Consider the following 56,736-nt stretch of genomic DNA (forward strand, 5'->3'; position numbering starts at 1 on the left):
CTTGGGTGTCCTCCGGGTGGGTTCGTGACAGGCCGCGGACGCGGCACAGGGATCGACGCGGGCCGGCTCAACCGAGGAGGGAGCGGCCGATGATCTCCTTCATGATCTCGGTGGTGCCGCCGTAGATGGTCTGGATGCGCCCGTCGAGGAACGCCCGCGCCACCCGGTACTCGCTCATGTAGCCGTAGCCGCCGTGCAGTTGGAGGCAGCGGTCGGCGACCCGCTTCTGCAGCTCGGTGGCCCACCACTTGGCCATCGAGGCGTGCACGGCGTCGAGCCGACCCTGGCTGTGATCGGCGATGCAGCGGTCCAGGAAGGTCCGGGTGACCGCGGCCTCGGTGGCCATCTCGGCGATCTCGAAACGGATGTGCTGGAGCCTCGCCAGCGGCCGTCCGAACGCCTCGCGTTCCTTCACGTACCGCGTGGTGACGTCGAGGATCTCCTCTGCCGCGGCGGCGGCGCCGACGGCGATGGCCAGGCGCTCCTGGGCGAGGTTGCCCATGAGGTAGGTGAAGGCGCGGTTCTCTTCCCCGAGCAGGTTCTCCTTGGGGACCCGCACGTCGTTGAAGAACAGTTCGGCGGTGTCCTGGGCCTTCTGGCCGATCTTGTCGAGGTTGCGGCCGCGTTCGAAGCCGTCCGTGCCGCGCTCGACGACGAGCAGGCTCTGTCCGCCGCTGCCGCCCTCGGGCGTGGTGCGGGCGACAACGATGACGAGGTCGGCGAGGACGCCGTTGGAGATGAAGGTCTTGGAGCCGTTGAGCAGGTAGTGGTCGCCCTGGTCGGTGGCGGTGGTGCGGATGCCCTGGAGGTCGGAGCCGGCGCCGGGTTCCGTCATGGCGATGGCGGTGACGATGTCGCCCGAGACGAAGCCGGGCAGCCAGCGCTGCTTCTGCTCCTCGGTGGCGAGCCGGGTCAGGTACGGGCCGACGATGTCGTTGTGCAGGCTCAGGGCGAGTCCGGAAGCTCCGGCGCGGGCGAACTCCTCGATGAGTACGGCGCTGTAGCGGAAGTCCTCGGTGCCGCCACCGCCGTACTCCTCGTCGACGGCCGGTCCCAGCAGGCCCTGACGGCCCGCCGCGCGCCACACCTCACGGTCGACGACGCCGTTCTTCTCCCACCGTTCGTGGTGCGGGGTCACCTCCTTGGCGAGGAAGGTCCGCACGGTCTCGCGGAACGCCTCGTGGTCGGGACCGTACAGGTCGCGCTTCAATGTCACAGCCTCCGGTGTCACAGCCAACTCCTCACGCGCTCGATCAGCCGGGCGGCATCGGGGCCGACGGGGGTGACGTTGAGCATCGTCACGCCCGACTCCCGGAAGGCCTCGACGCGGTCACGGACGTAGCCCTCCGGGCCCGCCAGGCAGATCTGTTCCAGCAGTTCGGCGGGCACGGCGGCCTCCGCGTCCTTCTTGCGGCCCGCGAGGTAGTGCTCCTGGATCTCGGACGCGGCGGCCTCGTAGCCGTAGGAGCAGACCAGGGTGTGGTAGAAGTTCCGGCCGGGTGCGCCCATGCCGCCGACGTACAGGGCGACGGTGGGGCGCATCCGGTCGCGGACCGCTTCGGCCCCGTCGCCGACGGCGAGGAGGCCGCCCGCCACGACCGACAGGGGTCCCAGTGCGGGATCTCGCTTGGCGGTCCCCTCGGCCAGGGAGCGCCCCCACACCTTGGCGGCGTGTTCCGGTGCGTAGAGGAACGGCAGCCAGCCGTCGGCGAGTTCGGCGGTCATCCTGACGTTGGCCGGGCCGAGCGCGGCGACGTACACGGGGATGGTGTCGCGGACGGGATGGGTGAGCAGCTTGAGGGGTTTGCCGAGGGTGCCGCCCTTCTCGGGCGGCAGGGGCAGGTCGGTGATGCCGTGGTGCTCGATGACTTCGCGCCGCCAGATCCGCCGCGACAGCTCGATCACCTCGCGGGTGCGGCCCAGCGGGCGGTCGTAGCGGCGGCCGTGCCAGCCCTCGACGACCTGTGGTCCGGAGGCGCCGACGCCGAGGAGGGCCCGGCCGCCGGTGAGGGCGTCGAGTCCGGCCGCGGTCTGGGCGATCAGGGCGGGGGTGCGTGAGTAGACGTTGAGGACGGCCGAGCCGATGCGCATCCGCTCGGTCCTCGCCGCCAGGTATCCCATGATCGTCGGGGAGTCGAAGCCATAGGCCTCGGCCACCCAGACGGCGTCGAGTCCGGCGGTCTCCAGGGCGGCGGCCCGGTCGGCGGCCTCGCGCGGGTCGCCACTGTAGGTCAGGGGTGTGGACAGTTCCATCAGGTCAGGTCCTTCAGGACGTCGGGCAGGTCCCAGTCGCGGGCCACGTCGGCGGTGTGGGCGCCGGGGGCGGCGGGGGGCAGCCGGAGGGTGCCGGGGGTGGCGGAGAAGCGGGGCGCGGGAGCGGGCTGGGTGACGCCGTGCGCCTCGGTGTAGGTGCCGCGTTCGGTCAGGTGCCGGTGGCCCGCCGCCTCGCGCAGCGAGAGCACGGGGGCGACGCAGGCGTCGGTGCCCTCGAAGACGGCCGTCCACTCGTCGCGGGTCGCGGTCTTGAAGCGGGCGGTGAACAGGGCCCGCAGCTCCGGCCACTCACGCGGGTCGGTGCGGTCCGGCAGGTCGTCGCCGTTCAGGCCCAGCAGGGTGACGAACGTGGCGTAGAACTGCGGCTCCAACGCTCCGACGGCCATCCAGCCGCCGTCGCCGGTCTCGTAGACGCCGTAGTACGGGCAGCCGCCGTCGAGGAGGTTGCGTCCGCGGGCGTCCTGCCAGGTGCCGTCGGCGAGCATGCCCCAGAAGAGCGAGGTGAGGTGGGCGGTGCCGTCGATGATCGCGGCGTCCACCACCTGGCCTCGGCCGGTGGCGCGGGCGGTGAGCAGCGCGGCGAGGACGCCGGTGGTGAGGTAGAGGGAGCCGCCGGCGTAGTCGCCGAGCAGGTTGGCCGGGACGGCGGGCGGTCCGTCGGCGGCGCCGACCATGGAGAGGGCACCGGCCGTCGCGATGTAGCCGATGTCGTGGCCGGCCAGGGGGGCGAGCGGGCCCTGCTGGCCCCAGCCGGTCATCCGTCCGTACACCAGCGCGGGGTTGGCGGCCATGCACTCCTCGGGGCCGACGCCGAGCCGCTCCGCGACGCCGGGGCGGTAGCCCTCCACGAGGATGTCCGCGCGCGCCGCCAGTGCCCGTACGGCCTTCGGCCCCTCGGGCGACTTGAGGTCGACCAGCACCGAGCGCTTGTTGCGGTTGGTCACGTCGTACGCGGCGGCACCGCCGAGCGGCGCGGGTCCGGGGCGGTCGACGCGCACCACGTCGGCGCCCAGGTCCCCGAGCAGCATCGCGGCGAACGGGCCGGGCCCGATGCCCGCCAGCTCGACCACACGTACGCCGTCCAGGGGCCCGGCGGTGCCGCGGCTCGGGGAGTCAGGGGGGTGGTGGCTCATGGGTTCCTCTCTCGGGGCACGGCGGACTCGCCGCCGCGCGACCGGGACCTTACTGAGCGTTCGCTAAGAACGTAGAAGCGGTCGAGCGCGCGGTCAACGCCCCCGACACCGGGAATTCAATGGGCACTTGCCGAGCCAGGGCGCCGGGCTCTACCTTGACCCCGGCAGTTGCTTATCGATCGCTAAGCTCCAGGGAGGGTCGAATCCGGACGCACGGCCGTACGATGTCGCCCGTCGACGCCAGTTCCGAGGAGAGTCGTTGAGCACCGAGCCGAGCCAGGACACCACGGCCCCAGCGCAGCACTGGCGCTCCTACGGGCCGCTCGCCCTGCACCCGATCCTGGTGCACGCCATGGAGGCCTTCAACGAGCAGGGCTACCACGGCACTTCGGTCCGGAACATCGCCGGCCGGGTCGGCGTCACCGTGCCCGCGCTGTACTACCACTACGAGAACAAGCAGGCGCTGCTCGCCACCCTGCTGGAGACGTCCATCAAGGACGTCCTGGACCGCTGCCGGGCGGCGGCCGCCGAGGCCGGGGCGGATCCGCTGGCGAGGTTCTGCGGCATGGTCGAGTCGATCGTGCTCTACATGGCCCACCGCCGGTCCCTGGCCTTCCTGGACACCGAGATACGCAGCCTGGAGCCGGAGAACCGGGCCCGTTACGTGGCCCTGCGCGACTACCTCCAGCACATGCTGCTGGACACGGTCGAAGCGGGCCGCGCCGAGGGCGTGTTCACCACGCCGATCCCGGCCGACGCCGTCCGGGCGGTCCTCGTGATGTGCCAGGGCGTCGCCAACTGGTTCCGCCCCGACGGCCCGCTCACCGCGGAGGAGGTGGCCGAGCGCCACGTCCTGCTGAGCCTCGGCACCGTCGGTCACCCCGGGGCGGTCACCGGCCGGACGGCACCGCCGCTCCTCCCGCGTCCCGCCGCCACCCGGGACCTGGCGCCGCACCCGGCCCGATGACGCGGCCGGGTCCCGGGACTCCTCCCCCACCGCACCCCGACCACGCTTCGAGCACCGACGAGAGGACACCGCATGGACCCGTGTGAAGCCCGCACCCGCTTCCAGGTACTGCGCGAGACGCGCGGCAAGGTCGAGGCGGCCGAACTGGACGCCGTCTGGGCCGGCCTGGACACCGTCCGGCCCGAGGAGATCCTCGGCGAGTGGAAGGGCGGCGAGTTCGACACCGGCCATCCCCTCAACGGCATGCTGGAGAAGGCCGGTTGGTACGGCAAGACGTTCACGTCTGCGCACGACGTCAAGCCGCTGGTCTGCCGCGACGCCGAGGGCGAGCTGTACTCCAACGTGGAGCTGAGCCAGGGCGAGGCCAGCCTGTGGACCGTCGAGTTCCGCGGCGAGCCGACGGCGACGATGGTCTACGACGGCCGGCCCGTCCTCGACCACTTCAAGCGGGTCGACGACCACACCCTCATGGGCATCATGAACGGCAAGGGCATTCCCGAGGACGGCCCTTACTACTACTTCTACCTCCACCGCGTCGCCGAGGCCGAGGCCGAGGGACGGCGGTCCGGACAGGACGCGTGAGGCACGCCCGCGCCGCGGTCACCCGGGCACCGGGCGCGCCGTTCACCGTCCTGGACGTGGAGCTGGCGGACCCGCGGCCGCATGAGGTGCTGGTCAGGATGGACGCGGTCGGGTTGTGCCACACGGACCTGGGCATCCAGGCGACCTGGCCGGCGCGGCTCACCCCCATGGTCTTCGGCCACGAGGGCGCCGGCCGGGTGGAGGCGGTGGGCGCGGAGGTGACCGGCGTCGGGCCGGGGGACCACGTCTGCCTCACCTTCGCCAGCTGCGGCGCGTGTCCGCAGTGCGCGGCGGGCCAGCCCGCGTACTGCCACTCGGCACCGGACCTCAACCTCTCCGGCGGACGCGGCGACGGCACCACGCCGCTCCGCCTCGACGGCGCCCCGCTGCACGGCGGCTTCTTCGGACAGTCCAGCTTCGCCACGTACGCCGTCGTCCAGGAACGCGGAGTGGTCAAGGTGCCGTCCGACCTGCCGGCCACGGTCGCCGCGCCCCTGGGCTGCGGAGGCCAGACGGGCGCGGGGACGGTGCTCAACCGGCTGCGTCCCCTGCCGGGGACGTCACTCGTGGTCCTGGGGGCCGGCGGGGTCGGGCTGAGCGCGCTGATGGCCGCGGTGGCCGCGGGCTGCGACCCCGTGGTGGCGGTCGACCCGGTGGCCGCCCGGCGGGAGCTGGCTCTCGGGCTGGGCGCCCGGGTGGCCCTGCCGCCGGACGACGCGCTGCCGGCGACGCTGCGCGACCTCACCGACGGCGGGGCGCACCACGTCGTGGACACCACGGGCCGCCCGGAGATGCTCCAGCGTGCCGTCGGGGCGCTGCGCCCGCGCGGCGAGCTGGCCTGTCTCGCCCTCGGCGGTGAGGTGACCTTCGACATGATGCGTCTGATGGCCAAGGGGGCGCGCCTGCACGGGGTGATGGAGGGCGACTCCGATCCAAGCCGCTTCATCCCCGAGCTGATCGGGCTGCACCGGCGCGGCCTCTTCCCGGTGGAGCGGCTGGTCACCACGTTCCCCTTCGAGGACATCGGCGCCGCCGTGGCCGCCATGCGCGACGGCAGCGCGGTCAAACCGGTCCTCATCTTCGGCTGAGCGGTCGCCCGCGCGACGGGAAGGCACCCGGCCGGTACGGCGACGTGTGATTGACTGATCCGCATGGTCCCGCCCCCGCACCCGCCCGTCCGGCCGTGACCGCCGATCCGACCACGGGCACTCGGCCCCGCAACCGCAGGCAGCTCATCGTCGAGGCGGCAGGCCGGGTCTTCAGCGAGCGCGGCTACCACCGGGCGTCCATGGAGGAGATCGCCGCCGGCGTGGGGATCACCGCGGCTGCCCTGTACCGGCACTTCCCGAACAAGTACGCGCTCTTCGCCGAGTGCGCCGACGTCATGGCGGACGGACTCGTCGCCGCCCTCGACGAGGTGCCGCCCGGTGCGCCGTCGGCGGACCTGCTCACCGCCGTCGCCCGGATCACCGTCGCGCGGCGCGCCTCGGGCGGCGTCTACCGGTGGGAGGCCCGGTACCTCGACCGTGACGACCGCCGGCGCCTCAAGGCGAAGTTCGCGCGCCTCGTCGGGCGAGTGGAGGAGGCGGTGCGGCGCGAGTTCCCGCTGCCCGAGGAGCGCCTGCGGGCCGTGGCCGCCCTCGGTGCGATCGGTTCCATCACGATGCACCACACGTCCATCGCCGGGCGCCGGGCCGAGAACCTGCTGTCGGACGCCGCGCTGCGGGTGGCCGCCACCGACCTCGCGGCGGCCCCCGTCGGCGCGCGCCCGGTGGAGTCGCCCGCCCAGCCGGTGCCGCGCACCCGACGGGCGGAGATCCTGGCGGCCGCCATCCCGCTGTTCGCACGGGACGGGTTCGCCAACGTCACCAACGGCCAGATCGCGCGGGCGGTGGGACTGGCCCCGTCCGCGCTCTACCGTCACTACCCCGGCAAGGTCGACATCCTGTCGGCGGCGTGCCTCCAGGCGGCGGGGCTGCTTGCGCAGGGAGTGGAGCGGAACCTCGACGAGGTGGCCGAACCGTACGAGGCCGTCGTCGCGCTGGCGGCGACGTACGTGGCCTACAGCTTCGAGCACACCGCGCTCAACAGCGTCGCCGAGGCCGAGGTGGCCGGACTGCCGGACGACCTGCGGCGGCCCCTGGTCCTCGCCCAGCGTGAACACATCGCCGTCTGGGAGCAGCAGCTGCGGCTGGCCCGTCCCGAACTGGACCCCCGCCAGGCCCGGGTGCTGGTGCACGCCGGGTTCGGCGTGGTCGTCGAGGCGGGTCGCCAACTGCGGTGGCGGGACAGCCCCGACCACCGCGACGCCGTGACCGCTCTGGTCGTGGGCGCCCTGGGCCTGTGAGGACCGGCCCGAGCACCGGATGCCCCCCCCCGGCGCCCAGGCCGTGGGTCGGGCATCCGTGGGACCGGGTCTCCCGGTCAGCCGGCCCGGTTCCCGGTGGGGATCGTGATGGGCGTGGTGGTCCCGGAGGAGCCCTTGTTGAGGAACAGCATGGCCAGGGCGCGCACGAACTGGTCGACCATGTAGAAGCTGCGGGGCATGATGGGCGACAGGCCCTCGCGGAACAGGATGTACGCCGGCCACACGGTGCGGACCAGGGCGGCCGCCGCGTAGTCGCGCCGCAGTCCCAGCCAGTCGCCGACCTCGTCGCTGAGGACGTAGCGCACGAACTCGTTCAGGAACCCGCGGGTGACGCCGAGGTCGATCTGCGCGGTGAGGCCGAGCAGTTCCTCGGCCAGCTTGTTGCCCTCGTCCGTCGGGGCGAGGATCGGGGTGAGCACCTGCTTCGACTGCGCGTGCGCGGCGGCCCAGGTCTTGGGGATGTACTCGTCCGGCACCCCGAGCAGGTGGATGGCGACCTGCCAGGAGTGCAGGAACGCCTCCTGGTCCTCGGCCGAGAAGGGGATCCTCCACTCGGTCAGCTTGGAGTGGACGTAGGTGCCCAGACTGTGGAAGGTGACCAGGATGTCGGCGGCGCTGATCGGGATGTCCTGGTCGGCGCCGGACTTCCAGTGCGGTGACTGGGGCAGCAGGTGCCGCACCGCGGCGTGCACCAGCCGGGTCTTGTTGGCGGTGACGATGAACTGCCCCTGGGGCTCGAAGGCTCCCAGCTGGCACAGGTCGTAGCCGAACGTGAACGTCTTGGCCGCCCGGTCCTGCATGTCGGCGCCGCCCGCGGACCAGTAGACGCTCCTGGCCTCGCGCGGGATCACGGTGCTCATGATCCCGCTGCCGAGGCCGTAGAGCATGAACAGGTAGGTGTCGCGGCGCCGGTTGAAGTCCGCGGCGCGGGCCAGCTTGGTGCGGTCGGCCCAGGAGGGCAGCCTGTTGACCTGCCTCAGGTGCGCGGTGAGGGCGGGCGGGAAGGCGCCGGGCAGCGGATCGTCGTTGTTCACCCACCCTTCCATCGCGGTGTTGACCGCCGGGACACTGCCGTTCTCGAGCAGCCCGGCCATCAGCGGGTCCGCCGCGTCGTCCCAGACGTACTCCGGATCGGCCCCCGAGCCGCTTCCGGCCACCGAGTCGGCCGACGGCCACGCCCACGCCCTGGTGCTGTCCGCCACGCCCACGAGCCCAAGCGCTACACCGAGGGAGAGGACCCCTCGCCTGCTGAGATTCTCCATTGACTTACCCGCTTCCCTGAGGATGAGACCGTACTTTGTGCCTTCCTCCACGCGATGGTTGAGCAACCGCCGCGGCTGCGAGCCCTGAGGAGTTATGTGATTTCTCGTTAACATAGCGAGACGGGTCGGCATGAGCAATGGGGGCGGCCGAACCGCCCGCAGACATGCGGAACGCGAGCGGCCCGGCGACGATCCACCGGGCCGCTCGCGCACAGCCGCCGGGACAGCGGCCGGGAAATATCCTGCCACCAGGGCCGCGTGGGCCGCCCGATGGGCGAACTGGAGAGCCGTCATGAGAGCCGGCGGCCAGGACGATGACTGCCGAGGGCACCAGCTTCACGCCGGGGTTCTGGCACGATCTACGGCTACACGAAGCGGAGCGTGCTGGTCACGGCATCGAAGACGTCGTGCAACGCCTCAGCCAAGTCCAGGACCGGGCTTGCACAGGAAACAAGTACCACTTGTTCGGTGACCCCCGGAACGGGAACGTACGTTTGGGTCAGCACCATACGCAGGGTGCGGCTGTCGCCGTGCGCGACGGGCACGTCCTCGACCCCGAAGGTCCGGGCAACAGTGCCGACTTGAGAGATGTCGACGGTCGTGACCGAGCGCCACGCGTCCCCCTCGCGGCGGGGCGTGATGGATCGCAGACTGTCGGCTATCGCACGGGGATCGGTGGACAGAGCGGCGCCCTGCTTGTTCTGCGCGCCGAGCACGCTGACCGTGACAGTGGCAGACAGCGGCACACCGTCGAAGTTCTCGGCCATGCAGCCCATATAGATCGCACCGGAGGCGTGAGCATCCCTGGCCATCCTGCGGAGCATGTTCGCCACGTCCGCGCGATAAGGGGCGAGTTCGGGGATCTCCCGGATCCGTTCGTCGACGAGAGCGCGGACAGTCGCATCACGCCCCTCTGGGCGGATGTCGAACTCCCACCACGACTCCGGCACGCACAGAGAGACGCCGACAGGCGCGTGTGGGACAGGGGTACTTGCGGTGCTCATTCCAGCTTCCGATCCGATGGTCTTTCACACCTCGCTAGGTGGCTACTCGCTTACCTGCGCGAGGTAGGCGCGCGTTTTTGCCATGAACACAGAGGTCGCGCAGAATGCAATCTCGGACCCCTCCCCTGTGATCGCGACCGCGACCTGCCCGCTTTCACGCCAGGTGAACTCGAATTCCTTCACCACGGGAGGCCCCCAGCCAGAAACGCGTAGATCTTCCACGTCGGTAAAGACGAGGTAGAACTCGAAGGCATTGAGCCCCTTCTCCTGCCATTCCCCACGGGGCCTTGAAGGGAATTTCTTCGTATCGAACCCGAAGGTGATCGAATTGCCTCGTTCATCAATGTGCACATAGAAAAGGTCGCACAAATCCGGCGAGGGCGGCACATCATAGAATTCGCCCAAATATTCAGGGGAAGCCAGGAACTGCTGCCAGTCAGATGCGCTCATAGAAGGTCTTCTCACAGGTGTCGGGAAGTGCCGTGTGGCGACGGGCGTCGAGCTTGCTCAGAAACAGATGCGTTCCGCCGTCCGATCCATCGGCCTGAACCTTGAAGGCGCTCACATGACCGACCAGCACGGAGTCGCTGCTGTCGAAGTCCAGGCTCACACCGGATCCGCCGACGCTGACTCTCATGCGCCGGTCCGCTCCGTGACGGTTCAGCTCAACGGACGCGGTGGCCGGCGGCTCCCACTCGGTCAGAGAGACCCCTTCCACCGCCAGAAACTGAAGTTGACACTGCACTGTGTCCACATCCGCGTCGACCCACTGCTGCGGCGCGTTCTCCGGGAATGAAGCAAAATCGAGCCTCAGGGTCAGCGTGGGGCCGCGCCAGTTCAGGTTGATCGAGCGCATCCTGACATCACGCAGGGAGGGAACCCTCTGGTAGATCTGCTGAAGCACTCCGGGAGTCGTCAAAAATCCGTCAGAGGTCATAGTAGTAGTGCTCCTCACATCCGGGGATCTGCCCGTTGCGTGTGTCCTCGAACGGCCTTACGTGAACGTGCGGGCCTTGATAGCCAGGGGTACCGGGCTCCTGGTGCCCGAACCAGTGGTCCTGGAAGACTACAAGGTCATCGCCGTTGGGATGGTCGTAGATTTCCTCGGTGTAGTAAACGGGCTGGTGATCCTTCATAAGCTGCTTGGAGCCTGCATATTCCGGCCCTGTGGCCGGAACATGTTGGTTCACTTCCAGGGGCTCAGCACCTTCCGGAATTCCTGCGTCCTTCAGAGCCTGAGCCTTCGCCTCCTCAATCGTGCGGCCAACAGGCTCCGTGCACTCCGGGGCAAGGCCAAGGGGGTCGCTCCAGATATGCGGATTGTGAACGTAGGTTGCCGGATTGGGGGCGGGGCTCAGACCGAGAGGGTCGGAGGTGAGGTAGCGGGCGGTTTCGGGATCGTAGGTGCGGAAGTAGTTGTAGTGGAGGCCAGTCTCTGGATCGTAGTACTGACCGGGGAAGCGAAGAGGCGTGTAGCCCTTCGCGTCGGTGTTCCAGGTGGTGGTGCCCCACAGCGTGGTGCGGGTGCGCCAGGCGATGTCGCCGTTCTCGTCGAGGAGTTCGGTGGGGGTGCCGATCAGGTCGGTGACGATCGCGAAGAAGCGCTGGTCGATGACGTCCTGAGGGCTTTCGGCCGTGGTCATGCGTTCGGTCTGGGCAAGTGGTCGTCGGCCGTCGTGGTCCCAGGTGAGGACGACGGGGTGGGGCTGGTCCTGAGCCGAACTGGTCTGCTCGCAGAGGACGTGGCCGTCCCAGGTGAAGGTGATCTGCTCGGCGACGGTCTCGCCGTCCGCGGCAAGGCGTTGTTTGGCGGTTCGGCGGCCGAGAGGGTCGTACTGATATCGCCAGCGTGTGCCGTCGGGGGCCGTCACGGCGATGAGCCGGTCCTCGGCATCCCAGGTGTATCGCCAGGTGTCCGCTTTGCGGGACAAACGGGTCTTCTGGCGCAGAGTGATACGCCCCTGGGCGTCGTGCTCGTAGCGTACGTTCCCGGCGCGAGCGATGCGAGTGCCGAGGTAGGTGCGAGGACCGGTGGCTTCGTGGCCGGGGTGGTGGACGGGCCAGGAGGCGTCGGTCTGGTTACCGGCTTCGTCGTAGGCGTAACTCTCGGTCCAGCCCTGGGCGTGGACGCCGGTGACGCGGCCGACGGCGTCGAGGTCGAAGCGGCGGACGCCGTTCAGACGGTCGTCGATCTGGGCGAGGCAGCCGTCCGCGCGGTAGGTGAAGGCACGGCGCTGAACCACTCGGGAGCCCTCGGCGACGTGCTGCGTAGTGAGGCGGCCCGCCTCGTCGAAGACGTGGGCGAGTGTAATCGTCTCGCCGATGTGGCGGGCAATCTCCCGGCCTGCCTCGTCCCGGTCGAAACCGATCGTGTGACCGGAGGTGGTCAGGCCCACGCGGCGGCCCGCCTCGTCGTACGTCCACGTACTGGTGGCACCGGCGGGAGTGGTGCGGTGGGTGCGGCGTCCCAGTTCGTCGTACGCGAAGGTGACGGTGCGGCCGTTGACTGATTCCGACCGGCGCAGGCCGGACTCGTCGAGGTCCAGGCAGAGCGTGGCGTCCGGGCTGATGGCGCCGGTCAGTTGGCCGGAGAGGGCGTACTCGAAGGTGGTGGCCTGTCCATCCACGTCCTTGTGCAGCATCTGTCCGAGTGCGTTCCGCTGATAGCGCACCGTCTGTCCCAGGGCGTTGGTACGGCTGGTCAGGCGTCCTGCGGCATCATGGGTGTAGGTGAGGGTGCGGTCGTCGAAGTCGGTTTCGTGGGTGAGGCGTCCTGCGGCGTCGTACTCGTAGTTCCAGGTCAGGCCCTGGGGGTTGGTGACCTGGGTGAGCCGGAGTTCGGAGTCGTGCGCGAACTCGTAGCGCACGCCGTCCGGTCCGGTGCGGGCTGCCAGCAGGTCGAAGTGCGTGTACTCGAACGAAGAGACGGACCCCATCTCGTTCGTGTGGCTCGTGCAGTTGCCCTCACCGTCGTAGGTCCAGGATTCCTCGCTGCCATCCGGAGCCACGCGCCGGGTCAGGCTGCCCTCAACCGTCCAGTGCAGCCGCGTGGTAGCGCCGCGTGGATCGGTGACCGTTGTGGTGCGGCCGAAGGCGTCACGTTCGTAGCGGGTGGCGCTGCCGAGCGGGTTGATGACCTCGACCGGCATGCCGGCCCTGTCGCAGCGGACCGTTGTGGTGTGACCCAGCGCGCTGGTCGCCGAGGTGAGACGTCCCGCCGAGTCGTACGTGAAGTGGGTGGCCGCTCCGGACGGAACGACGATAATGGTGCGGTTCCCGCGATCGTCGTACTCCTGGCGCCAGGTGCTTCCGTCTGGGTTGATCACTTGAACCGGCAGGCGGAGGCCGTTGTAGACCGCTGTGAGCTGGTGGCCGTCCGGGCGGACGACGGAGGTCAGGTTGCCCGCCTCGTCGTAGCGGAAGCGGGTGGTGTTACCGAGCGGGTCGGTCCGCGAGAGCAGGCGGTCGTAGCGGTCCCGTTCGTAACGGGTGGTGTTGCCGAGCGGGTCGGTCTCGGCGACGACCTGGTGGGCCTCGTTGATCAGATATCGGCTGGTGTGTCCCGCGCCGGTGGTCGCAGTGGTGACCTTGTGCCCGGTGTCCTCGTCTGTCTCGTCGTAGGTGAGGCGCAGTGCCATGTGGCCTTCGGAGCCGCCCTCGGCCAGACAGCGATGCTTGTCGTCGTACTCGTACGTGTAACTGCGGTCCTCGGTGTCCGTCCAGGAGACGATCCGCCCGGCCGTGTCGTAGCTGAAGCGAAGAGGGAGGCCGGAGGAGTTGGTCACGGCGGTGAGATGGCCATGGGTGTAGCCGTATCGGATCAGTTCCTGGTCGCCACCGTCCGGGGCCGCTCCGGTCAGGTACAGAGCGGTGATCCGCTCTCCCTCGGTCGTGAGCCTCAGGTGGTAGCCGCCGCTGTGCGCGATCGAGGCCGGAGCGCCGTGCTCGTCGTAGGTGATGGTGACGCGGTTACCGTTGCGATCCTCGATGCCGTACAGCGGCGCGATGTCTTCGTGCCGAATGAACGACCAGGTCCGGCCCGTCGCGGGGTCTGTGATCGTGTACTTGGCCGTCCCGCCGTGGTCGGTCGCGGAGAGCGGCCAGCGGGGGCCGTGGCTCGGCAGCGTCGACGTCCCGGACTCCGGCGCCGGGTAGGCGAGGACCAGGCCCTCTTCGTGAACGAAGACAATGCCCTCGGTGTCGAACTCCAGCCGCTGGTCGACCGTCGAGGCCCAGGAGGGACCGAACCAGCGTCCCAGTCTGTAGCCGGACTCCACTCGCCGCCGGAAGACCAGGGGGAGGGTGCCGGGCAGCGTGACGTCCGCCTGCGGTAGATACATCCTGCCGGTGGCCAGGTCGATCGGGTCCGTGCCGTTGGAGCAGACACCGTCCTTTGTACGGCTGGACCCCGTAGGCGACTCGTTCACGCTCTTACGCCCCAGGCCCTTGAGCCAGTCCTTCACCCCCCGGACCTTGGAACCGACGTTCTTCAACTCACGGACGCTGTTGGCCAGGTTCTTCAGACCGCCGCCGATGCCCTGCAGCGCCCCGGTGCCCAGGGCCTTGAGGCCGCCGGCCTTCCAGAGCATGCCCATTTTCGCGAGGCTGGTGAAGCCCTTGGTGGCGGGTATGCAGTCAAGGGCTGCCCATAGGAGATCGCCCCATCCTGCCTGACCGTTGATCACTTTTCGGATCGTGTCTGCCATCACGACCAGCGCGGCGGCGAAGACCAACCAGCCGAGCGGTCCGCCGACGATCATCACGACGATGCCCACGACGGCCACGACCCACTTGCAGACGGTGACGATCTCGTCCCAGTGGTCGGAGACCCAGTCGCCGATCTCCTCCCACCAGCGGCGGTTGGGGATGCCGGCGTCGGAGGCCTCCTCGAGCTTGGCCACCGTGCGGCGGGCGGCCTCCTCGCGCAGGCCCTTGGCCTGGCCCGCGAGCTTCTTGGCCGCGTCAAGGGCGCTCTGCGCGGTGTCCAGGTCGCGCTCGGCCGCCTCTTGGCGGGACTTGGCGTATTGCGCATCGCGGGTGGCGCGTCGGACGTCGGCCTCGTCGGGCGTGGGGACGTCCTTGCCCCCGTTCTTCGACGGATCGTAGGAGTCGACCTTCTCGGTCGCTGTGCGCACTCAGTCGTTGGCGCCGGACAGTGCCGTCTGTGCGGTGGTGAGTTCGTCGCGTGCCTTGCGCCCGTCGCGCAGCGCCTTGTCCGCCTTCTCCTGGGCGTCCTGCAAGTCGGGCCAGAAGGAGGCGAGGGCGTCGCCTGCGAGTTCGTAGGACTTCTTGAGCTTCCGGAGTCTCTTGGGGGCGTCCCCGAACTCGTCGGCGAACACCTGGGCCGTCTTGCCAGCCCAGGAGAGGATCTCGTCCTCGGTGGCTATGCCCTTGAGGTCACGAAGCGCGTCGCCCACGTCGTCGGCGAAGTCGTGCAGAGTGCCGGCGAGTTTCCGGACACGGTGGGGATCTCCGGGGGTCGGGTCCTTGTCCAGGTCGAGAACGTGCCAGTCCGTGGGCCGGTGTGACATGTGGTTCCCCCGTGGTGGTGGTGCTCTGGACGCGTGCGGGTCTGCGGACCGTGGTGGTTGAGTCGGTTGACATGTTCAAATCTCGGGTCGACTCAAGTTACTCAAGAGACGCATGTTCTCACCAGCGCACCGCGTTCCGCGTCGTAGGCCGCGAACGGCGCCGCGCGGAAGCGCGCTACGCGGGAGAACATCCGGCCCACCGCCGCCATCGTCTGTCCGCAGCACACGCTCGCGTTCTTGATGCGGGAGACACCCTGCAGTAGTCACACAACCTCAGTAAGGCCGTCCCCAGTTGACGTCATCGCTCACCCGCAAGGTCGAGATCGTCGTTGCACGACGCGGCAGCGGACTCAATAGACCTCGGACGCCGCCACGGACGCGCGATCGGACCCGACACCGCCCGCCACCACGCCTCCACCGGCTGCTCCCCCGCCGGCTCGAACGGCTCACCCGGCCGCGGGAACGCCACCGCCTGACCCGCCTCCCCGGCCGCGTCCTTCGTCCACTCCCCCGGCTCCGCCCAAGCGTGCGGCGCCAGGTTGAAGGTCCCCCAGTGGATCGGCAGCAGCACCCCGCCGGGAGAGCCTGCCTGCAGGTCCAGGTGGGCGCGCACGCCCTCCTCGGGCGTCATGTGGATGTCCGGCCAGAACTCGGCGTACGCCCCGAGCTGGATCATCGTGGCGTCGAAGGGACCGTGGGCGGCGCCGATGTCCTTGAAACCGTCGAAGTAGCCGGTGTCCCCGCTGTGGAAGACGCGGTGCTCCTCACCGGCCACGACCCAGGACGCCCAGAGGGTGTGCTGCGTGTTGCGCAGGCCGCGTCCGCAGAAGTGGCGGGCCGGGGTGGCGGTGAGCGTGAGGCCGCCGACGCGGGTCGACTCGTGCCAGTCCAGTTCGCGCAGCCGGTCGGCGGACACTCCCCAGTGTTCGAGGTGGGCGCCGACGCCCAGCGGCACCGCGAACAGGGTGTCCGTGCCGGCCAGCGCCTTGATCGTGGGCAGGTCCAGGTGGTCGTAGTGGTCGTGGGAGATGACGACGACGTCGACCGGGCCGAGGGCCGCGAGCGGGACCGGGACCGGGTGCAGCCGTTTCGGCCCGGCGAAGGGGAACGGGGAGCACCGCTCGCCCCACACCGGGTCGAAGAGCACCCGCTGTCCGTCGATCTCGGCGAGCACGCTGGAGTGGCCCATCCAGGTCAGGCGCAGTCCGGTGGCGGGCGGCCGGGCGAGGTCGGCGAGTGTGGTGGCGTGCACGGGGACGGTGCCCCGCGGGGCGCGGCCGAGCCGCGACTGCTTGTCGAAGTAGATCTTGGCGAACTCGCGGGCCGAGCCGGAGGGCCGGGTCCGGGCGGTGCCCCCGGGGTTCTGGAAGACGCCGTCGCGGAAGTTCGGCGATCGGCGGATGCGCGCCATGCGCGCGCCGGTGGGGTCCGCGCCGAAGGCCGCGGGCAGCGGCAGGCGGAGCCCCTGGTTCGGGGAACGGAAACCGGCCACGGTACCTCCAGGTGAAGTGGATCGGGCTCTCATTGTCGTCTCGTGCGACTCTCGCCCGACGTCACTCGAACGACCGATGTCACATCCGTGTTCCCTCCGTCCGTCGTACCGGTGTGGGCGCCCGGCAGGAGCGCCCGGAAGCGCACGGCACGACCGACGGACAGGAAGGTGGCCCCCATGGCCCGCGTATCTCTCAACCCGCCCCGCACGATCTTCTTCCGCGTGATGGAGTGGTACTCCCGGCGGACGTACGGCAAGGTCCTGGACCCCGGTAAGGCGCTCGCCCACAATCCGCGGGTGCTCTGGGGCTACCTGCGGTTCGAGCAGTCCGTCGCGAAGTGGAAGAGGCTGGACGCCGACCTGAAGGCGCTCGCCGTGATGGCCTCGGCCGCCTCGATCGGCTGCTCGTGGTGCATGGACTTCGGATACTGGGAGAACGCCGAGCGCGGCATGGACCGCCGCAAGCTCCACGACGTGCCGGTGTGGCGGGAGAGCGACGCCTACACGCCGCTGGAGCGGGACGTCATGGAGTACGCCGAGGCGATGACGGCGACGCCGCCGGCGGTCGGTGACGAACTCGCCGCCCGGCTGCGTACGGCGCTGGGCGAGTCGGCGTTCGTGGAGCTGACGGCCATGGTCGCCGTCGAAAACCTGCGTTCCCGCATCAACGCGGCGCTCGATCTGACCAGCCAGGGCTTCAAGGACTCGTGCGAGGTGCCCGGCGCCAGGCCCACGGACACGGCCACCACCGCGACGGCGGACTGAGCCTCCCGGCGGCTGTCGCCGCAGGTCCGGGCACCTGTATAGGGTGACGGGCGTGGGGAGAGTCCGGTTGAGTGTGGCGCAGCGGCGCGAGGAGCTGCTGCGTGCGGCCGTGGAGCAGATATCGGCGCGGGGCGTGGCGGCGCTGCGGATCGCCGACGTGGCCGCCGCGCTCGGGGTCAGCAACGCGCTGGTGCTCTACCACTTCTCCACGAAGGAGAAGCTCGTCGCCGCCGCGTTCACGCATGCCGCCCAGGACGATCTCGCGCGCCTGCGCAAGCTGCTCGGCCGGCGCACGTCGGCGCTGCGCCGGCTGCGGGCGGCCGTGCGGTGGTACGCCCCGACCGGGCAGGCCAAGGGCTGGCGGCTGTGGATCGAGGGCTGGGCGGCGGCGCTGCGCGAACCCGCGCTGCGGGAGGTCACCCGGGAGCTGGACCGGCAGTGGAAGGCGGCGCTCTCCGGGGTCATCGCCGAGGGCGTGGCCGCCGGGGAGTTCCGGTGCGCGGATCCCGACGGCGCCGCCCTGCGCCTGACCGCCTTCCTCGACGGGATGGCCGTGCAGCTGACGTCGTACGCGGGCACGGTGCCCCGGGCGCGGGCCCGCGAGTGGACGGACGAGGCGCTCGCCCGGGAGCTGGGCCTGGACCGGGAGACGCTGACGGCGTCCCGCGACTAGCACCAGCGCGTTCAGAGCGGCGAGTACGTCAGGCCACCGAAGAGATCCGCATCCTGATGTCGTCCGCCGACAGCGTCCCCTTGGCGCTCACGTGGTCGCCCGAGGACTCGCCGCGCAGCCGGCGTCCGAACCACGGCACCAGGTACTCGCGGGCCCAGTGCACGTCGTCCCGCCGGACGTCCAGGGTGCCGCGGGGCGGCAGCGGCGGCCAGGGCTGGTCCGGGTCGGCGGGGACGGGCAGGCCGAGGACCTGGCCCGCGCGCAGTGCCACCCGCGTGTGGCCCTCCGGCGACAGGTGCAGCCGGTCGGCGTCCCACGCCCTGCGGTCCTGGACGGTGCGCAGCGACCACAGGTCGAGCACGGGGCAGCCGTAGCGGTCGGCGACGGCACGGACGTGTCCGTTGTACGTGGCGATCTTGCCGCGCAGGTGCTTGAGGACGGGCACCCCGCGGGTGTCGAATCCGGTCGTCACCAGGACGGTGCCCGCGGCGGCGGTCAGCGCGGCCACCGCCCGCTCGAACCGCTCGGCCACCTCGTCGGGGTCGGTGCCGGGCCGGATGATGTCGTTGCCGCCGGCGCAGAACGAGACCAGGCCCGGCGCGAGTTCGACGGCCCGCGGCACCTGCTCGGCCACGATCTGGTCGAGCAGCCTGCCGCGTACGGCGAGGTTCGTGTACGTGAAGTCGCCCTCGGGGCGCCGGTCCGCGAGCAGTACGGCGAACCGGTCGGCCCAGCCGACGAACGCCCCGTCGGGGCCGGGGTCGCCGACGCCCTCGGTGAAGCTGTCCCCCACCGCCACGTACGACCCGATCACTGTTCTGCTGTCACTCTTCGAATCGTCTGCCACATCGGCCCATCATTCACCTCGGAATGTGACCTACGCGACCGTAGGAAAGGGTTGACGGGCGGTGAGAAACACCACGCCTAAAGTGTTCACCAATTCAGGAATACGCCGGAGGGCGGACAGGCCGAAGGCCGGACCCGGGGATCGGGGTCCGGCCTTCGGTGGCGCGGGGCCGCGCCGAAACGGTCGTCAGGAAGCGGCCGTCAGAGAGAGACGCCGTGCGAGCGCAGGTACGCGATCGGGTCCACGTCCGAGCCGTAGTCCGGGGTGGTGCGGATCTCGAAGTGCAGGTGCGGGCCGGTGACGTTGCCGGTGGCACCCGACAGGCCGACCTGCTGACCCGCCGTCACGGACTGGCCGGCCGAGACGGAGAGGGAGGACAGGTGGGCGTACTGGGCGTAGTGGCCGTCGGCGAGCTGGATGACGACCTGGTTGCCGTAGGCGCCGCCCCAGCCGGCGGAGACGACGGTGCCCGCGCCGACGGCCTTGAGCGAGGTGCCGGTCGGGACGACGAAGTCGGTGCCGGTGTGGTAGCCGCTGGACCACATGCTGCCCGACTGGTGGTACGGGGTGCCGATGGTGCCGCTCGGGACCGGCGAGACGAAGCCGCTGGTGGTGCCGGCGGACTGGGTGCTCTTGTCGGAGGAGCCGGAGTCCGAGGAGGAGGCCTTCGCGGCATCCGAGGACTTCTCGGCCTCGGCCGACTCGGTCTTCTCGGAGGACGACTTCTCGGTCTGGGCGGGCTTCTCGGCCGCGGGCTGCTCGGCGGCGGGCTGCTCGGACTTGGCGGCCTGGCCGCCGAGCGTGAGCTCCAGGCCCGGGTGGATCAGCGACGGGTCGGACCCGACGGCCTCGCGGTTGTCCGCGTAGAGCTTCTTCCAGCCGCCGTCGACGTCCTGCTCGTCGGCGATCTTCGAGAGGTAGTCACCGCTGCGCACGGTGTACGTGCGCGAGTCGGAGTTCTTCTCGGCGGCGGCCTTCTCGGCCGACGTCGGAACGGACTGCACGGCCTGCTCGGAAACGGACTGAGCGGGGGCGGCCTGGGCACCGGCGGCACCCATCAGCGGGAGCGCGAGCGCGGCGCCGCCGGTTCCGGCGACGGCGATGGCACGGGTCAGGCGCATGGCCTTGGTACGGCGGTGCTTACCCTTCGCGGGCATGGCGAATTCCTCTCCGGCGCCTGCGAGGTGAGCTGTCGGGTTCGGGCTGGAGATGCCCGGCCGCGCCGAGACGCGGCTTAACCCCAAGCCGTTCCGGGAACCGGAACAGGCGGTCGTACCTGTGGGTCCCCCGCTCCTGCCGTGTACGGGTGGTGGATGAATGCGGGCTCCGGTCGGCGGCAGGATTAGGCGTCCGTCCGGATCGGTGGTGAACGTAAGGGACCAAGACGCACAGGGACAAGCGAGGGGTTGCATGGGCGGGTGTTCCGGCTGATCCATTACCGGGAATGCCCGTCACACTCCGTCGATTCCTGAGGCGCCGTTTCTCGTGAACGGCCATGAAAACCGGCTGAATTACGTGAACATGACGGGCAACGCACCGTCACGGATATGACGCTGCTCACGCACCTCTCCCTCAGCCCCTTTTATTCCGCAGCGAGTTGGAATTAAGGCGCCATTTCGGACAGAAAGCCCAGAAGTGGCGCAGTCGGTTGACTTCGCCCCTGCGTCTTCGCACCGTGCCGTATCGTCGAGTGGCACCCGTCGGCGAGCGGCGCCGGCGGGGCGGAGTGGGAGGAGCCCCCGTGACGCAGCAGGTGCCGTCGACCGAACCCGAGCTGGCCGGGGTGCGCAACTTCCGCGACGTGGGCGGACTGCCGACCGTGGACGGACGGAGGGTGCGGCAGGGGGTGCTGTTCCGCAGCGGCCACCTCGCGCACGCCACCGGGGAGGACGCCGCGTTCCTGTCCTCGCTGGGTCTGCACACGATCTTCGACTTCCGCAACGCCGCCGACCAGAAGCTCGACGGCCCGGACGTCGAGCTGCCGGGCGTGCGCAATGTGAACCTGCCGCTGAGCGACCCGGCCGACGGCGCCGAGTTCTGGAAGATGGTCCGCGACGGCGACCTCGACCAGCTGCGCGAGATCCTCGCGGACGACAAGGGCGCCCAGCGGATGATCGACTCGTACCGCATGATCATCAAGGAGCGCACGGCGGAGCACTCCCGGGTGCTGCACGCGCTCGCCGAGGACAGCGTCCCCGCCCTGATGCACTGCGCGGCCGGCAAGGACCGCGCGGGTCTGTCGATCGCGGTCACGCTGCTCGCCCTCGGCGTCGAGCGCGACGCCGTCGTCGAGGACTACCTGAAGTCGAACGCCACGCACCGCCGCTACAAGGTGCGCCGCAGCAGCACCGCCGCCTCCGCCTACTCCCCCGAGGTCATGGAGCTGCTCAGCCCCCTCTTCGACGCGCGCGCCGAGTACCTGGCGGCGGCCTTCGAGACCGTCGAGCAGACCTGGGGCGGCGTCGACGCCTACCTGGAGAAGGGTCTGCGGATCACGCCGCAGACCCGGGAGCGGCTGCGCGAGCGGATGCTGGACTGAGCCGGCCGCTCACCCGCTGTTGGCACCCACCTCGAAGAGCAGGTAGATGAAGGCTGCCAGCACGTGCCCCACGACGAGGTAGATGAAGAGCCGCACCCAGAGTGCGCGCGGGAACTTGTCCTGCATGTTCATGATGTCTCTCCAGGGAAGGGGTGGCCCGGCGTGGTGGCCGGCCCCAGGCACAGCGCCGCCGTCGGGCTCTGGAGCAGCGTGTGGACGAAGAGGAGCTCGACCCCGTCGGCGTCCTGAGCGGCGATGCGGTGCGGGGTCAGCGAGTCGAAGTGCGCGCTGTCCCCCGGACCGAGCCGGTGCACCGCGTCCCCGAGCCGGAGCCGCAGCCGGCCCCGCAGGACGTGGATCCACTCCTCACCGGGATGCACCCGGACGATGTCCCCCTGGGAGCCGTGCGGCACGTGCACGCGCAGGGCCTGCATGCCGCGACCGGCCCCACCGGCCTGCCAGTACGTCCAGCCGCCGGCGAAGGTCGGCTCCATGGCGTCGGCCCGCACGACCGCGTCCCGGTCGGCGGCCGTCTCGCCGAGCAGTTCCGAGACGGTCGTACCGTAGACACGGGCGAGGGACAGGAGCATCGGCAGCGAGGGCTGGCGCTGCCCGGTCTCCAGCCGGGACAGGTGGGCAGGCGACAGTCCGGCGGCACGGGCCGCCGCCTCCAGGGTGAGGACGGCCCGACGCCGCAGGGCACGCAGCTGTGGCGCCACGACGGACACCGCGTCCGCCGGCGGCTCCGGTGCCGACGACTCCGGTGCCGGCGGCCCGGTCTCGTGGGAGGTCATGCCTCCCATTCAGCCCCAGCTTTGCCCGGCAGGCAATTTTCTTGCCCGTGAGGCAAAAGGTGCCCGTGGTGACCCGCTAACGGTTGGCGACCGCCTGCTTGACCAGCGTCTTCCCGAAGTCCCACATCAGGCCGCCGCCGTTGTGCGCGTCCTCCATCACCTCGGTGAAGGCGTCGACGAACCGGTCCGCGTCCGCCGTGTCGATGATCAGCGGCGGGATCAGCTTGATTACCTCCAGGTGGTCGCCGGAGACCTGGGTCAGGATGTGGTGGCGCTGCAGCAACGGCACCACGACCATCTGCGCGAAGAGCCCCTTCCGGGCCGCCTGGAGCATCGTCCAGCGGCTGCGCAGCTTCAGCGACCGGGGCCGGCCGAACTCGATGCCGATCATCAGCCCCCGGCCCCGGACGTCGGCGAGCAGCTCGTAGCGGTCCACCAGCGCCGCGAGCCGGGACTTCAGCCGCTCACCGACCGCGGCGGCGTTCGCGACGATCTCCTCGTTCTCCATCACCGACAGCACCGCGAGCCCGGCCGCCATGGCCTGCGCGTTGGACCCGAAGCTCGCCGAGTGGACCTGCACCCGGTCCATCGAGGAGTACACCTTCTGGAAGATCCAGTCCTTGCCCAGCGTGGCCCCCACGGGCACGTACCCGCCGGACAGCGCCTTGGCGACGCACACCAGGTCGGGCTCCACGCCCTCCTCGTGCTGGAAGGCGTAGAACCTGCCGGTCCGGCCCAGCCCCGTCTGCACCTCGTCGGCGATCAGCAGGGCCTTGTGCCGGTGCAGCAGCTCCTGTGCGGCGCGCAGATAGCCGGGCGGTGCCTCGTGCACGCCCTTGCCCTGGACGGGCTCCACGATCAGCGCGGCCACGTCGCCCTTCTTCAGCTCCCGCGCCAGGGCGTCCACGTCGCCGAGCGGGACGGGGGTGTCGGGCAGCAGCGGTGCGAAGCCGTTGCGGAAGCCGTCCTCGCCGTTGACGGAGAGTGAGCCGGTGGTCAGCCCGTGGAAGGCGTGCGCGCAGTACAGGACCCTCGGTCTGCCGGTCGCGTACCGGGCGAACTTCAGCGCGGTCTCCACCGCCTCCGTGCCGCTGTTGCCGAAGAAGACCCGGTCCAGGTGGGGGCTGTAGGAGAGCAGCTTCTCGGCCAGCAGGCCGGGCAGCGGCGGGCAGTCGAAACGGGTCAGGTCGGCGAGCGAGGCGTCGAGGACGTCGTGCAGTGCCTTGCGGACGACGGGATGGTGACGGCCCAGGCCCATCACCGCGAAACCGGCGAGCATGTCCAGGTAGTCGTTGCCGTCCGCGTCCCAGAAGTGCGCGCCCTCGGCCCGCTCGTAGACCTTGTCGAAGCCGATGGTGCGCAGCATGCGCGGCTGCTGGTGGTTGAGGTACCTGGCGTGCAGCTCGTACCGCTCGGCTCCGCGCTCGGCCAGGAGCGCCCCCAGGTCGAACTCCTTGGTCATTCAGTTCTCTCCTTGCACTGGCGTGGCGATCGGGCCGTCCCCGGTCTCTCCGGCGACGGCCAGGCTCGCGCTGATCCGGCCGGCGATCTCGACCGGGGTGAGACCGATGTCGGCGAGCACCTCGGCGCGCTTGGCGTGCGCGAGGAACTGCTCGGGGATGCCGAACCGGCGCACGGGTACGTCGACCTCGGAGTCTCCGAGCGCCAGCGCCACCGCCGAACCGACCCCGGCGGCGCGGCTGTTGTCCTCGACGACGGCCACCAGGCGGTGCCGCGCGGCCAGCGGCGCGAGCGCCGGGTCGACGGGTTTGACCCAGCGCGGGTCGACGACGGTGCATCCGGTACCGCGGGCTTCGAGGAGCTCGGCGGCCCGGAGACAGACGGGCGCCATCACGCCGACGGCCACCAGCAGCACCTCGGGCCGGTCGGCGGCGTGCAGGACGTCCATGCCGCCGATCCGGTCCACGGCCGGTACGGCGGCACCGACGGACTCCTTCGGGAAGCGCACGAGGGTCGGCGCGTCGTCGACGGCCACCGCCTCGCGCAACTGGGCACGCAGCTGGTCGGCATCGCGCGGCGCGGCGATACGCAGACCCGGGACGACCTGGAGGACGGACATGTCCCACATGCCGTTGTGCGAGGGCCCGTCGGCGCCGGTGACGCCGGCCCGGTCCAGGACGAAGGTGACGCCGCAGCGGTGCAGGGCCACGTCCATCAGGAGCTGGTCGAAGGCGCGGTTGAGGAAGGTGGCGTAGACGGCGACGACCGGGTGGAGGCCGCCGGTGGCGAGACCGGCCGCGGACACGGCGGCGTGCTGCTCGGCGATGCCGACGTCCCAGACCCGGTCGGGGAACCGCTCGGCGAAGCGGCCGAGGCCGACCGGGTGCAGCATGGCCGCGGTGATCGCCACGACGTCGTCGCGCTCCTCGCCGATCCGCACGATCTCCTCGCCGAACACGGAGGTCCAGGAAGGCCCGTCGGAGGGCGCCAGCGGCGCACAGGTCAGCGGGTCCATGGCGCCGACGGTGTGGAAGTGGTCCGCCTCGTCGCGCAGGGCAGGCTCGTAGCCGCGGCCCTTCTCCGTGAGGCAGTGGACCAGTACGGGCCCGTGGAAGCGTTTCGCGCGCCGCAGCGCCGACTCGACCGCCCCGGTGTCGTGTCCGTCGATGGGCCCGACGTACTTCAGCCCCAGGTCCTCGAAAAGTCCCTGCGGGGCGAAGGCGTCCTTGAAGCCCTTCTTCGCGCCGTGCAGGGCCTCGTAGACGGTGTTGCCGATCAGGGGCGTGCGCTGGAGCACGTGCTTGCCCCAGGCCAGCATCCGCTCGTAGCCGTCGGTGGTGCGCAGGGTCGCCAGGTGGTTGGCGAGGCCGCCGATGGTCGGCGCGTAGGAGCGTTCGTTGTCGTTGACGACGATGATCAGCGGCCGGTCCCGGGCCGCCGCGATGTTGTTCAGCGCCTCCCACGCCATGCCGCCGGTGAGCGCGCCGTCACCGATGACGGCGACGACGTGGCCCCGCTCCCCGCGCACCTGGCGGGCCTTGGCGAGGCCGTCGGCCCAGCCGAGGACTGTGGAGGCGTGGCTGTTCTCGATGACGTCGTGCTCGGACTCGTCGCGCGAGGGGTAGCCGGACAGACCGCCCTTGCCGCGCAGCTTGGAGAAGTCCTGACGTCCGGTCAGGATCTTGTGCACGTAGCTCTGATGGCCGGTGTCCCACAGGATGCGGTCGGCCGGTGACTCGAAGACCCGGTGCAGGGCGACGGTGAGTTCGACCACTCCCAGGTTCGGGCCGAGGTGCCCGCCGGTACGGGCGACCGCGTGCACCAGGAAGTCACGTATCTCGTCGGACAGTTCGCCGAGTTCCGCCTCGGACAGCGCCTTCAGGTCGCGTGGTCCCCGGATGTTCTCCAGAATCGTCACGCTCGGGCCCCCTTCGGTCCGTGCTGTTCAGCTCACGGTGACGGCCGGCTCCCCCGACGCGCCGTCCTTCTCCATCTGCTCGGCGATCCGCGTCGCCTCGTCGATCAGCGTCTCGACGATCTTCGACTCGGGGACGGTCCTGACGACCTCGCCCTTGACGAAGATCTGGCCCTTGCCGTTGCCGGAGGCGACGCCGAGATCGGCCTCGCGGGCCTCGCCGGGGCCGTTGACGACGCAGCCCATGACGGCGACGCGCAGCGGCACCTCCATGCCCTCCAGACCGGCCGTCACCTCGTCGGCGAGCTCGTACACGTCGACCTGGGCGCGGCCGCAGGACGGGCAGGAGACGATCTCCAGCCGGCGCTGCCTGAGGCCCAGCGACTGGAGGATCTGGAGCCCGACCTTGACCTCCTCGGCGGGCGGCGCGCTCAGCGACACCCGGATGGTGTCGCCGATGCCCTGGGAGAGCAGCGCGCCGAAGGCGACGGCCGACTTGATGGTGCCCTGGAAGGCGGGGCCGGCCTCGGTGACGCCGAGGTGGAGGGGGTAGTCGCACTGGGCGGCGAGCTGGCGGTAGGCCTCGACCATGACGACCGGGTCATTGTGCTTGACGGAGATCTTGATGTCGCGGAAGTCGTGCTCCTCGAAGAGCGAGGCTTCCCAGAGGGCCGACTCGGCGAGGGCCTCGGGGGTCGCCCTGCCGTACTTCTGGAGCAGGCGGCGGTCCAGGGAGCCGGCGTTGACGCCGATGCGGATCGGCGTGCCGTGGTCCTTGGCCGCCTTGGCGATCTCCTTGACCTTGTCGTCGAACTGCTTGATGTTGCCCGGGTTCACCCGGACCGCCGCGCACCCCGCCTCGATCGCGGCGAACACGTACTTCGGCTGGAAGTGGATGTCGGCGATCACCGGGATCTGCGACTTCCGCGCGATCACCGGCAGGGCGTCCGCGTCGTCCTGCGTCGGGCAGGCCACGCGCACGATCTCGCAGCCGGACGCCGTCAGCTCGGCGATCTGCTGGAGCGTCGCGCCGATGTCGGACGTACGGGTCGTGGTCATGGACTGCACCGACACCGGGGCCCCGCCCCCGACGGCCACCGGCCCGACCTGGATGCGCCGCGACGTGCGCCGCTCGGCGATCGGCCGGACCGGGACCTCGGGGACGCCCAGGGGGATGGCGGTCACGAGGTCACTCCCGGTTGGAGGAGACGGTCTCGCGCATGGCCCGCAGGGACTCCTTGAGTGAGCCCATGGTGGCCAGGACGGCGGTGGGCTCGTAGCCGCAGTGCGCCATGCAGTTGGCGCAGCGCGGGTCCTTGCCCCGGCCGTACTTGTCCCAGTCGGTCTCCTCGATCAGCTCCCGGTACGTCGGGACGTAGCCGTCGCTCATCAGGTAGCAGGGGCGCTGCCAGCCGAAGAGGGAGTAGTTCGGGATGGCCCAGGCGGTGCAGGGGAAGTCGACCTTGCCCTCGAGGAAGTCGAGGAAGAGCGGGGAGTGGTTGAGCCGCCAGCGGGCCCGGTTGCCGCCCGAGAACGCCTTCTTGAACAGCTCGCGGGTCTGCTCCACGCCCAGGAAGTGCTCCTGGTCGGGAGCCTTCTCGTAGGCGTAGGCGGGCGAGATCATCATCTCGTCGACCTTGAGGTCGTCGTTGAGGAAGTTGAGGACCTCGACGATGGTCTGGGGGGTGTCGGTGTTGAAGAAGGTCGAGTTGGTGGTCACCCGGAAGCCGCGCCGCTTGGCCTCCTTGATGGCCTCCACGGCCTCGTCGAACACGCCCTCCTTGGCCACGGACTCGTCGTGCCGCTCGCGCAGCCCGTCGATGTGCACCGCGAAGGCGAAGTAGGGCGAGGGCTTGAACTTGTCCATCTTCTTGCGCATGAGCAGGGCGTTGGTGCAGAGGAATACGTACTTCCTCTTGGCCACCAACTGGCGCACGATCTCGTCGATCTGAGGGTGCATCAGCGGCTCGCCGCCGGCGATGGAGACCATCGGCGCGCCGGACTCCAGCACCGCCCCGACGGCCTGGGCGACCGGCATGCGCTGCTTGAGCACGCCGGCCGGGTGCTGGATCTTGCCGCAGCCCTCGCACTTCAGGTTGCAGGCGAAAAGCGGCTCCAACTCCACGATGAGCGGAAACTTGTCCCGTCGGCGGATCTTCTGTTCGGCCAGGTATGTAGCGACCTTGACGGACTGACGCAGCGGCATGGCCATCTGGGCTCACCTCCGAGGGAGCAGCAAAGAACGGTGCCATTCGAAGAATGCGGGAAGAACTGATCGAAGAACGCGGAAAGCCGATATTCCACCGCGCAACGTGCCGATCCGGACGAGTTCGTGTTCTGGAGCGTCCACGACCACCCGTACGGCCGCAACGGGGCGCGCACCCGTGCGGACGGCGCTCAGGAGCGTGGCCGCGGACTCCATGTCGACGGCGATCGCGCCGGTCGCGAGCAGGTCGGCGCGTTCGGGACCGCGGACGACGTGGTCCGAGCCGGTCAGCGGGCCCCGGTGGACGGTGCGCCTGGGCAGGGCGCGCGCGAGTTCCTTCACCAGCCGGTCGGTGCCGGCGCAGGCGACCGTCCCGCGCGGGTCCCGGGTCTCCTCGGCGACGACCAGATCGCCGGGGTGCATGCCGGGGGCGAGTCCCGCGCAGAAGCCGGTGGCCAGCACGGCGGCGCCGTCGAGCGCCGGGTCGGCCAGGACCCGTGCGACCGAGCGCTCGGCCGCCTTGGGGCCCATGCCCGTACGCAGGACGGTGACCGGCCCGCCGGCGCCGGCGCGGTCGCCGGTGCGCAGGGCGAGATGCTCGATGCCGAGCGCACAGGCGATCAGCAGCGGGGACGGGCCGGTCTGCGGGGTCATCAGCTGCCCTTCACCTCGGCGGCGGACGTCTCGGTGGAGGGCTGCCCGGCGCCGGACTTCTGGGCGAACGGTTCCCCGTGCACGTACCGGCCGAGTGCGGTGAGCGGGAAGACCTGCCGGTAGAGGTGGTAGTTGATGGAGAAGTCCCAGGGGAAGCCCGTGCCCGTGAAGTAGGGCTCGTCCCAGGAGCCGTCCTCCCGCTGGGTGGCGGCGAGCCAGGCGATGCCCCGTTCGACGGTCTTGGACTCCCGCTCCCCCGCCGCCAGCAGCGCCATCAGCGCCCAGGCGGTCTGCGAGGCGGTCGAGGCGCCCCGGCCGCTCCACTCCCTCACGTACCGGTAGGAGCGCAGGTCCTCGCCCCAGCCGCCGTCGTCGTTCTGGACGGACTCCAGCCACGAGACCGCGCGGCGGATCGCCGGGTGCGAGGCGGGGAGTCCGGCGGCGGTCAGGGCGGGTACGACGGAGCCGGTGCCGTAGACGTAGTTGACGCCCCAGCGGCCGAACCAGGAGCCGTCCGCCTCCTGCTCGGCCAGCAGCCACTGGATGCCGCGCCGGGTGCGCGGGTCGTGGGTCAGGCCCTCGACAGCGAGCATCTCCACGACGTGCGCGGTGACGTCCGCGGACGGCGGGTCGATGACCTCGCCGAAGTCGCAGAAGGGCAGCCGGTTGGGGAAGGCGCTGGTGTTGTCGACGTCGAAGGCGCCCCAGGCGCCGTTCTTGGACTGCATGCCGAGGTTCCAGCGCACCCCGCGGCCGATGGCCTGCTCGACTCGCTCCGGGTCGTGGTGCCTGACGCGGCGCAGGGCGAGGACGACCTCGGCGGTGTCGTCGATGTCGGGGTAGTTGTCGTTGTGGAATTCGAAGGCCCATCCGCCGGGCGGGAGTCCGGGCCGCTTCACCGACCAGTCGCCGGGGCGGACGATCTGCTCGCCGAGCATCCAGTCGGCGGCCTTCACCAGCTGCGGGTGGTCGGCGGGCACGCCCGCGTCGGCCAGCGCGATGGTCGCCAGGCAGGTGTCCCACACCGGGGACTGGCAGGCCTCGATCATCCGGGCGCCGTCCTCGCGCCACACGGCGAACCGGTCCAGGGACTCCAGGCCGGCGCGCATCACTGGGTGTTCGAGGTCGTAGCCGAGCAGGTAGAGCGCGATGACCGAGTACACGGCCGGGGGCTGGATGCCGCCCCAGCAGCCGTCGTTCTCCTGGCGCTCGATGATCCAGCGGGCGGCCGTGTTCATGGCGGCCCGGCGCAGGCGGCGCGGGGCGACCTTGCGGTAGGCGTGCAGGGCCTTGTCGATGCGCTGGAAGGCGCCGTCCCAGCTCGTCGCCGGCGCCAGGGGCCGCGGCGGGTTGGGGAGGGCCGGGTCGGTGTGCAGTTCGTCCAGCGGGAAGGGCGCGGGACGTACCGGGCGCTTGGCCGAGACGACGGTCAGCGGCACGATGGTCTGCCGGGCCCAGCAGCCGAAGTCGTAGATGTTGAGCGGTACCCAGGTGGGGAAGTAGATCAGCTCGGGCGGGAGTTCGGGCAGGTCGTCCCACTTCCACCAGCCGAAGAGGGCGAGCCAGATCCGGGTGAAGACGCGGGCGGAGGCGATTCCGCCGCGGGAGCGGATCCACTCGGACGCCCTCGTCATGTGCGGCGCGTCGGGCGCGTCGCCGGCCAGGCGGAGGGCGACGTACGCCTCGATGGTGGCGGACAGGTCGCCGGGGCCGTCGTAGAAGGTGGCCCAGGTGCCGTCCTCGCGTTGTTCGCCGCGGATGAAGAGGGCGGCGGCCCGGGTGGTGTCCTCCTCCAGGATGCCGAGGAACTGGCGCAGCAGCAGGTCCTCGGCGTCCATGGTGACGTTCGTCTCGAGGTCGCCCTTCCACCAGCCCTGGGCGTCCTGCCGGGAGAGCAGGAAGTCCGTGGCGCGCCGGGTGGCGCGGGCGGCGGCTTCAGGTACCCCGGCCGCCGGGTCGGGGATCGTGATGTCGGTTTCGCTGGCCGCGGCTGCCAGGGGCTTCAGGGCCGCCCCGGTGCTTCCGTCGGTCGTCGCTGTCATGGCTTCCCCTTCGTGCAGTAACAAGTGGTGCTTCTGCTGTGGGTCCGCCGTCGGCCGGTGCTCGTGTACCTGCGGCACCGGCCGGCGACTACGCGAGGGCTATTCGACCGATAGTGATCATCTCTTTCGTACGACGACGAAGTCCGCGAGCGCGGTGAACATGTCCCGCACCCGGTCGGGCATGTCGACGGCGTCGAGGGCTTCGATGGCGATGGTGTGCTGGCGACGCGCCTCGTCGGCGGTCCACTCCCGCCCGCCCGCTTCCTCGATGAGGGCGGCGCGGGCCGCGAACTCCTCCTCGGAGAAGTTCGCGAAGTCACTGGTCTTGGCGTCGGCGGCGAGGATCTCGCCGAGCCGTTCGGAGGCGGGACCGCCCGCCGCGAGGGCGGCGACGACCGGCAGGGACTTCTTGCGCTGGCGCAGGTCGCTCCAGGTCTGCTTGCCGGTGGCGTCCGGGTCGCCCCAGATGCCGAGGAGGTCGTCGACGGCCTGGAAGGCGAGGCCCAGGTGGTAGCCGTACTTCTCCAGCGTGTCGGCGGTGTGCTCGTCGGCGCCGCCTAGGACCGCGCCGATGGAGCTGGCGGAGGCGAGCAGGGCGCCGGTCTTGTTGCCCTCCATCTCCAGGCACTCCTCGACGCTGACGCGGTCTCGGTGCTCGTAGGAGATGTCCTGGGCCTGTCCGTCGATCAGGGCGCGGGAGGCCTTGGTCAGGCGGCGGGTGGCGCGGCCGGCCTCGACGGTGCCGAGTTCCAGCAGCACCTCGTTGGCGAGGGCGAACAGGGCGTCGCCGACCAGGATGGCCTGGGCGGGGCCGTGCACCTTCCAGACGGTGTCGCGGTGGCGGCGCTGCTCGTCGCCGTCCATCAGGTCGTCGTGCAGGAGGGAGAAGTTGTGCACCAGTTCCACGGCCACCGCGCCGGGGACGCCGACCTCGGGCGCGGCTCCGGTGACCTCGGCGGAGAGCACCGCGAGGGCGGGGCGCACGGCCTTGCCGCCGTCGCCGTCCGCGGGCCTGCCGTGGGCGTCGATCCAGCCGAAGTGGTAGGCGGCGACGGTGTCCATGGGAGGCGCCAGACGGTCGACCGCTGCCCGCAGGACCGGCGTGGACAGGGTCCGGCCGCGCTCCAGGAGCGCGGTCACGTCCACCGTGGTCCGTGGGTCGGCCTTCGTGGCCGGGGGCACAGTGGGCACAGTCTTTCCTCCAGTTGCGGTGCCGGGAGCGCCGGCGTCGGTGCCACGCGGATCGGTTTTCACGCCGCCTCCTCGAAGAAGTCGGGGAGGAGGCCGCGGGACCGGCCCAGGGCGCCGAGTGCGGCGCCCGCCGCCCCGACACCGCTGCGAACCGCGCTCTCCATGGTCGCGGGCCACCCGGTGGCGGTCCACGCTCCGGCCAGGTAGAGGCCGGGTGCCTTGGTGCGGGCGCCGGGCCTGAGGCGGCCGACGCCGGGGGCGGGAGCGAAGGTCGCGGAGCGCTCCCTGGTCACGAAGAAGTCCTTCACCTCGGCACCCCGGGCCAGGGGCAGCAGCCGCTCCAGCTCGGGCAGGTACCGCTCGCGCAGCGTGGCCACGGGCTCGTCGATCTCGTTCTGGGCCGTCGACTGGGACAGCGCCAGGTACTGGCCCTCCCTCAGCCCGGAGGCCTCAGTGCGGTCGAACACCCATTGCACCGGGGTGCCGAGCGCCGTGAGGAACGGCGCGGCGAGCACCTTCCGGTCGTAGATCACATGCACGTTGAGGATCGGCGCGGTGCCGATCTTCAGGAGGTTCTCCGGGGCGTCGAGCGCGCCTTCGGGCAGCAGGCCGTGCGCCTCGCGCTGGGGTACGGCGAGGACGACCGCGTCCGCCTGGAGCGTCTCGCCGGGAACCTGAACGCTCCAGCCGCCGTTGTCGTTCTCACGGACGGAGGTGACGCGTGTACGGACCTCGGTGCGCACGCCCGCGGAGTCGAGCTCCTTGCGGGCCAGCCGGTCGTGGAGTTCGCCCAGCGGGACGCGGGCCCAGCCGATGTCGGCCGCGCCCGGGTCGGACAGCAGACCGGTCTTGAACACCATCGCGGCGAGCCCGAGCGAGGCGTCGCCCGCGACCGCGTTGAGGGTGGCGACCCCGACCAGGTCCCACAGGGCCTCGACGGCGCGCGTCGACTGGCCGTGCGCGGCCAGCCAGCTGCCGAAGTCCTGCGTGTCCAGGGCCGGATCGGCCGGGTCGAGTCCCTTGAGCGCGAGCGCGGCCCGCCCGACGCTCGCGCGTTCGGCGAGTGAGAGGTGCGGGTACGTGGCGAGACTGCGCCCCAGGTGGAGGGGGACGGGCAGCGCGTCGCGCCGCAGCCTGCCGAGCCGCCGTCCCTCGGGCCGGTCGAGGTCGATCACGGGCACGTCGAGACGTTCCTGCACGGGAGCGAGCGCCGTCCCGCCGATGCGGTCGAGGAACCAGCGGTAGGCGGTGCAGCAGCGCAGGTAGACGTGCTGGCCGTTGTCGACGGTGAGGCCGCCGCGCTGGAAGGAGAAGGCGAGCCCGCCCAGGCGCGGCCGTCCTTCGAGCAGGGTGACGCGCACCCCGGCGTCGACGAGTGCGAGCGCGGCGGTGACGCCGGCGAGTCCACCGCCGACCACGACGGCGTGTCCGCCGGGGCGGACGGCGGAGACGTCCGCGAGTCGTCCGCCCTCGCGCGTGCCGTTGCCGTGCGTCATGGTGCGCCCTTCCCTGTCCGGTCGCCGTGGTGCTTGAACGGCGTACGGCAGACCGTCTCAGTCAGGGACGCCGCCCGCCACCGGAGGGTTGCCCGCCGTTCTTCACCGGACGGGTCGTGCCGGTCCGGAGTGTCGAGTGTGCCGGGTGTGTCCATCAGGCGCGCCTCCTGACGGCCCGCCGGGTGACGTGCCGGGTGTCGAGACCCGACAGACCGCGCACCGCAACGTACGCCTTCTCCCGTCCGGGGAGCGAGACCCGGCCGCGCAGCACTGCCTCCGGGTCGCGCTCGATGCGGTCCAGGAGGCGGCGGTAGATGCCGGCCATGGCGGCCACGCAGGCGCCGCTGCGCCGGTCGAGCATGGGCAGCAGCCGGTAGCCCTCGGCGAACAGGGCGCGGGCCCGACGCACTTCGAAGTGCACGAGACCCGCGAAGTCGGAGCCCTCGGGCGGTTTCGGCCCGTCGAACCCGGCCGAGCAGCCGAACTTGGCGAGGTCGTCGGCGGGCAGATAGGTCCGCCCGCCCTGGGCGTCCTCCCGGACGTCGCGCAGGATGTTGGTGAGCTGGAGTGCGAGGCCGAGCGTGTCGGCGTACTCGGGCGCGCGCTCGGCGCCGCGCGCCCCCGGTTCGGTGCCGAAGACGCCGAGCGAGAGGCGGCCGATGGCGCCGGCCACGCAGCGGCAGTAGACCTTCAGGTCGTCCCAGGTCTCGTAGGTCTCGCCGCGCAGGTCCATCTGGACGCCGTCGATCAGTTCGTCGAGCCCGCCGAGCGGGATCGGGAACTGCCGGGCGGCGTGCGCGAGGGCGACGGCGACCGGGTCGGTGTCGTCCTCGTCGACCTCGCCCGCGTGGATCCGGGCGAGCGTCGCCCGGGTCTCCTCCAGCCGGGCGACCTTGACGTCGGCCGCCAGCTCGCCGTCGCCGATGTCGTCGACGCGGCGCGAGAACGCGTACAGCGCCGACATCGCCCGGCGCTTGGGCGCCGGCAGCAGCCGGATGCCGTAGGCGAAGTTGCGGGCCTGCTGTCCGGTGACGGTCTCGCAGTAGCTGTAGGCGGCGAGTACCGGTGCCGACGCGTTCGCTGACGACTCCACGGCCTGGATCACCCCTCTCCTCGCAGGGTCGGGCCCACCTCGCGCAGCAAGCGGGCCTTGCCGGGCTTGGGCGGGCCGGGAAGTACGTCGTGATCGGCGGCGGCGATCGCCCCGAGGGCAGCCCGGCCACCCGCCACGAACCCCGCGAGCAGCAGGCGCAGCCGGCCGCGGACGCTGCCCACCAGGGGCGCGCCCTCGCTCAGCAGGTCGCGGGCGCGCTGGGCCTCGAAGGCGACCAGGGCGCGCACCGACGCGTTCGCGGTGGGCGCGGCGAGGTCCGCCTCCTGGACGTGGAAGCGCTTCATGTCCTCGGCGGGCAGGTAGATCCGGTCCCGGGCGAGGTCCTCGGCCACGTCCTGGAGGTGCTCGACGATCTGCAGGGCGGTGCAGATCGCGTCGGAGCGGCGGACCCGTTCGGGTGTCGAGGTGCCGGTGACGGCGAGGACGAGCCGGCCCACCGGGTTGGCGGACAGCTCGCAGTAGGCGAGGAGGTCGTCGTAGGTCTCGTACCGGCCGACCAGCTGGTCCTGGCGGTTGGCGGCGATCAGGCCGAGGAAGGGCTCGGGGGTGAGCGAGCGGCGGCGCACGGTCGGCACCAGGCGGAGCAGCAGCGGGTGGCGGGGGGTGCCGTCGAAGACCCGGCGCAGGTCCTCCTCGAAGGCGTCCAGCATCAGCAGCCGGTCGCCGGCCCGGTCCTCGGGGACGCCGAGGAGGCGGGCGTCGGCGCCGCCGGGGGCCAGGTCGCCGTCGCCGATGTCGTCGACGAGGCGGGCGAAGCCGTACACGGCCATGAGGTCGGTGCGCCAGTCGCGGGGCAGGAAGAAGGGGGCGACGGGGAAGTTCTCGTCCGCGGCTTTGGCGAGGGTGGCGCGTTCCGCGTCGCCGGCCGGTGCCGGGTCGGTGGTCGTCATCGCGGGCTGCCCTGGGCGGAGACGGCGCACGCGTCGCGGAGGTGGGGAGTTTCCGTCGCCATTGCCGTCACATCTCCCGTTCTACACTGCCGACCCAATTCACACTATTACGGACACACCGCCCGGCCGCCCACGCGGCGGGCCCGCTCGAGGGTGTCGGGCATTATCGCCCCATGTGCCGCGTTTCGGGACCGGTCCAGCTTACGTTGTACAACGCACGGAGGCCCGCCCGGGTCCTCCGCGCATCACGACAACACACCGATTCACATCAAGATTCCTGAAAACAGCAGGAGTTGACGTTTCCTTTGCAGACGCGGGCGCCGCCGGAGCAGTTCCGGCGGGGCTCCGGCGTGTCGGGCTACTTGCCCGTGAACTTCTCGTACTCCTTGAGCACCTCGTCGGTCGGGCCGTCCATGCGCAGCTCGCCGCGCTCCAGCCACAGCACGCGGTTGCAGGTGTCCCGGATGGACTTGTTGTTGTGGCTGACCAGAAAGACGGTGCCGGCCTCCTTGCGCAGCTCCCGGATGCGCTCCTCGGAGCGCGTCTGGAACTTGCGGTCACCGGTGGCCAGCGCCTCGTCGATCATCAGGACGTCGTGGTCCTTCGCGGCGGCGATGGAGAACCGCAGGCGGGCGGCCATGCCGGAGGAGTAGGTACGCATCGGAAGGGTGATGAAGTCGCCCTTCTCGTTGATCCCGGAGAAGTCGACGATGTCCTGGTAGCGCTCCTTGATCTGCTCGCGGGACATGCCCATGGCGAGGCCGCCGAGGATGACGTTGCGTTCGCCGGTCAGGTCGTTCATCAGGGCCGCGTTCACGCCGAGCAGGGAGGGCTGGCCGTCGGTGTAGACCTTGCCGCGCTCGGCGGGCAGCAGGCCGGCGATGGCCCGCAGCAGGGTCGACTTGCCGGACCCGTTGGAGCCGATGAGGCCGATGGCCTCGCCCCGGTAGGCGGTGAAGGAGACGCCGCGCACGGCGTGCACCTTGCGCACGCCCCGTTCCTCGCCGCGCTTGATCATCCGGCTCAGCGCGGCGGTCGCGCTGCCCTTGCCGGTCTTGGCGCCGTTGACACGGTAGACGATGTGCAGGTCGTCCGCGATGACCGTCGGGACCCGCGTGCCCTGCTGCTGCTCAGCCACGGCCGTACCTCTCCTCAGCCTTCCAGAAGTACACGAAGCCGCCCACGGCGAGGGCCACGGCCCAGCCGAGCGCCACCGCCCACACGTGCGGCGGCAGGTTCTCGGAGCCGTACCCGTCGATCAGCGCGAAGCGGATCAGGTCCATGTAGACGGCGGCCGGGTTCCACTGGAGCACGTCGGCCAGCCAGGCCGGCTTGTCCTCCAGCATGATCGGGATGGAGAACATCACGCCGGACCCGTACATCCAGGTCCGCATGATGAACGGCATCAGCTGGGCCAGGTCCGGCGTCTTGGCGCCCATCCGGGCCACGATCAGCGCCAGCCCCATGTTGAAGAGGAACTGCAGGACCAGTGCCGGGAGGATCAGCAGCCAGGACAGCGAGGGGTAGCTGCCGAAGCCGATCACCACCGCGAACATCACGATCATCGACGCCAGCAACTGCTGGAGCTGCTGGAACGCGAACGAGATCGGCAGCGAGGCGCGGGGGAAGTGCAGCGCCCGCACCAGTCCGAGGTTGCCGGAGATGGCGCGCACGCCCGCCATCGCGGAGGACTGGGTGAAGGTGAAGACGAACACACCCGTCACCAGGAACGGGATGTACACGTCCTTCTCCATGCCGCGGCCCGCGTTCAGGATGAGGCCGAAGATCAGGAAGTAGACGAGCGCGTTCAGCAGCGGTGTGGCCACCTGCCACAGCTGGCCGAGCTTGGCCTGGCTGTACTGGGCGGTCAGCTTCGCCTGGGAGAAGGCGAGGATGAAGTGGCGGCGCCCCCAGAGCTGACGGACGTACTCCGCGAGGGACGGCCGGGCACCGCTGACGGTCAGCCCGTGCCTGGCGGCGAGCTGGGCCGCCGTGAGGCCCTCGTCGGGCGACACGGGCTTGGTCATGGCGACCGTGCCGTCGTGCGTTGTCTCACTCACTAGTGGATACTTTCGTCTTCGTCCGTGCGCGGCCGGTACGGGTTCGGCACGGTCCTGTCGGCCTCGAAGGGGTCCGGTCGGACCCGGGTGGGGCCACAAGCCCTCGGGTACGAGCTTGTCAGATCACCGGAGGCCGGCCCAGCCGGGTCAGGCGCCACACCGTACGCCACCGCATGGGCCGACGGGGACCGCAGGGGGTGGCCCAGCCCTCGCGGAAGCCGCCGAACCAGGCCTTCAGGGCCGGGCGCGAGGGGCGGCGGAGCAGGGTGAGCAGCATCCACACCCCGAGATAGACCGGGACGAGGAGCGCGGGGAGGTTGCGGCGGGCCAGCCAGACGCGGTTGCGGGCGACCATGCGGTGGTAGACGGCGTGCCGGGAGGGCGCGGTCGTCGGGTGGTTCAGCACCATGTCGGACCGGTAGTCGATCAACCAGCCTGCGTCGAGGGCCCGCCAGGCGAGGTCGGTCTCCTCGTGGGCGTAGAAGAACGCGTCCGGCAGGCCGCCGACCTGCGCGAGGACGCGGGTGCGCACGGCGTTGGCGCCGCCGAGGAAGGTGGTGACCCGGGAGGAGCGCATCGGGTCGGACGCGCGCAGCCTCGGCACGTGCCGCCGCTGGGTCTCGCCGGTGTCCGGGTCGGCGATGCGGAAGCTGATGATGCCCAGGTCGTCGTCGGCCGCGAAGGCCTGCCGGCACAGCTCGGCGGTGTCGGTGCGGGCGAGCAGGCCGTCGTCGTCGAGGAAGAGCAGGATGTCGACGTCCTGGCCGCCCGGTCCGAAGGCCTCGATGCCGACGTTGCGGCCGCCGGGGATGCCCAGGTTCTCGGGCAGCTCGACGGTGCGCACGCCCGCCGGCACCTCCGGGACGGGCGAGCCGTTGCCGACCACGACCACCTCGACCGGGTCGCCGTCCTGCTTGGCGACCGAGTCGAGGAGGGCACGCAGCTCGTCGGGGCGGTTGCCCATGGTGATGACGACGGCACCGACCTTCATGGCGCCGCTCACTTCAGCCTGCTGGAGGCGAGGACGGACACGAGGTGCAGCAGGGTCTGCAGGAGCGCGATGCCGGCGAGTACGGCGGTGCCGAGCCGGGTGAAGAACAGGTCACCGCGGCTCGCGTCGACTATGGCGAGGACCAGGATGAGCAGCGACGCCTCGATGCCGAGGATCAGCCGGTGGAACTTGAGCGCCCCGGCGGCCCGGCGGGCCAGCGCCATGCCGGAGGAGCGGATCTCGGACGCGGACTCCTTGACCGGGGCCATCCCGGCCTGGTGCCGGGCGACGCCCACCAGGTCGGTCTCGGCCTTGATCAGGATCGCGCCGAGGGCGGCCAGGGTGCCGAGGAAGGCCCACAGCCAGTCGATCCGCCCGGTGCCCCAGATGTCGGCGGCGCGCAGGCCGAGGCCGACCAGGACCGCGGCGTCGGTCAGGTAGGCGCCGACCCGGTCGAGATAGACGCCGCCGAGGGAGTACTGCTTCTTCCAGCGCGCGACCTCGCCGTCGACGCAGTCCAGCAGCAGGTAGAGCTGGACCGCCACGACGCCGAGCACCGCGCCCGTGATGCCGGGCACCAGCAGGGCCGGGGCCGCGAGCACGCCGCAGACGGTCATCAGGTACGTGAGCTGGTTGGGCGTGATCCTGGTGTTCACCAGGTAGCGGTCGATCCGCAGCGAGACCTCACGCATGTAGAGGCGTCCCGCCCAGTGCTCACCGCTGCGCCGGTCCTTGACCCCCGCGGGGTGGACGACCGGACGTAGTTCAGCTACCGATGGCCTTGACATAGTCGGCGTACAGGTCCTTGATCTGGTCGGTTTTCAGGTCGAGGTGCTCGAGGATCGTGTAGCGGCCGGGTCGCGTCTGCGGGGCGAACTCCACGGCCCGGACGAATTCGTCCGGCGTGAACCCGATCTCCTCGGGCAGCACCGGCAGCCCGTGCCGGCGCAGCACCCCGGCCATGTGGGCGGACTCCTCGTGGGCGCCGCGCAGGTACATCGCGAAGGCCGCGCCCAGGCCGCACTGCTCGCCGTGGGCGGCTGCGCGCTGGGGGTAGAGCAGGTCGAAGGCGTGGTTGATCTCGTGGCAGGCGCCGGAGGACGGGCGCGAGTCGCCGGACACCGACATGGCGATCCCGCTGAGCACCAGCGCCTCGGCCAGCACCTGGAGGAACTCGTTGTCCCCGATGCCGCCCGGGTGCCGGAGCACGGCCTCGCCGGCCTGGCGGGCCATCGCGGCGGCCAGTCCGTCGATCCGCTCGCCCTTGACCCGGTTGGCCAGCTCCCAGTCCGCGATCGCGGAGACGTTGGAGACGGCGTCGCCGATGCCCGCCCGCACGAAACGGGCCGGTGCCGCACGGATCACGTCCAGGTCGATGACGACCGCGATCGGGTTCGGGACTCCGTAGGAGCCGCGGCCCGCGTCGTTGTCGAGGGTGGCGACCGGCGAGCACAGGCCGTCGTGCGCGAGGTTCGTCGGCACGGCGACCAGCGGGAGGCCGACGCGCGCCGCGGCGAACTTGGCACAGTCGATGATCTTGCCGCCGCCGAGGCCGACGACCGCGTCGTAGTGACCGCCCTTCATGGCGCCGGCCAGCTTGATCGCGTCGTCCAGGGTGCCGCCGCCGACCTCGAACCAGTCGGCGCCGGGCAGGGACGGGGCGACGCGCTCGCGCAGCCGGGCACCCGAACCGCCGCTGACGGCGACGGCGAGCTTGCCCGAGTGGGAGATGCGCTCGTCGGCGAGCACACACCCCAGGTCGTCGAGGGCACCCGCGCGGATGTCCACGACGACCGGCGACGGGATGAGCCTCGTCAGTACTGGCACGCGATCTCCCTGCCCTTGGCGAGGTCGTCGTGGTTGTCGATCTCCACCCACTTGACGTCGCCGATCGGCGCCACGTCGATCTTGAAGCCGCGGTTGACCAGCTCCTGGTAGCCGTCCTCGTAGTAGAGCTGCGGGTCGCGCTCGAAGGTGGTCTTCAGGGCGTCGGCCAGGTCGGCGGCGGCCTCGCCCTCGATGAGGGTGACGCCGATGTACTCGCCGGTCGCCTCGGCCGGGTCCATCAGCTTGGTGATGCGCTGGACGCCCTTGTCGGGGTCGACGACGACCTTCATCTCCTCCTCGGCGAGGTTCTTCACCGTGTCGAGGGCGAGGATGATCTTCTTGCCGTCGCCGCGGGCGGCGAGCAGGGTCTTCTCGACGGAGACCGGGTGCACCGTGTCGCCGTTGGCGAGGATCACGCCGTCCTTGAGGGCGTCACGGCCGCACCACAGGGAGTAGGCGTTGTTCCACTCCTCGGCCTTGTCGTTGTCGATGAGGGTGAGCTTGACGCCGTACTTGCGCTCCAGCTCCTCCTTGCGGTCGTACACGGCCTCCTTGCGGTAGCCGACGATGATCCCGACCTCGGTCAGGCCGACCTCGGCGAAGTTCGCCAGGGTCAGGTCCAGCACCGTGATGCTGTCCTCCGCCCCCTCGGGGCCGACCGGCACCAGTGCCTTGGGCAGGGTGTCGGTGTAGGGGCGCAGACGCCGGCCGGCGCCGGCGGCCAGCACGAGGCCGATCATGCGGGTTCTCCTTCGTCGTGTACGGCGGGTGCGCCGCCCTTGTGGGCGGCGACCCAGAAGCGGATGCTCTCGGCGAGCACCACGAGTGCCACGGCCACGGCGAGCACCGTGAGCGCGAGCGTGAACTGTGTGGCGGTGAGCAGCACGGCCAGGGCGGTGATCACCAGCGTGCGGCCCTCGTGCCCCCCGATCGTCCGCACCAGCCACTGCGGCGGCGCGCCCGCACCGCCGCGGATGCGGTAGACCGTGTCGTAGTGATGGTAGGCGACCGCGGCCACCAGCCCGAAAGCCGCCGGAAGTGCCCCGTTCACGTCCGCGTTGGCCGCGAGCACCAGGACGGTGCCGTACTCGGCGGCGCGGAAGAAGGGCGGGACGAGCCAGTCGAGGGCGCCCTTGAGGGGACGGGCGACGGCGAGGGCGGAGGTCAGTACGTAGACGATCGCCGCGACGAGCGGCCCGGGGCCGCCGAAGTCGGTGAGGGTGGCCGTGGCGACAACGGCGAGGCCGCCGAGGAGGGCGACGGCGGGGGCGGTGAAGCCGGGCAGGCGGCGGGCGGGCTTCGCGAAGCCCTTGGCGGCGGCCTCGGCGAGCGGTCCGGAGTCGGCGAGGTCCGCCAGGGCCGTCGCGGCGCGGTCCGTCCTCGTCGCCTTGCGGGTCAGCGAGCGCAGCACCCGGCCGGCCGTGGTGTACGTCGCGGCGAAGGCGCAGCCGATCAGCAGCGCGTAGAAGGTGATCCGGGGGGTGGCGACGGCGGTCAGGACGGCGATCATGGCCCAGCGTTCGCCGATGGGCAGGACGATCATCCGGCGTACCCAGACGGTCCAGCCCACGCTGTCGAGCTTGTCGGAGAGCGCGGCGGTGGGGCTGGCCAGCGACAATTTACCGAGCGCGGCGGCGTCGTGGTTGGCCTCGTTGAAGGAGAAGTCGACGACGTGCCGGCAGGTCTGGAGGACCATCGCGCCGAGGGCGAGCGCCCACACGTCGTCGCCGCCGTGGGCGGCGCCGAGGGCGAGGCCCGCGTAGTAGGCGTACTCCTTGGCCCGGTCGAAGGTGGCGTCGAGCCAGGCGCCGAGCGTGGAGTACTGCAGGGAGTAGCGGGCGAGCTGACCGTCGGTGCAGTCGAGGACGAAGGAGGCGATGAGCAGGACGCCGGCGGCGACGAAGCCGCCGCGGGTGCCGGTGGCCGCGCAGCCCGCCGCTATGAGCGCGGTGATCAGGGAGGCGGTGGTGACCTGGTTGGGGGTCAGTCCGCGGCGTGCGCACCAGCGGGCGATGTAGCGGGAGTAGGGGCTGATGAGGAAGGTGGTGACGAAGCCGTCGCGGGCCTTCACGGCCGACTTCAGGCGTACCGCCTCGTCGTCGACGACCGAGACCGCCTGCCGGGCCTCGTTGCGGGCCTGCGGGTCGGCGGGGACGGCGGCGACGAGGCTGCCGAGCTCGGGGCGGTGCACGTCGGCGCCGTCGGCGTCGAGGGCGGCGGCGATCCGGTCGGCGAGGCCGTCGGCGTCCCGCGCGACCGGCTCGGTCCGCGCGGGGGCTCCCCCCTGTGCGGTGGCGCCGCTCGCCGAGTGCTCCCGGGCCATGGCGCGGGTCAGGGTCTGGCGGGCCTCCGGCTGGGCGGTCACGGCGCCCGGGATCGCGGCGAGCGGGAAGCGTGGGTCGGTGAGACCGAGGCGCAGGGTGTGCACGTGGCCGACGAAGCGGGCGTCGACCACGGCGACCCGCTCTCCGGCCGGCACTCGGGCCAGCAGCGTCTCGGCGTCGGCGGCGTCCGGCGCGAGCTCGACGTCGAAGCCCAGGGATCGCAGCTCGCTCTCGATCGACGAACCGGGGACCAGCTGACCGGTGAGGATGGCGGTCGACAACCGAACTCACTCCCTGGGTGCCGACGCCTGGGCGCCGGGCCTGTGCATGGTGGGGCGCCCGCGCCTGCGGCACCCGGGCGGCATGTCGGCAGAGGTTATCGGATGCCGGGAACGCCGTGTTCACCGCCCGTTTCACGGTCGGTCGACGCCACTTGCACCCGCCTTGGCCTCGATCATCATCGTGGATGCGGGGCCCGCCCCACAAACCGCACCCCCAGACCGGACATCGCGGACATCGCACAGGGTCGACGGGCATGCGCCCTGCGTCAGGGCCACCTCCCCGCCGCCGCTCCCCGGCCTCCTCCGGAGGGACCCCCCGAGTCGCTTCGAACGCCCTGACCTGCACAACGTTTCCGCAGGTCAGGGCACATGACAACGGTGTTCAGTGCCGCGTTGCCGGATACCCCCTACCCGTAGTTGACTGTGGTCCGGACGACGGACGTACACGGACGCACAGGGAGGCGGCTTCTCATGGGGGCTGGGCACGATCACGGGCATGCGCACGGGGCGCGCGGCGGCGGGACGGCGAGCGCCGCGTACCGGGGCAGGCTCCGGGTGGCGCTGGCGATCACCGTCTTCGTCATGGTCGTCCAGATCGTCGGCGGTGTGCTCGCCGACTCGCTCGCCCTGGTCGCCGACGCGGCGCACATGGCCACGGACGCGCTGGGCCTCGGCATGGCGCTGCTGGCCATCCACTTCGCGAACCGGCCGCCGAGCGACCGGCGGACCTTCGGGTACGCCCGCGCGGAGATCCTGGCGGCCCTGGCCAACTGTCTGCTGCTGCTCGGGGTCGGGGGCTACATCCTGTTCGAGGCGATCGAGCGGTTCATCACGCCCGCCGGCACCGACGGCGGGCTGGCCGTCGTCTTCGGCGTGATCGGCCTGGTCGCCAACATGGTGTCGCTCACCCTGCTGATGCGGGGGCAGAAGGAGAGCCTCAACGTGCGCGGCGCCTTCCTGGAGGTGGCGGCGGACGCGCTGGGCTCGCTGACCGTGATCGTCTCCGCGCTGGTGATCCTGGGCACCGGCTGGCAGGCGGCCGACCCGATCGCCTCGCTGGTCATCGGCCTGATGATCGTGCCGCGCACGGTACGGCTGCTGCGCGAGACGCTGGACGTCCTGCTGGAGGCCGCGCCCAAGGACGTCGACATCGCCGAGGTGCGCGCCCACATACTGGCGCTGGACGGCGTCGAGGACGTGCACGACCTGCACGCCTGGACGATCACCTCGGGCATGCCGGTGCTGTCGGCGCACGTGGTGGTCAGCGGCGAGGTGCTGAGCGCGATCGGCCACGAGAAGATGCTGCACGAGTTGCAGGGCTGCCTGGGCGACCACTTCGACGTGGAGCACTGCACCTTCCAGCTGGAGCCCGGCGGGCACGCGGAGCACGAAGCCCGGTTGTGCCACTGAGACGCACCCGCCCCCGGCGAGCGGTCCAGGGGGCGCGTGCATAGGGGTGCGCGCCGTGGAGTGCGGCCGTCCGCCGCCCGAGCGCGTCCCGCCCTCCGCCCGTGCGCTCCCGTCCTCCGCTCCACCCTTCCCGGTCGCGTCCTCGACGGTTCCCGGACCGCGCCGCCGGGAATGATCAACCCTCGGGCCCCACCTCGGCGTCCGACCGGTCAGACCGCCGCCCGCGCCGCCGCGCGGGACATGCGGAGTGCCGGGAAGTGCCGAGAGTGCCGGATTCGTACGGCACACTTGGGGCGCGAGGACCGAGTTGAAGGATGGGTATGCCGATCACTCCTGCCACCGAGACGCACAGTTCGTCGAACGGCACCGCAGACGCGATCTTGCTGGAACTGGTCGACGAGAACGGTGCGACGATCGGCACCGCGGAGAAGCTCTCCGCGCACCAGCCGCCGGGACGGCTGCACCGTGCCTTCTCCGTGTTCCTCTTCGACGAGCGCGGCCGGCTGCTGCTCCAGCAGCGGGCGCTGGGCAAGTACCACTCCCCCGGTGTGTGGTCCAACACGTGCTGCGGTCACCCCTACCCCGGCGAGGCGCCCTTCGCGGCAGCGGCCCGGCGGACGTACGAGGAGCTGGGTGTCTCCCCCTCGCTGCTCGCCGAGGCGGGCACCGTGCGCTACAACCACCCCGACCCGGCCTCCGGGCTGGTGGAGCAGGAGTACAACCACCTCTTCGTCGGCCTGGTGCAGGCCGCGCTGCGGCCCGACCCGGAGGAGGTGGCCGAGACGGCCTTCGTGGACCCGGCCGAGCTGGCCGAGCGGCACGCGAAGGACACCTTCTCGGCATGGTTCATGACCGTGCTGGACGCGGCCCGGCCCGCAGTCCGGGAGCTGACGGGTCCCTCGGCCGGGTGGTGAGCAGCCCTACCGCAGGGCGTGCTTGAGCGGCAGGGCGGCCCAGATCACCTTGCCGCCGCTCGCCGTGTGGGCCACGTCGCACGCCCCGCCCGCCTCCCGGGTGATCTCCCGGACCAGGAGCAGTCCGCGCCCGCCCGTCTGCCCGTGGTCGGCCTCCAGGGCGGTCGGGCGGTAGGGGTGGCTGTCCTCCACGGACACCCGCACCCACTCGGGCCCGACGGCGACCTCCACGGCGAGCACCGGCGACAGCACCGCCGCGTGCCGGACGGCGTTGGTGACCAGCTCCGAGACGATCAGCAGCAGTCCCTGCGTCACGTCGTCGGAGACCGGCACGCCCTGGCGCACCAGCAGGTCCCGCACGGCGTGCCTCGCCTGCGGGACCGACGCCTCCACGGCGGGGGCGGTGAACCGCCAGACGCCTTCGTACGGCAGCGGCCCGGCGGGCCCGGTCTCGTCCATCGTCCGGTCGCCACCCCTGGGCTCGATTGTCACCACACCCCTGAGTGTTGGGAACGCGTCGCTCCCCTCCTGATGACTGAACACAAGTCAGCTGGTATCGAACGGTTCTGATCGTTGGCGTATGACACGGTCAGTTGTGGGACCGTTCCTGTTCCGCTCACACCGTCCGTACGAACCCAACGGGTCGGCGGATAGCATCCGGCGCATGGAGCCCCAGCTGCTGCACCGGGTCGCCGACTCGGTCGCGACCGTCGTCGTCCACCACCCGGCCAAGCGCAACGCCATGACGGCGCGGATGTGGCGGGCGCTGCCGCCGCTGCTCGACGCCCTGGCCGGCGATCCGGCGGTGCGGGCGCTGGTGCTCACCGGTGAGGGCGGCACGTTCTGCGCCGGGGCCGACATCTCGACCCTGCGGGAGTCCGCGGAGGAGGCTCAGGGTCTCGCCGTGCTCGCCGAGGAGGCCCTGGCGGCCTTCCCCAAGCCGACGCTGGCCGCGGTCCGCGGTCACTGCGTGGGCGGCGGGACGCAGTTGGCGGCCGCCTGCGACCTGCGGTTCGCCGAGGAGTCCGCGCTGTTCGGGGTGACTCCGGCCAAGCTGGGGGTCGTGTATCCGGCGTCCTCGACCCGGCGGCTGGCGGCGCTGACCGGGCCGGCCACCGCGAAGTACCTGCTGTTCTCGGGAGAGTTGATCGACGCCGGGCGGGCGCTGCGCACGGGCCTGGTCGACGAGGTGCTGCCGGAGGGCGAACTCGGCAAACGGGTGGCGGAGTTCACCCGGACCCTCACGTCCCGCTCGCAGCTGACGCAGGCCGCGGCGAAGGAGTTCGCGGACGGGCGCACCGACCGGGACGCGTACTGGACGGCGCAGGCACGCGGCAGCGGCGACCTCGCGGAGGGGGTCGCCGCCTTTCTGGAGCGCAGGCGGCCGGAGTTCGGCTGGAGCGTCCCGGGGAGCGCGTCTACGTCAGGGTGAACCGGTTACGGGTGTGGAACTCCTCGACGAGATGGGCGGGCGCCTTCTCGGGGGACCCCGCGTCGTAGGGCGGCCGGGGGTCGTACTCGGTCAGCAGCTGAACGGCCTGGGCGTGCTCGTCACCGGCGATCCGGCCGACCAGGGTGAGGCCCATGTCGATGCCGGAGGAGACACCGGCCGCCGTGACGTACTTGCCGTCGGTGACCACCCGCTCCCCGGTCGGCTCGGCGCCGAACTGCTTCAGGAGGTTCAGTGCCAGCCAGTGCGAGGTGGCGCGGCGGCCGTCCAGCAGGCCCGCGGCGGCGAGCAGCAGGGAGCCGGAGCAGACCGAGGTGGTCCAGGTGCTGGTGGCGTCGACCGCACGGAGCCACTCCAGCAGGATCGTGTTCTCCATCTGCGCGTCCTGCCCGGGGCCGCCGGGCACGACGACGACATCCGGGTGCGGCACGTCCGGAAGGGTCCGGTCGGCGGTCAGCGCCAGGCTTCCCGTCTCGTTGCGGACGGGACCGGTCCGCTCGGCGACGAACACGGTCTCCGCGTCCGGGATGCGGCTGAGTGTCTCGTACGGGCCCACGGCGTCCAGGGCGGTGAAGCGGTCGAAGAGGACGATCGCGATCTGCACGGGTTTCCTTCCGGTCGGTGTCGTTGTGGTACGGGATACGTGGGTCACCGGACGGGTGCCGGGCGGAAGCGACGGCGGTATTCGGCCGGCGAGGTTCCGAGGGTCCTGACGAAGGCGCGCCGCATGGCCTCCGGAGTGCCGTACCCGCTGGCGCGGGAGACCTCCTCGACGCCGTCCGCCGTGTCCTCCAGCAGCCGGCGCGCGTGTTCCAGCCGGACCCGGTCGACGTAGCGGCCGGGTGTCGTGCCCGTCTCCGCCTGGAAAGCCCGGGCGAAGTGGCGGGGCGAGAAGCCGGTGCGGGCGGCGAGCGACTCGACGCCCAGGTCGGCCCCGGGGTGCTCGGTGATCCACTGCTGGACCTCGCGCAGGGGCTCGCGCCGGGCGGTCTGAGCGGCCAGCTGGGCGCTGAACTGGGCCTGGTTGCCGGGGCGGCGCAGGAACACCACCAGGTGGCGGGCGACGGTGAGGGCGGCGTCCCGGCCCAGGTCCTCCTCGACCAGGGCGAGGGCGAGGTCGATGCCTGAGGTGACACCGGCGGAGGTGGCGACGTGGCCGTCCCGGATGTAGATCGGGTCGGGGTCGACGTCCACGGCCGGGTGGTCGCGGGCGAGCCGGTCCGAGTACGCCCAGTGGGTGGTCGCGCGGCGGCCGTCCAGCAGCCCCGCCCGGGCGAGCAGGATCGCTCCCGTGCACACGGAGACCAGGCGCCGGGCGCGGGGGCCGTGCCCGCGCAGCCATTCGATCAGGTGCCGGTCGGGGTGCCGGGTGCCCTGGCCGCCCGGGACGACCAGGGTGTCCGGGTCCTCCGAGTCCGAGGTGAGGGCCTGGTCCGGTACGACGGTCAGACCGCTGGATGTGCGCACGGCAGCGCCGTCCAGCGAGGCCGTACGGATGCGGTACGTCCCCGGCGTGTGCTTCTCCGCGCCCGCGAAGACCTCCACGGGGCCGGTGACATCGAGGCTCTGGACGTCGTCGAAGAGGACGACAAGGACGGTTCGCTGCGCCATGCGTCGATTCTTCGCCCGCACCGCGAACGGCCGCAATGCCGCGTGTCCCACCTTTCCTGCCATGCCGCACGCGTGCGCGAAGCAGCCCTGGATGACGTACTGAGCGGTTGGTAACCTGCCGGGCATGACCACTGCCGCCATCGACGCACGCGCCGGCCGCCGCTGCCACAACGCGCTCAACTCGCTGCACTCGACGCACTACTTCTCGCCCGACACGGGCCGGGAGCTGAGCGCCCTCGGGGTCACCGACCCCCGGGCGGTCAACTTCGCGGTGCGCGCCGCCGCGCTCGGGCCGGTGGGCGCCGGCGCGGTGACGGCGGCGTTCTACAACTACAAGCACGACCTCGTCGCCCGGCACGTGCCCGCCGTGTGGGAGACCGTCACGCCCGAGCAGGCGCTGGCGGCACGCGCGCGTGCCGTCGACGCGACGCTGCGCCGGCTGCTCGGCGAGGGGACCGTGTCGTCGGCGGAGATGTCGGAGGCGGCCACTCTGGCGCTGCGGGCCGCCGAGGCCTGCTCGCGCGGTGCGCGCCCGCTGTACTCGGCCCACGCCGACCTCCCTGTGCCCGACGCGCCGCACCTGGCGTTGTGGCACGCGGCGACGCTGCTGCGCGAACACCGGGGCGACGGTCACCTCGTCGCGCTGGCGGCGGCGGAGCTGGACGGTCTGGAGGCGCTGGTGACGCACACCGCGACCGGCAGGGGCATGGCACCGAAGTGGGTCTTCAGCACGCGTGGCTGGACCCGGGAGGAGTGGGACGCGGCGGTGGACCGGCTGCGCGGGCGCGGCCTCGTCGACGACGCCGGAGAACTGACGGAGCGCGGGGTGGCACTGCGCGACGGGATCGAACAGGAGACGGACCGGCTCGACGCGGCCCCCTACACCCACCTGGGAGCGGAGGGCGTGGCGCGCCTGACAGAGCTCGCGTCGGCCTTCGCCCGCACGGCGGTCGGCGCGGGCGCCTTCCCCGCGGACCTGTTCGGCAAGCGCTGAGGGGCTCGTACGGCGCACGTCGCGCGCCGGGGGCCGCGCATCTCACGTCGCGGACCCCGGGGCGCCAATCCCGCACCGCGGGGCGCGGGGCGCGGGGCGCGGGGCGTGTCGTGTCGAGTCCGGGGTCACGCATCGCGGTCGCGGCGGGGCGAGGGCCGGGCGGCGCGCGTCGCGGACCTCAGGTCGCCAATCCCGCACCGCGGGGCGTGCGGTGTCGAGCGCGGGGTCACGCATCGCGGTCGAGGCAGGGCGAGGGCCGGGGCATCGCGCGTCGCGGACCCCGGGCGTGAGCGCGCGTTCGGGGCTCCGGGGCGAGGGCGCGCTGGCATGAGTCGCGGATCACGGGGCGTGTGCGAGCATGCCGCGCCGATGAGGAGGTACCCGTACTCTCCCCGGCCGCAGCGGCCGGGGAGACGAGAGGGGCTTTTCGTGTTCCGTGCCATCGCAGACGTACTGCGCCAGATCGGTGGCGCCATCGCCACCGTCGTGACGCTTCCCTTCCGGGCCCTGGCCCGGCTCTTCGGCGGCGCATCGTCCGCCACCCGCGGCCGCAGGGTCTGATGCCGGCTGCGGTGCGACCCGGTCGCGACGGGCCCGGGTGCCGCCCTGATCCCCGATTGTCGGTGTCACCTGCCACAATTGCCGCGCAACCTCAGTGAGAAGGCGGTACGGGATCGTGACGACACCCGGGTCCAGCGCGTCCAGCGACGTGAGGTCCATCGAAGGCAGGATCGCCGAGGAGCTCGGCGTACGGGAGCGGCAGGTGAAGGCCGCGGTGGAGCTGCTCGACGGCGGCTCGACGGTGCCCTTCATCGCCCGCTACCGCAAGGAAGCGACCGAGATGCTCGACGACGCGCAGCTGCGCACGCTCGAGGAGCGGCTGCGCTATCTGCGGGAGTTGGAGGAGCGGCGTACGGCGATCCTCGACTCGGTGCGCGAGCAGTGCAAGCTCACCGAGGAGCTGGAGGCGCGCATCCGGACGGCCGGGACCAAGGCCCGGCTGGAGGACATCTACCTGCCGTTCAAGCCGAAGCGGCGGACGAAGGCGCAGATCGCGCGCGAGGCTGGTCTCGAGCCGCTGGCCGAGGGCCTGCTCGGGGACCCGTCGGTGGACCCCTTGGCAGCCGCCGCCGCGTTCGTGGACGCGGACAAGGGCGTGGCGGATCCGCAGGCCGCCCTCGACGGTGCCCGGTCGATCCTCACCGAGAAGTTCTCGGAGGACGCCGACCTGATCGGCGAGCTGCGCGAGCGGATGTGGGGACGCGGGCGGCTCGCCGCCAAGGTGAAGGAGGGCAAGGAGGAGGCCGGCGCCAAGTTCGCCGACTACTTCGACTTCGCCGAGCCGTTCACCGAGCTGCCCTCGCACCGCATCCTCGCCATGCTGCGCGGCGAGAAGGAGGACGTGCTCGACCTGGTCCTGGAGCCCGAGGAGGCCACCGACGGACCGTCGTCGTACGAGGGGATCGTCGCGAGCCGGTTCGGGATCGCCGACCGCGGCCGGCCCGGCGACAAGTGGCTGAAGGACACGGTCCGCTGGGCCTGGCGCACCCGCGTCCTGGTGCACCTCGGCATCGACCTGAGGCTGCGGCTGCGCACGGCCGCCGAGGACGAGGCGGTCAACGTCTTCGCCGCCAACCTGCGCGACCTGCTGCTGGCCGCCCCGGCCGGCACCCGCGCGACGCTCGGCCTGGACCCGGGCTTCCGTACGGGCGTGAAGGTCGCCGTGGTCGACGCGACCGGCAAGGTCGTGGCCACCGACGTGATCCACCCGCACGTGCCGGCCAACCGGTGGGACGAGGCGATCGCCAAGCTGGCGCGGCTCGCGAAGGAGCACGCGGTCGAGCTGGTCGCGATCGGCAACGGCACCGCGTCCCGCGAGACCGACAAGCTCGCCGGGGAGCTGATCGCCAAGCACCCGGAGCTGAAGCTGACCAAGGTGATGGTGTCCGAGGCCGGCGCCTCCGTGTACTCGGCCTCCGCCTTCGCCTCCCAGGAGCTGCCGGACATGGACGTCTCGCTGCGCGGCGCGGTGTCGATCGCCCGACGGCTCCAGGACCCGCTGGCCGAGCTGGTGAAGATCGACCCGAAGTCGATCGGCGTCGGCCAGTACCAGCACGACCTGTCCGAGGTGAAGCTGTCCCGCTCCCTGGACGCGGTCGTCGAGGACTGCGTGAACGGCGTGGGCGTGGACGTCAACACGGCGTCGGCGCCGCTGCTCGCCCGAGTCTCCGGCATCACCTCCGGGCTCGCCGAGAACATCGTCGCGCACCGGGACGCGAACGGGCCGTTCTCGTCGCGGACCGAGCTGAAGAAGGTGTCGCGGCTCGGCCCCAAGGCGTACGAGCAGTGCGCGGGCTTCCTGCGGATCCGGGGCGGCAGCGACCCGCTGGACGCCTCCAGCGTGCACCCCGAGGCGTATCCCGTGGTGCGCAGGATGGTGAAGACCGCCGGGCAGGAGGTGGCCGGGCTGATCGGCAACACGTCCGTGCTGCGGTCGCTGAAGCCGGCGGAGTTCGTGGACGAGACGTTCGGTCTGCCGACGGTCTCCGACATTTTGCGGGAGCTGGAGAAGCCGGGGCGCGACCCGCGGCCGGCCTTCAAGACGGCCACCTTCAAGGAGGGCGTGGAGAAGATCTCCGACCTGTCGTCGGGGATGGTGCTGGAGGGGGTTGTCACGAACGTGGCGGCCTTCGGGGCGTTCGTGGACGTCGGTGTGCACCAGGACGGGCTGGTGCATGTGTCCGCGATGTCGAAGACGTTCGTGAAGGATCCGCGGGACGTGGTGAAGCCCGGGGACATCGTGAAGGTGAAGGTGCTGGACGTCGACATTCCGCGGAAGCGGATCTCTTTGACGCTGCGGTTGGACGACGAGGCTGCTCCTCAGGGGGAGCAGAAGAAGGAGCGTGGGGGGAGGCCGCCCCGGCAACGGAAGGCCGCCGGCGGGAAGGGGAGGGCGTCTGCGGCACCGGAGCCTTCCAACGGGGCGATGGCGGACGCGTTGCGGCGGGCCGGGTTGGCGTAGGCGCGGGGCGATTGGGGCGGGGGGTGGGTGCGCGGCCCGGCGCTTGCGGGGTGCCGCCCGCGCCCACCCGTGCCGCCCCTGGGGGTACCTCCCAAGCCGTTCAGGCACTGAGGGAGGCACGATTGCCCGCGGCTAGTTGTGGCGTTCCACCACCTTGCCGTCCGTTACCTCCAAGCGGCGGGTCACTCTCACCCCGTTCAGCATGCGGCGGTCGTGGGTGATCAGGAGGAGGGTGCCCTCGTAGGCGTCCAGGGCCGACTCCAGTTGTTCGATGGCCGGGAGGTCGAGGTGGTTGGTCGGCTCGTCGAGGACCAGGAGGTTGACGCCCCGGCCCTGGAGGAGCGCGAGGGCCGCCCTCGTGCGCTCGCCCGGTGAGAGGGTCGACGCCGGTCGCATGACGTGGTCCGCCTTCAGGCCGAACTTGGCCAGGAGGGTGCGGACGTCCGCCGGTTCCGTGCCGGGGACGGCGGCGCGGAAGGCGTCCAGCAGCGGCTCGGGCCCGTGGAACAGCTCACGGGCCTGGTCCACCTCGCCCAGCAGGACGCCGGAGCCGAGCGCGGCGTGTCCGGCGTCCAGCGGGACGCGGCCCAGGAGGGCGCCGAGGAGGGTGGACTTGCCCGCGCCGTTTGCTCCGGTCACCGCGACCCGGTCCGCCCAGTCGATCTGGAGGGAGACGGGGCCGAGGACGAAGTCGCCGCGGCGGACCTCGGCGTCGCGCAGGGTGGCGACCACGGCGCCGGAGCGGGGCGCGGAGGCGATCTCCATCCGCAGTTCCCACTCCTTGCGCGGCTCCTCCACGACCTCCAGGCGCTCGATCATGCGCTGAGTCTGGCGGGCCTTGGCGGCCTGCTTCTCGCTGGCCTCGCTGCGGAACTTGCGGCCGATCTTGTCGTTGTCGTTGCCCGCCTTGCGCCGGGCGTTCTTGACGCCCTTGTCCATCCAGGTGCGCTGCATCTGGGCCCGGTCCTGGAGGGCGGCGCGCTTGTCGGCGTACTCCTCGTACTCGTCGCGGGCGTGCCGGCGGGCGACCTCGCGTTCCTCCAGGTAGCCCTGGTAGCCGCCGCCGTAGAGGTTGATCTGCCGCTGGGCGAGGTCGAGTTCGAGGACCTTGGTGACGGTGCGGGTGAGGAACTCGCGGTCGTGGCTGACGACGACGGTGCCGGCGCGCAGGCCGGTGACGAAGCGTTCGAGGCGTTCCAGGCCGTCCAGGTCGAGGTCGTTGGTCGGCTCGTCGAGGAGGAAGACGTCGTAGCGGGACAGGAGGAGGGAGGCGAGACCGGCGCGGGCGGCCTGGCCGCCGGACAGGGACGTCATCGGCTGGTCGAGGCCGACGGTGAGGCCCAGCGCGTCGACGGTCTCCTCGGCGCGTTCGTCGAGGTCGGCGCCGCCGAGGGCCAGCCAGCGCTCCAGGCTCGTCGCGTACGCGTCATCGGCGCCGGGGGCCGCCTCGACCAGGGCCTGCGTGGCCTCGTCCATGGCCCGCTGGGCGTCGGTGACGCCGGTGCGGCGGGCCAGGAAGGCCCGGACGGTCTCGCCGGACCGGCGTTCCGGCTCCTGCGGGAGGTGGCCGACGGTGGCGGTGGGCGGGGACAGGCGCAGCTCGCCCGCTTCCGGCGCGGTCAGCCCGGCGAACATCCGCAGCAGGGTGGACTTGCCCGCGCCGTTGGCTCCGACGAGACCGATCACGTCGCCGGGGGCCACGACGAGGTCGAGTCCGGTGAACAGGGAGCGGTCGCCGTGGCCGGCGGCGAGGTTCTTGGCGACGAGGGTGGCAGTCATCAGACCGTCGATCCTAGCGGCGGTCCGCCGTCCGCTCAGCCGGGTTCCGGGGGCGTCACCGCCGTCACCAGCACGCTTCCCGGAGCGCGGGCCACCAGGTAGGACTCCCCCTTCACCGTCCCGGCGTCGAGGCCGACACGGTGGGTGCCCGGTCCGAGTACTCCGTCGAAGACCTCGTGGGTGCGGGTGCGGTGGAGGCGGTCGACGCGGTACGCGGTGAGCCGTACCCGGCAGGGCGAGGTGACCTCGACGTCCGCGGCAGTACCGGTCGCCGTCAGCCGGGTCAGCCTGCGCCGTCCGGCCGGGTCGTCGTCCAGGGCGTGTTCGATCTGGGCGACGAGGAGCGGGACGATCGGGGCGAGGCCGTCGACGTGGGGCACGTCCACCCCGGCGTCCGCGAAGGCACGGCGTACGGCCGACCGCTGTTCCGCATCGGCCCCGGTGCCGAAGGCGACCGCGCCGTAGGCCCGCAGTTCCTCGGCCGGTACGGCCCCGGCGTCCTGGGTGATGTCGGCGCCGACGCCGATGGTGCGCAGGGCGGCGGCGAGTCTGGCGAGCAGGGCGACGCGGGCGCCGATGAGCAGGACCCGGCGACGACCGGACGTGGTGCGGTCGGCGTCGAGCAGGGCGGCGAGGGCGGACCGGTACTCGGTGCCGGGGAAGCGGTACGGGCCGATGCCGTGGTAGCCGTTGAAGTCGAGGTCGGCGTGGTCGCCGGTCTGCCAGGCGAAGTCCCGCCAGACGAAGTCGTCGCCGTCCCGCACGATCACGGCGGTCACCGCGCCGCAGGCGAGGTCCGCGCACTCGGGGCAGCCGTAGATGACGTACCGGCCGCCGGGCAGGGGCGCCTCGGTCTCCAGGAGCAGGCCGCGGACCTGCTCGGTGAAGATCGCGGGTGGCACGTCGGAGGCGAGCGGGGAGACGGCGTCGAGGTCGGACAGGCGGAACAGCAGGGGGCGTCCGTCGACGATGAAGTCCATGAAGTCGCGGTGGACCTGGTAGTCACCGCCGGCGAGAACCCCGCCGGCCCGCGTCGCCGGTGCCAGTCCGAAGGTCGCGTACTCGGCTGCCATGCGGTGAGTATTCCCACCGTGGGGCCGGTCTGCGCACGGCATGTCATGTTCGCTAACGTCCCCGGATGGAAACCGAACTGGGTGACGAAGTCGTCGTGGTCGGTGGCGGGGTGGTCGGCCTGACGACGGCCGTCGTGCTCGCCGAGCGCGGCAGGCGGGTACGGCTGTGGACGAGGGAGGCGGCCGAGCGGACCACCTCGGCGGTCGCGGGTGGCCTGTGGTGGCCGTACCGCGTCGAACCGGTGGCGCTGGCGCGGGCGTGGGCGCTGCAGTCGCTGGACGTGTACGAGGAGCTGGCGGCGCGGCCCGGGGTGAGCGGCGTACGCATGGTCGAAGGGGTGCTGGGTGAGACGGCCCTGGACGAGGTGGACGGGTGGGCCGCCGCCCGGCTGCCGGGGCTGCGCGCGGCGACCGCCGAGGAGTACGGCGGGACGGGGCTGTGGGCGCGGTTGCCGCTCATCGACATGCCGGCGCACCTGTCGTGGCTGCGGGAGCGGTTCGCGGCGGTGGGCGGGGTGCTGGAGAACCGCGCGGTGGACCGTCTGGACGAGGTCGAGGCGCCGGTGGTGGTCAACTGCACGGGCCTGGGCGCGCGGGAGCTGGTGCCGGACCCGTCGGTGCGGCCGGTGCGCGGGCAGCTGGTCGTGGTGGAGAACCCCGGCGTCGACACCTGGCTGGTCTCCACCGACCCGGTGTCCGGGGAGGTGGCGTACTTCCTGCCGCAGCCGGGCCGGCTCCTGCTCGGCGGCACGGCCGAGGAGGACGTCTGGGCGGACGAGCCGGACCCGGCGGTCGCGGAGGCGATCGTGCGGCGGTGCGCGGCGCTGCGGCCGGAGATCGCGGGGGCGCGGGTGCTCGGTCATCTGGTGGGGCTCAGGCCGGCGCGGGACGCGGTGCGGCTGGAGCGCGAGTCGCTGCCGGACGGGCGGGTGCTGGTGCACAACTACGGCCACGGCGGCGGGGGCGTCACCGTGGCCTGGGGCTGTGCGCGGGAGGCGGCCGAGCTCGCGTCCGGCTGACGGCGCGGGAAGGTACCCGGAAAGGGAGGGGCCGGCACGCGGTGCGTGCCGGCCCCTGTCCGTTCTCCCATCCCCCGGGTCAGTGGTGCTTGCCGATCGGGTCTCCCTCCACGTCCGGGCCGGTGCCCGGGCCGATGCGGATCTCGAAGTCGCCCTCGTACTGCTTGTGGCCCTCGATGACGGCCATCTCGACGGCCTCGGAGGCCATCTCGCCGCGCACGATGAGGGGGTCGCGGCGCAGGTCGCGCATAAGGGCGACGCACATGCCGATCATCACGATGACGAAGGGTGCCGCCGCGAGGATCGTGAGGTTCTGCAGTCCGGCCAGGGCGTCCCCTTCGCCGCTGCCGACCAGGAGCATGATGGCGGCGACCGCGCCGGTCACCACGCCCCAGAACACGACCACCCAGCGGTTGGGCTCCAGCGCGCCCTTCTGCGAGAGGGTGCCCATCACGATGGAGGCCGCGTCGGCGCCCGAGACGAAGAAGATGCCGACGAGGATCATCACCAGCAGGCTGGTGGCGGTGGCGATGGGGTACTCCTGGAGGACGGCGAAGAGCCGGCCCTCGGGAGTCGTCTCGTCCCCGAGCCGGTTCTGCTCCTGGAGCCGCATGGCCGAACCGCCGAAGACGGCGAACCAGATCAGGCTGACCGTGCTGGGCACGAGGATGACGCCGCCGATGAACTGGCGGATGGTCCGGCCCCGGCTGATGCGGGCGATGAACATGCCGACGAACGGCGTCCAAGAGATCCACCACGCCCAGTAGAAGACGGTCCAGCT

52 protein-coding genes and 1 riboswitch (1 of these 53 cut by a window edge) are annotated in these 56,736 nt (G+C 71.4%); of the genes, 14 read left to right on the top strand and 38 right to left on the bottom strand.

Going from position 1 to position 56,736, the window contains the following annotated elements; translation table 11 throughout:
- Positions 1-67: 67 nt before the first annotated feature.
- From KUM03_RS30400 to KUM03_RS30410, 3 genes are read right to left on the bottom strand one after another with little or no spacing between them, the layout of a single operon-like run.
- A complete protein-coding gene (locus KUM03_RS30400) occupies positions 68-1,216 on the bottom strand; it encodes a long-chain specific acyl-CoA dehydrogenase (RefSeq protein ID WP_374225404.1) in 1,149 nt (382 codons plus the stop codon).
- Between the two features lie 11 nt (positions 1,217-1,227).
- Positions 1,228-2,253: an LLM class F420-dependent oxidoreductase gene (locus KUM03_RS30405; RefSeq protein ID WP_217253619.1), complete on the bottom strand. Its 1,026-nt coding sequence runs from the start codon at positions 2,251-2,253 to the stop codon at positions 1,228-1,230.
- On the bottom strand, positions 2,253-3,407 hold the full coding sequence (locus KUM03_RS30410; RefSeq protein WP_217253621.1) for a CaiB/BaiF CoA-transferase family protein: 1,155 nt from the start codon (positions 3,405-3,407) through the stop codon (positions 2,253-2,255). Before KUM03_RS30410 ends, KUM03_RS30405 begins: the two co-directional genes overlap by 1 nt.
- A 259-nt stretch (positions 3,408-3,666) precedes the next feature.
- On the opposite strand from KUM03_RS30410, the gene KUM03_RS30415 reads away from it, so the two are divergent.
- From KUM03_RS30415 to KUM03_RS30430, 4 genes are all read left to right on the top strand, one after another.
- Positions 3,667-4,374: a TetR/AcrR family transcriptional regulator gene (locus tag KUM03_RS30415; RefSeq protein ID WP_217253623.1), complete on the top strand. Its 708-nt coding sequence runs from the start codon at positions 3,667-3,669 to the stop codon at positions 4,372-4,374.
- A gap of 72 nt (positions 4,375-4,446) precedes the next feature.
- Entirely contained in the window at positions 4,447-4,956 is a 510-nt protein-coding gene (locus KUM03_RS30420) for a DUF4334 domain-containing protein (protein ID WP_217253626.1), read from the top strand.
- Entirely contained in the window at positions 4,953-6,044 is a 1,092-nt protein-coding gene (locus tag KUM03_RS30425; protein ID WP_217253628.1) for an NAD(P)-dependent alcohol dehydrogenase, read from the top strand. Before KUM03_RS30420 ends, KUM03_RS30425 begins: the two co-directional genes overlap by 4 nt.
- 95 nt (positions 6,045-6,139) lie before the next feature.
- Positions 6,140-7,303, top strand: a complete 1,164-nt coding sequence (locus tag KUM03_RS30430) for a TetR/AcrR family transcriptional regulator (RefSeq protein WP_217253631.1) — start codon at positions 6,140-6,142, stop codon at positions 7,301-7,303.
- 77 nt (positions 7,304-7,380) lie between these two features.
- On the opposite strand, the gene KUM03_RS30435 is transcribed toward KUM03_RS30430, so the two are convergent.
- The 7 genes from KUM03_RS30435 to KUM03_RS30465 all read right to left on the bottom strand — a co-directional run bounded on the left by KUM03_RS30435 (position 7,381) and on the right by KUM03_RS30465 (position 16,613).
- Positions 7,381-8,586, bottom strand: a complete 1,206-nt coding sequence (locus KUM03_RS30435) for an oxygenase MpaB family protein (RefSeq protein WP_217253633.1) — start codon at positions 8,584-8,586, stop codon at positions 7,381-7,383.
- 365 nt (positions 8,587-8,951) lie between these two features.
- Entirely contained in the window at positions 8,952-9,590 is a 639-nt protein-coding gene (locus KUM03_RS30440; protein ID WP_217253636.1) for a hypothetical protein, read from the bottom strand.
- Positions 9,591-9,632: 42 nt separating this feature from the next.
- Positions 9,633-10,040 (bottom strand): Imm50 family immunity protein, encoded by a 408-nt coding sequence (locus KUM03_RS30445; protein ID WP_217253639.1) that lies wholly within the window; start codon positions 10,038-10,040, stop codon positions 9,633-9,635.
- Complete coding sequence (locus KUM03_RS30450; RefSeq protein ID WP_217253641.1) at positions 10,027-10,527, bottom strand: Imm50 family immunity protein; 501 nt, start codon at positions 10,525-10,527, stop codon at positions 10,027-10,029. Before KUM03_RS30450 ends, KUM03_RS30445 begins: the two co-directional genes overlap by 14 nt.
- The gene (locus tag KUM03_RS30455; RefSeq protein ID WP_308406449.1) at positions 10,517-14,725 is read right to left on the bottom strand and encodes a DUF6531 domain-containing protein; all 4,209 of its coding nucleotides are present in this window, start codon (positions 14,723-14,725) and stop codon (positions 10,517-10,519) included. The genes KUM03_RS30450 and KUM03_RS30455 overlap by 11 nt, the downstream gene beginning before the upstream one ends.
- The gene (locus KUM03_RS30460; RefSeq protein WP_217253644.1) at positions 14,726-15,121 is read right to left on the bottom strand and encodes a putative T7SS-secreted protein; all 396 of its coding nucleotides are present in this window, start codon (positions 15,119-15,121) and stop codon (positions 14,726-14,728) included.
- Between the two features lie 298 nt (positions 15,122-15,419).
- Positions 15,420-16,613: an MBL fold metallo-hydrolase gene (locus tag KUM03_RS30465; RefSeq protein WP_217253646.1), complete on the bottom strand. Its 1,194-nt coding sequence runs from the start codon at positions 16,611-16,613 to the stop codon at positions 15,420-15,422.
- A 177-nt stretch (positions 16,614-16,790) separates the two neighbouring features.
- Here KUM03_RS30465 and KUM03_RS30470 point away from each other — a divergent pair, with 177 nt between their 5' ends.
- Entirely contained in the window at positions 16,791-17,378 is a 588-nt protein-coding gene (locus KUM03_RS30470) for a carboxymuconolactone decarboxylase family protein (protein ID WP_217253649.1), read from the top strand.
- A 52-nt stretch (positions 17,379-17,430) separates the two neighbouring features.
- Positions 17,431-18,051 carry a TetR/AcrR family transcriptional regulator gene (locus KUM03_RS30475; protein WP_217253652.1) on the top strand — a complete coding sequence of 207 codons (621 nt, stop codon included), beginning with the start codon at positions 17,431-17,433 and terminating at the stop codon, positions 18,049-18,051.
- A 28-nt stretch (positions 18,052-18,079) separates the two neighbouring features.
- On the opposite strand, the gene KUM03_RS30480 is transcribed toward KUM03_RS30475, so the two are convergent.
- Together KUM03_RS30480 and KUM03_RS30485 are read right to left on the bottom strand one after the other, a co-directional pair.
- On the bottom strand, positions 18,080-18,865 hold the full coding sequence (locus KUM03_RS30480; RefSeq protein ID WP_217254075.1) for an SGNH/GDSL hydrolase family protein: 786 nt from the start codon (positions 18,863-18,865) through the stop codon (positions 18,080-18,082).
- Positions 18,866-19,098: 233 nt separating this feature from the next.
- Entirely contained in the window at positions 19,099-20,055 is a 957-nt protein-coding gene (locus KUM03_RS30485; RefSeq protein WP_217253654.1) for a M23 family metallopeptidase, read from the bottom strand.
- Between the two features lie 4 nt (positions 20,056-20,059).
- A riboswitch (cyclic di-AMP (ydaO/yuaA leader) is annotated at positions 20,060-20,217 on the bottom strand.
- A gap of 422 nt (positions 20,218-20,639) precedes the next feature.
- Between KUM03_RS30485 and KUM03_RS30490 the strand changes: the two genes are divergently transcribed.
- Positions 20,640-21,437 (top strand): tyrosine-protein phosphatase, encoded by a 798-nt coding sequence (locus tag KUM03_RS30490; RefSeq protein WP_217253655.1) that lies wholly within the window; start codon positions 20,640-20,642, stop codon positions 21,435-21,437.
- Positions 21,438-21,446: 9 nt separating this feature from the next.
- Here KUM03_RS30490 and KUM03_RS30495 read toward each other — a convergent pair whose 3' ends face one another.
- The 20 genes from KUM03_RS30495 to KUM03_RS30585 all read right to left on the bottom strand — a co-directional run bounded on the left by KUM03_RS30495 (position 21,447) and on the right by KUM03_RS30585 (position 42,683).
- On the bottom strand, positions 21,447-21,569 hold the full coding sequence (locus KUM03_RS30495; RefSeq protein ID WP_254400101.1) for a DUF6126 family protein: 123 nt from the start codon (positions 21,567-21,569) through the stop codon (positions 21,447-21,449).
- On the bottom strand, positions 21,566-22,231 hold the full coding sequence (locus KUM03_RS30500) for a helix-turn-helix domain-containing protein (RefSeq protein ID WP_217253657.1): 666 nt from the start codon (positions 22,229-22,231) through the stop codon (positions 21,566-21,568). The genes KUM03_RS30495 and KUM03_RS30500 overlap by 4 nt, the downstream gene beginning before the upstream one ends.
- A 76-nt stretch (positions 22,232-22,307) precedes the next feature.
- Positions 22,308-23,693 (bottom strand): aspartate aminotransferase family protein, encoded by a 1,386-nt coding sequence (locus tag KUM03_RS30505; protein WP_217253659.1) that lies wholly within the window; start codon positions 23,691-23,693, stop codon positions 22,308-22,310.
- Positions 23,694-25,610, bottom strand: coding sequence for a 1-deoxy-D-xylulose-5-phosphate synthase (gene dxs, locus KUM03_RS30510; RefSeq protein WP_217253662.1), 1,917 nt, complete (start codon positions 25,608-25,610; stop codon positions 23,694-23,696). It lies immediately after the preceding gene.
- A 27-nt stretch (positions 25,611-25,637) separates the two neighbouring features.
- Entirely contained in the window at positions 25,638-26,792 is a 1,155-nt protein-coding gene (ispG, locus tag KUM03_RS30515; RefSeq protein WP_217253664.1) for a flavodoxin-dependent (E)-4-hydroxy-3-methylbut-2-enyl-diphosphate synthase, read from the bottom strand.
- Positions 26,793-26,796: 4 nt separating this feature from the next.
- Positions 26,797-27,819, bottom strand: a complete 1,023-nt coding sequence (gene hpnH / locus KUM03_RS30520; protein WP_073728153.1) for an adenosyl-hopene transferase HpnH — start codon at positions 27,817-27,819, stop codon at positions 26,797-26,799.
- A 6-nt stretch (positions 27,820-27,825) separates the two neighbouring features.
- Positions 27,826-28,467 carry a 1-hydroxy-2-methyl-2-butenyl 4-diphosphate reductase gene (locus KUM03_RS30525; protein WP_217253666.1) on the bottom strand — a complete coding sequence of 214 codons (642 nt, stop codon included), beginning with the start codon at positions 28,465-28,467 and terminating at the stop codon, positions 27,826-27,828.
- Positions 28,467-30,509, bottom strand: coding sequence for a squalene--hopene cyclase (gene shc, locus KUM03_RS30530; protein ID WP_217253668.1), 2,043 nt, complete (start codon positions 30,507-30,509; stop codon positions 28,467-28,469). The genes KUM03_RS30525 and shc overlap by 1 nt, the downstream gene beginning before the upstream one ends.
- Positions 30,510-30,626: 117 nt before the next feature.
- On the bottom strand, positions 30,627-31,691 hold the full coding sequence (locus KUM03_RS30535) for a polyprenyl synthetase family protein (protein WP_073728150.1): 1,065 nt from the start codon (positions 31,689-31,691) through the stop codon (positions 30,627-30,629).
- A 68-nt stretch (positions 31,692-31,759) separates the two neighbouring features.
- On the bottom strand, positions 31,760-33,196 hold the full coding sequence (gene hpnE, locus KUM03_RS30540) for a hydroxysqualene dehydroxylase HpnE (protein ID WP_217253670.1): 1,437 nt from the start codon (positions 33,194-33,196) through the stop codon (positions 31,760-31,762).
- Entirely contained in the window at positions 33,193-33,351 is a 159-nt protein-coding gene (locus KUM03_RS38655) for a DUF6380 family protein (protein ID WP_254400102.1), read from the bottom strand. Before KUM03_RS38655 ends, hpnE begins: the two co-directional genes overlap by 4 nt.
- Positions 33,351-34,301, bottom strand: a complete 951-nt coding sequence (gene hpnD, locus KUM03_RS30545; protein WP_217253673.1) for a presqualene diphosphate synthase HpnD — start codon at positions 34,299-34,301, stop codon at positions 33,351-33,353. Before hpnD ends, KUM03_RS38655 begins: the two co-directional genes overlap by 1 nt.
- On the bottom strand, positions 34,298-35,200 hold the full coding sequence (hpnC, locus tag KUM03_RS30550) for a squalene synthase HpnC (RefSeq protein WP_217253676.1): 903 nt from the start codon (positions 35,198-35,200) through the stop codon (positions 34,298-34,300). The genes hpnD and hpnC overlap by 4 nt, the downstream gene beginning before the upstream one ends.
- Positions 35,201-35,558: 358 nt before the next feature.
- Positions 35,559-36,338 (bottom strand): ABC transporter ATP-binding protein, encoded by a 780-nt coding sequence (locus tag KUM03_RS30555; protein ID WP_217253678.1) that lies wholly within the window; start codon positions 36,336-36,338, stop codon positions 35,559-35,561.
- Entirely contained in the window at positions 36,331-37,260 is a 930-nt protein-coding gene (locus KUM03_RS30560) for an ABC transporter permease (protein WP_217253680.1), read from the bottom strand. The genes KUM03_RS30555 and KUM03_RS30560 overlap by 8 nt, the downstream gene beginning before the upstream one ends.
- A gap of 118 nt (positions 37,261-37,378) precedes the next feature.
- A complete protein-coding gene (locus KUM03_RS30565) occupies positions 37,379-38,251 on the bottom strand; it encodes a glycosyltransferase family 2 protein (protein WP_217253682.1) in 873 nt (290 codons plus the stop codon).
- Between the two features lie 8 nt (positions 38,252-38,259).
- Complete coding sequence (locus KUM03_RS30570) at positions 38,260-39,039, bottom strand: CDP-alcohol phosphatidyltransferase family protein (protein WP_107479460.1); 780 nt, start codon at positions 39,037-39,039, stop codon at positions 38,260-38,262.
- The gene (locus tag KUM03_RS30575; protein WP_217253684.1) at positions 39,017-40,078 is read right to left on the bottom strand and encodes an iron-containing alcohol dehydrogenase family protein; all 1,062 of its coding nucleotides are present in this window, start codon (positions 40,076-40,078) and stop codon (positions 39,017-39,019) included. The genes KUM03_RS30570 and KUM03_RS30575 overlap by 23 nt, the downstream gene beginning before the upstream one ends.
- On the bottom strand, positions 40,066-40,818 hold the full coding sequence (locus KUM03_RS30580; RefSeq protein WP_217253686.1) for a sugar phosphate nucleotidyltransferase: 753 nt from the start codon (positions 40,816-40,818) through the stop codon (positions 40,066-40,068). Before KUM03_RS30580 ends, KUM03_RS30575 begins: the two co-directional genes overlap by 13 nt.
- The gene (locus KUM03_RS30585; RefSeq protein ID WP_217253688.1) at positions 40,815-42,683 is read right to left on the bottom strand and encodes a DUF5941 domain-containing protein; all 1,869 of its coding nucleotides are present in this window, start codon (positions 42,681-42,683) and stop codon (positions 40,815-40,817) included. The genes KUM03_RS30580 and KUM03_RS30585 overlap by 4 nt, the downstream gene beginning before the upstream one ends.
- A gap of 471 nt (positions 42,684-43,154) precedes the next feature.
- On the opposite strand from KUM03_RS30585, the gene KUM03_RS30590 reads away from it, so the two are divergent.
- Positions 43,155-44,093, top strand: a complete 939-nt coding sequence (locus KUM03_RS30590) for a cation diffusion facilitator family transporter (RefSeq protein WP_217253690.1) — start codon at positions 43,155-43,157, stop codon at positions 44,091-44,093.
- Between the two features lie 320 nt (positions 44,094-44,413).
- Positions 44,414-45,007, top strand: coding sequence for an isopentenyl-diphosphate Delta-isomerase (gene idi, locus KUM03_RS30595; protein WP_073728139.1), 594 nt, complete (start codon positions 44,414-44,416; stop codon positions 45,005-45,007).
- Positions 45,008-45,013: 6 nt separating this feature from the next.
- Here idi and KUM03_RS30600 read toward each other — a convergent pair whose 3' ends face one another.
- Positions 45,014-45,466 carry an ATP-binding protein gene (locus KUM03_RS30600; RefSeq protein ID WP_217254077.1) on the bottom strand — a complete coding sequence of 151 codons (453 nt, stop codon included), beginning with the start codon at positions 45,464-45,466 and terminating at the stop codon, positions 45,014-45,016.
- A 205-nt stretch (positions 45,467-45,671) separates the two neighbouring features.
- On the opposite strand from KUM03_RS30600, the gene KUM03_RS30605 reads away from it, so the two are divergent.
- Positions 45,672-46,439, top strand: a complete 768-nt coding sequence (locus KUM03_RS30605; RefSeq protein WP_217253693.1) for an enoyl-CoA hydratase/isomerase family protein — start codon at positions 45,672-45,674, stop codon at positions 46,437-46,439.
- Here the strand turns inward: KUM03_RS30605 and KUM03_RS30610 are convergent.
- Together KUM03_RS30610 and KUM03_RS30615 are read right to left on the bottom strand one after the other, a co-directional pair.
- Positions 46,426-47,061 (bottom strand): DJ-1/PfpI family protein, encoded by a 636-nt coding sequence (locus KUM03_RS30610; protein ID WP_217253695.1) that lies wholly within the window; start codon positions 47,059-47,061, stop codon positions 46,426-46,428. The genes KUM03_RS30605 and KUM03_RS30610 overlap by 14 nt on opposite strands.
- Before the next feature lie 44 nt (positions 47,062-47,105).
- Positions 47,106-48,068, bottom strand: coding sequence for a GlxA family transcriptional regulator (locus tag KUM03_RS30615; RefSeq protein ID WP_217253698.1), 963 nt, complete (start codon positions 48,066-48,068; stop codon positions 47,106-47,108).
- 124 nt (positions 48,069-48,192) lie between these two features.
- Between KUM03_RS30615 and KUM03_RS30620 the strand changes: the two genes are divergently transcribed.
- The 3 genes from KUM03_RS30620 to KUM03_RS30625 all read left to right on the top strand — a co-directional run bounded on the left by KUM03_RS30620 (position 48,193) and on the right by KUM03_RS30625 (position 52,084).
- Positions 48,193-49,062, top strand: a complete 870-nt coding sequence (locus KUM03_RS30620) for a hypothetical protein (protein ID WP_217253700.1) — start codon at positions 48,193-48,195, stop codon at positions 49,060-49,062.
- A 429-nt stretch (positions 49,063-49,491) separates the two neighbouring features.
- Positions 49,492-49,623, top strand: coding sequence for an LPFR motif small protein (locus KUM03_RS38660; RefSeq protein WP_257003040.1), 132 nt, complete (start codon positions 49,492-49,494; stop codon positions 49,621-49,623).
- 115 nt (positions 49,624-49,738) lie between these two features.
- The gene (locus tag KUM03_RS30625; protein WP_217253702.1) at positions 49,739-52,084 is read left to right on the top strand and encodes a Tex family protein; all 2,346 of its coding nucleotides are present in this window, start codon (positions 49,739-49,741) and stop codon (positions 52,082-52,084) included.
- Positions 52,085-52,216: 132 nt separating this feature from the next.
- Here KUM03_RS30625 and KUM03_RS30630 read toward each other — a convergent pair whose 3' ends face one another.
- Complete coding sequence (locus KUM03_RS30630) at positions 52,217-53,863, bottom strand: ABC-F family ATP-binding cassette domain-containing protein (protein ID WP_217253704.1); 1,647 nt, start codon at positions 53,861-53,863, stop codon at positions 52,217-52,219.
- Between the two features lie 35 nt (positions 53,864-53,898).
- Positions 53,899-54,936 (bottom strand): oxidoreductase, encoded by a 1,038-nt coding sequence (locus KUM03_RS30635; RefSeq protein ID WP_217253706.1) that lies wholly within the window; start codon positions 54,934-54,936, stop codon positions 53,899-53,901.
- A 65-nt stretch (positions 54,937-55,001) separates the two neighbouring features.
- Between KUM03_RS30635 and KUM03_RS30640 the strand changes: the two genes are divergently transcribed.
- The gene (locus tag KUM03_RS30640; RefSeq protein WP_217253708.1) at positions 55,002-55,955 is read left to right on the top strand and encodes an FAD-dependent oxidoreductase; all 954 of its coding nucleotides are present in this window, start codon (positions 55,002-55,004) and stop codon (positions 55,953-55,955) included.
- A gap of 79 nt (positions 55,956-56,034) precedes the next feature.
- Here the strand turns inward: KUM03_RS30640 and KUM03_RS30645 are convergent, their stop codons facing one another.
- Positions 56,035-56,736 carry the 3' portion of a BCCT family transporter gene (locus KUM03_RS30645; RefSeq protein WP_217253710.1) on the bottom strand. It continues 1,029 nt past the right edge of the window, so only the last 702 of its 1,731 coding nucleotides appear in the window; its start codon lies beyond the right edge, outside the window — the gene reads right to left on this strand; it ends in the stop codon at positions 56,035-56,037.

This window comes from Streptomyces sp. AC602_WCS936 (assembly GCF_019049125.1).
In the GTDB taxonomy this organism is placed as follows: Bacteria; Actinomycetota; Actinomycetes; order Streptomycetales; family Streptomycetaceae; genus Streptomyces.

Bases quoted from the DNA above. Each gene is read 5' to 3' on its own strand.
- KUM03_RS30485 (WP_217253654.1), bottom strand. From the start codon at position 20,055: ATGCCCGCGAAGGGTAAGCACCGCCGTACCAAGGCCATGCGCCTGACC.
- KUM03_RS30470 (WP_217253649.1), top strand. From the start codon at position 16,791: ATGGCCCGCGTATCTCTCAACCCGCCCCGCACGATCTTCTTCCGCGTG.
- KUM03_RS30525 (WP_217253666.1), bottom strand. From the start codon at position 28,467: ATGACCCCGCAGACCGGCCCGTCCCCGCTGCTGATCGCCTGTGCGCTC.
- KUM03_RS30620 (WP_217253700.1), top strand. From the start codon at position 48,193: ATGACCACTGCCGCCATCGACGCACGCGCCGGCCGCCGCTGCCACAAC.
- KUM03_RS30630 (WP_217253704.1), bottom strand. From the start codon at position 53,863: ATGACTGCCACCCTCGTCGCCAAGAACCTCGCCGCCGGCCACGGCGAC.
- idi (WP_073728139.1), top strand. From the start codon at position 44,414: ATGCCGATCACTCCTGCCACCGAGACGCACAGTTCGTCGAACGGCACC.
- KUM03_RS30565 (WP_217253682.1), bottom strand. From the start codon at position 38,251: ATGAAGGTCGGTGCCGTCGTCATCACCATGGGCAACCGCCCCGACGAG.
- KUM03_RS38655 (WP_254400102.1), bottom strand. From the start codon at position 33,351: ATGGACACACCCGGCACACTCGACACTCCGGACCGGCACGACCCGTCC.
- KUM03_RS30410 (WP_217253621.1), bottom strand. From the start codon at position 3,407: ATGAGCCACCACCCCCCTGACTCCCCGAGCCGCGGCACCGCCGGGCCC.
- KUM03_RS30460 (WP_217253644.1), bottom strand. From the start codon at position 15,121: ATGTCACACCGGCCCACGGACTGGCACGTTCTCGACCTGGACAAGGAC.
- KUM03_RS30615 (WP_217253698.1), bottom strand. From the start codon at position 48,068: ATGGCGCAGCGAACCGTCCTTGTCGTCCTCTTCGACGACGTCCAGAGC.
- KUM03_RS30635 (WP_217253706.1), bottom strand. From the start codon at position 54,936: ATGGCAGCCGAGTACGCGACCTTCGGACTGGCACCGGCGACGCGGGCC.
- KUM03_RS30450 (WP_217253641.1), bottom strand. From the start codon at position 10,527: ATGACCTCTGACGGATTTTTGACGACTCCCGGAGTGCTTCAGCAGATC.
- KUM03_RS30405 (WP_217253619.1), bottom strand. From the start codon at position 2,253: ATGGAACTGTCCACACCCCTGACCTACAGTGGCGACCCGCGCGAGGCC.
- KUM03_RS30420 (WP_217253626.1), top strand. From the start codon at position 4,447: ATGGACCCGTGTGAAGCCCGCACCCGCTTCCAGGTACTGCGCGAGACG.
- hpnH (WP_073728153.1), bottom strand. From the start codon at position 27,819: ATGGCCATGCCGCTGCGTCAGTCCGTCAAGGTCGCTACATACCTGGCC.
- KUM03_RS30590 (WP_217253690.1), top strand. From the start codon at position 43,155: ATGGGGGCTGGGCACGATCACGGGCATGCGCACGGGGCGCGCGGCGGC.
- KUM03_RS30505 (WP_217253659.1), bottom strand. From the start codon at position 23,693: ATGACCAAGGAGTTCGACCTGGGGGCGCTCCTGGCCGAGCGCGGAGCC.
- KUM03_RS30435 (WP_217253633.1), bottom strand. From the start codon at position 8,586: ATGGAGAATCTCAGCAGGCGAGGGGTCCTCTCCCTCGGTGTAGCGCTT.
- KUM03_RS30640 (WP_217253708.1), top strand. From the start codon at position 55,002: ATGGAAACCGAACTGGGTGACGAAGTCGTCGTGGTCGGTGGCGGGGTG.
- KUM03_RS30495 (WP_254400101.1), bottom strand. From the start codon at position 21,569: ATGAACATGCAGGACAAGTTCCCGCGCGCACTCTGGGTGCGGCTCTTC.
- hpnE (WP_217253670.1), bottom strand. From the start codon at position 33,196: ATGACGCACGGCAACGGCACGCGCGAGGGCGGACGACTCGCGGACGTC.
- shc (WP_217253668.1), bottom strand. From the start codon at position 30,509: ATGACAGCGACGACCGACGGAAGCACCGGGGCGGCCCTGAAGCCCCTG.
- KUM03_RS30440 (WP_217253636.1), bottom strand. From the start codon at position 9,590: ATGAGCACCGCAAGTACCCCTGTCCCACACGCGCCTGTCGGCGTCTCT.
- KUM03_RS30580 (WP_217253686.1), bottom strand. From the start codon at position 40,818: ATGATCGGCCTCGTGCTGGCCGCCGGCGCCGGCCGGCGTCTGCGCCCC.
- KUM03_RS30605 (WP_217253693.1), top strand. From the start codon at position 45,672: ATGGAGCCCCAGCTGCTGCACCGGGTCGCCGACTCGGTCGCGACCGTC.
- KUM03_RS30500 (WP_217253657.1), bottom strand. From the start codon at position 22,231: ATGACCTCCCACGAGACCGGGCCGCCGGCACCGGAGTCGTCGGCACCG.
- KUM03_RS30445 (WP_217253639.1), bottom strand. From the start codon at position 10,040: ATGAGCGCATCTGACTGGCAGCAGTTCCTGGCTTCCCCTGAATATTTG.
- KUM03_RS30570 (WP_107479460.1), bottom strand. From the start codon at position 39,039: ATGTCAAGGCCATCGGTAGCTGAACTACGTCCGGTCGTCCACCCCGCG.
- hpnC (WP_217253676.1), bottom strand. From the start codon at position 35,200: ATGACGACCACCGACCCGGCACCGGCCGGCGACGCGGAACGCGCCACC.
- KUM03_RS30600 (WP_217254077.1), bottom strand. From the start codon at position 45,466: ATGGACGAGACCGGGCCCGCCGGGCCGCTGCCGTACGAAGGCGTCTGG.